Here is a 57,162-nt window from a genome sequence, read left to right on the forward strand (position 1 = left end):
GCGTCGCCCACGCGCGACGCTGTCCCTTCTTTTACGACCGCGCCTGTCGCGCGGTCCGTCCCACGCCCCCCGCTTCGTACAGCGCACGCCGCCACGCCGGCGTGTGCGTTTTCCCGCTTTCATTCGTCGTCGTCCGCCGCGCAGGCACGCCACCGCGCCATCCACGCATCCGGCCCCACCTCCGGCCGCATCCCATTCATTTTTCAAATGACGCCCAGCCGAATATTTAATTTCCCATCACCGAATCGGCCACCCATACTCGCGAACAAATCCGAGACATAACGTCCACGGCGGCCGGGCCGGCGCAGCGTCCATACGCTGCCGGTTTCGCGCCCCGCACATGGAAGGAGACAACGGCGTGCAACTGGAAGCCACCCACCGCCCGGGCATCGTGCTCGGCGCGGACGACGCATCGCATCGAACCGATACGGCCGCGCGCGACCCCGCGCTGAGCCCGCGGCTGCACAACCCCGATCTCGCGCCGACCAAAGCCGACGGCCGGACCTGGGGCCGCTACAGCATCTTTGCGCTGTGGACCAACGACGTGCACAACATCGCGAACTACTCGTTCGCGATCGGGCTGTTCGCACTCGGCCTGTCGGGCTGGCAAATGCTCGCGTCGCTCGCGATCGGCGCGGTACTCGTGTACTGCTTCATGAACCTCACCGGCTACATGGGCCAGAAGACCGGCGTGCCGTTCCCGGTGATCAGCCGGATGAGCTTCGGCATCTACGGCGCGCTGCTGCCCGCGATGATCCGCGCGGTGATCGCGATCGCATGGTTCGGCATCCAGACCTATCTCGCCTCCGTCGTGCTGCGCGTGCTGCTCACCGCCATCTGGCCGGGCCTCGCCGCCTTCGACCAGAACGCGATCTTCGGGCTGTCCACGCTCGGCTGGATCACGTTCGTCGCAATCTGGCTCGTGCAGATCGGCATCCTCACGTACGGCATGGAAATGGTCCGCAAGTACGAGGGGCTGGCCGGCCCGGTGATCCTCGTCACGACGCTGTCGCTCGCCGCCTGGATGTTCAGCCGCACCGGCGGCCATCTCGCGATGTCGATCGGCAAGCCGCTGACCAGCCTGAAGATGTGGACCGAGATCTTCGCGGGCGGCTCGCTGTGGCTCGCGATCTACGGCACGCTGGTGCTCAACTTCTGCGATTTCGCGCGCTCGTCGCCGAGCGCGAAGACGGTGCGCGTCGGCAATTTCTGGGGCCTGCCGGTGAACATCATCGTGTTCGCGACGATCAGCTTCGTGCTCGCGGGTGCGCAGTTCAAGCTGAACGGCCAGATCATCCACAGCCCGACGGAAATCATCGCGACGGTGCCGAACAAGCTGTTCCTCGTGCTCGGCTGCCTCGCGTTCCTGATCGTGACGGTCGCCGTGAACATCATGGCGAACTTCGTCGCGCCGGCCTTCGTGCTGACGAGCCTCGCGCCGCACCGGCTGTCGTTCCGCCGCGCGGGCCTGATCAGCGCGACGGTTGCGGTGCTGATCATGCCGTGGAACCTGTACAACAGCCCGATCGTGATCGTCTACTTCCTGTCCGGCCTCGGCGCGCTGCTCGGCCCGCTGTACGGGATCATCACGGTCGACTACTGGCTCGTGCGCAAGCAGCGCGTGAACGTGCCCGATCTCTATACCGAAGCGCCCACCGGCGCCTATTTCTACACACGCGGCGTGAACCGCAAGGCGCTCGCGGCCCTCGTGCCGTCCGCGCTGATCTCGATCACGCTCGCCGTCGTGCCGGCCTTCAGCGCGATGACGCCGTTCTCGTGGCTGCTCGGCGCGGCCATCGCGGGCAGCGTGTACTGGCTGCTGGCCGATCGCAAACGGCAATACGACGAGCGCTCGGGCGAACCCATCGCGGTCGCCTGCGCCCAACACTGAACACACGCATACGGAGTCACCGATGAGGATCCTGGTAGTCAACGTCAACACCACCGAGTCGATCACCGACGCGATCGCCGCGCAGGCGCAGGCGGCCGCGTCGCCGGGCACGGAGATCGTCGGGCTGACGCCGCGCTTCGGCGCGGAGTCGGTCGAAGGCAACTTCGAAAGCTACCTCGCGGCGATCGCCGTGATGGATCGCGTGTTGAGCTACGACGAGCCGTACGACGCGGTGATCCAGGCCGGCTACGGCGAACACGGCCGCGAAGGCCTGCAGGAACTGCTGACGGTGCCCGTCGTCGACATCACCGAAGCGGCCGCGAGCATCGCGATGCTGCTCGGCCATCGCTACTCCGTCGTCACGACGCTCGACCGCACGGTGCCGCTGATCGAGGATCGCCTGAAGCTCGCCGGGCTCGACGCGCGCTGCGCGTCGGTGCGCGCGAGCGGCCTCGCGGTGCTCGAACTCGAAGAGAACCCGGCCCGCGCGATCGAGTCGATCGTCGGCCAGGCGCAGCGCGCGGTGAAGGACGATCACGCGGAAGTGATCTGCCTCGGCTGCGGCGGGATGGCCGGCCTCGACCGGCAGATCGAGGAATGCACGGGCGTGCCGGTCGTCGACGGCGTGTCGGCCGCGGTCGCGCTCGCCGAGTCGCTGGTGCGCCTGAAGCTGAAGACGTCGAAGGTCCGCACCTACGCGCCGCCGCGCCCGAAGCGGATCGTCGGCTGGCCGGGCGTCTTCGCAAAATGACGGGCCGCCGGCCGGCTGTCGCGTCGCGCGCGGGCACTGCGTCGCCGGGAGGCGTATCGGCATGCGGGACCCGCTAGACCCGAACGCGCTGCCCCGCGACACGTCCGACACCGCGGGCGTGCTCGACGTGCTGGATGCGCGGCTGATGCGCATCCTGCTCGTGCTGCTGACCGAGCGCACCGTGTCGCGTGCGGCCGTGCGCCTGAACATGTCGCAGCCGGCGACCAGTGCCGCGCTCAAGCGCCTGCGCACGCTGCTCGGCGATCCGCTGCTCGTGCGCAGCCGCTACGGGATGGTGCCGACCGAGTTCGGCTCGCGGCTGATCGAACCGTTGCGCAATGCGCTGCGCGTGATCGACTTCATCCGTATCCAGCAGCCGAGGTTCGACGCGCGCACATCGGTGCGCACCTACCGGATCGGCTGCCCCGACTACCTGAACGTGCTGTTCGTGCCGAAGCTCGTCGCGCTGTTCCGCGATCGCGCACCGAACGCGCAGCTCGTGTTCCATCCGCTCGGCGACGGCTTCGACGACGAGCGCGCGCTTGCCGACGGCGAGCTCGACGTCGTGATCGACAATCGCCCGGCGCGTTCGTCGCGATTCCGGCAGGACGACCTGTTCGACGATCGCGTCGTATGCCTGATGCGCGCGACGCACCCGCTCGCGCGACGCGGCACGATGACGGCCGGCGATTTCGCGGATGCACCGCAGCTGTGCCCGACGCCGTCGTGGCTCGAAGCGTCCGGCGCGATCGACCGGCAGCTCGAACGCGTGGGCCTGCTGCGGCGGATCGTCGTCACGCTGCCGCACTTCGAACTCGCCGCGCATGCACTCGTGCGCTCCGACCTGATCCTGACCACCACGTACCGGCTCGCGCGGCATTACGCAAAGCTGCTGCCGCTCGCCGCGGTCGCGCTGCCGGTCGAGCCGCCGGACATCGTGTACCGGATGACGTGGAACGAATCGGGATCGTGCACCGAGGGCGTGCGCTGGCTGCGCGGGCTGATCGCGGAAGCGACGCGCGGCTGGCTCGACGCCGAGGCCGCGCTGCCGGCGGTTGCAGCGGTTGCGGCGGTTGTAGCCGCAACCGTACCGGCGACGCCCGCGCCCGACCCGCTGCGCGTGCCGCGGGCACGCAAGGCAACGCGCTGCCGTGCGTCGCGCCGGCCGCTCGTCGCCCGCGTCGCGCGTCATCTGCGCCACACGACGAAATCGCACTAAGCCGCGAGCGAAACACACCGGGATAAGCGTCACGCGTCGCGCATCGGTTGCGTAAGCAACTTGTATGCAACGACGGCCGCGACGAGCGCCAGCACGCCGCTTACCGTCAGCGCGTCGGCGAACCCACTCGCGAACGCAACGGGCGCCGCCTTCGCGAGCACGCCGGCCGCCGACGGCGGCACGCGGCCGAGCGCTTGCGCGAGATCGCCGGCCAGCAGGCTCGACATGAACGGCGCATCGGCGAACGCGCGCAGCCCGGGCGCGGCGGACAGCAGCCGATCGAGTTGCGCGTGCGTGCTCGCCGCCAGCACCGCGCCGAGCACGCCGACGGCCGTCACGATCGCCGAGAAACGCGTCGTCGTGCTGATGCCCGACGCCATGCCCGTGCGGTTCGGCGGCACGCACGCCATGATCGCCTTCTGCGTGTCGCCGTTCATGATGCCGGCGCCGCAGCCCGTCACGAACATGCCGAGCGCGACGAGCCGGTAGTCGCTGCTGGCCGTCAGCGCCGCGGTCGCGAGGTTGCCCGCGCCGATCAGCGCAAGCCCGCCCGCCAGCACGCCGCCGGACGACACGCGCGCGGCGAGCGCCGCGCCGAGCGACGGCCCGGCGACCATCGCGAACGCGAACGGCAGCATGCCGAGCCCCGCGTCGATCGCCGACATCCCGAACGCGTTCTGCAGGTACAGCGGCAGGAACGTCATCATCACCTGCGCGCACGCCGCATAACCGAACATCGCGAGCACCGCGCCGACGAAGCGGGGCTGGCGAAACAGCGCGAGATCGATCATCGGCCGCGACTGCCAGCGTTCCGCGCCGATGAACGCGGCAAACAGCGCGACGGCGAGCACGAGCCGGCCGAGCGTCGAGGCCGACAGCCAGCCGTGCGACGGTGCGCCGATCAGCGCCGCGATCGCGCACGACAGCGCCGCGCCGAACAGCAGGCTGCCGGCCGCGTCCACGCGTTTCGCGTGCGGATCGCGCGATTCGTCGATCGCGACGCGCGCGCCAACCGCCAGCAGCGCGCAGACGGGCAGGTTCAGCAGGAACACCCAGCGCCACCCGATCCATTGCGTGATCGCGCCGCCGACCAGCGGCGCGATGGCCGTCGCGATCCCCATGCACATGCCCCAGATCGCCCACGCGCGCGCCCGTTCGCGCCCTTCCGGAAACCGGTTCGCGATCACCGCGAGCGCGGCCGTCAGCAACAGCGCGGCGCCGCCGCCCTTCACTGCACGCGCGGCGATCAGCCACCCGGCCGACGGCGCGACGCCGCAGCCGAGCGACGCGACGAAAAACAGCGCGAGCCCCGCGCCGAGCATCCGCTTGCGGCCAAAGCGGTCGGCGAGCCCGCCGGCCGGCAGCAGGCACGCGGCGAATGCGGTCATGTACGCGCTCACGACCCATTCGATCTCGGCGAAGCTCGCGTGAAAACTGCGCGCGATGCTCGGCAACGACACGGCGACGACGTTCGTGTCGAGCACGATCAGCGAACAGGTCGCGGACGCGACGGCAAGCGTCGCGGCAGCCGGCAGGCGGGTGCCCGCGCGCGGGGCGGCGGCCGCGCCTGCGCGCGACGCCGGGGAGGACTGGGACATCGGCAACTCCGGAACAGGATCAACGACCCGTATGCTAGGCTTGCCCGGTATTGCCTGTCATTGACACTTCCACGCTGTTTTATTGACGAAAATTGCAATCATGGATCGGCTCGAATTCCGTCACGTGCGCGCGTTCCTGAGCGTCGCGCAGCACCTGCATTTCGCCCGCGCGGCCGAGGCGCTCGACATGGCGCCGCCCGCGCTCACGCGGCAGATCCAGGAAGCCGAACGCGTGCTCGGCGTGCGGCTGTTTCACCGGTCGCGCCGCGCGGTCACGCTGAGCGCGGCCGGCGAGGCCTATCTCGCCGAGGCCAGCGCCGCGTTCGAGCACCTGCAGCGCGGCCGCGAACTCGCCGCGCTGGCGGAACGCGGCGAACTCGGCCGGATCGAGATCGGCTACGTATCGTCCGCCGTCTATTCGGGCACGCTGCAGCGCACGGTCGGCGCGTTTCGCGCCGCACACCCGCGCATCGAGCTGAACCTGCGCGAAGTGCCGATGGACGACGTCGCGAACCAGCTCGACGCGGGCCGGCTCGACCTCGCGTACGTACGCCCGCCGCTGCCGCTGCCCGGCGGCTTGCGGATCGTCACGCTGCAGCGCGACGTGTTCGTCGCGGCCGTGCCGGCCGAATCGCGCTACGCGGCGATGGCGGCCGTACGCGCGGCCGACCTCGCCGACGCGCGCTTCGCGGTGCCCGAACAGGAGCGCGGCACGCTCGAGGTCGCGCGCCGCGGCCGCTTCGCGCCGGTGATCGCCGCGCGGCCGGGCGGTCTGCTCGCGGTGCTCGCGTGCGTGTCCGTGAACGGCTGGGTCGCCGTGATTCCCGATGCGCTCGCCGGTTGCGTGTCGCTGCCGGGCGTCGTGTACCGGCCGATCGCCGGCAAGCCGATCACGTCCGAACTCGCACTCGCGCACCGGCGATTCGAAAAGGCGCCCGCGGTGCGGGCGTTCCTGCGCACGGTTCCTGCCGCTGCATGACGTACTCGCGCGTCGATACCGGCCGTCCCGGCCGTCGTCGCGCGAATATGCATTTCACGATTCGATGTTTGTCGGCCGGAAACCGATTCCGTAACCTGCCCGGCAGCCGCGCCGCACGCGCGCGGATCACCGAGGACACGCCGCCGATGAACCCCTCCTCCGCCATAGCGCGCCGCCGCGTGCTGCAGCGTCTTGCCGCCCTCGCCGCCGCGCCGCTCGCGGGCGGCATCGCCGTGCCTGCCCGCGCGGCCGGCGCCGACCTGTCGGGCGTCACGCTCGTGCTCGGCGACCAGGCCGGCGGCCTGCGTGCGCTGGCCGAAGCCGCGCGCGTGCTCGACGGCACGCCCTACCGGTTCCGCTGGGCCAATTTCCAGGGCGCTGCACCGCTGTTCGAGGCCCAGCGCGCGGGCGCGATCGATCTCGCGCCGGCCGGCGACCTGCCCGTGCTGACGGCCGCACTCGGCGATCCGTCGTTGCGGATCGTCGCGACGCGCGTCGGCTCGCCGGCGTCGCTCGGCATCGTCGTGCAGCCCGATTCGCCGGTCCGCGCGGTCGCCGACCTGAAGGGGCAAACCGTCGTCGTGTCGTCCGCGCGCGGCAGCATCTCGCAATACCAGTTGTACGGCGCGCTGCGCGAACACGGCCTCGCACCGCGCGACGTCGACGTGCGCTTCGTGCTGCCCGTCGATGCGTTCGCCGCGTTCGAGGCGAAACGGATCGGCATCTGGGCAACGTTCGACCCGTACTACGGGCATGCGGTACGACGCGGCGCGCGCATCGTCCGCGACGGCAGCGGCATCAATTCGGGGCTCGCGTTCCTCACGTCGCCGGTCGACACGCTCGACGATCGCGCGAAGCGCGCCGCGCTCGCGGACGTGCTCGCACGGCTCGCCCGCGCGGGCCAGTGGGCGCTCGCGCACCCGGTCGATTACGCGAGCGTCTATGCGTCGCTCACACGCCTGCCGCCCGACGCGGCCACCGACATCGCGCACCGGGCCGCGCTCGCTCAGCGCGGCCTCAGCGGCGCCGACATCGACGTGCTGCAGCGCGTCGCCGACCGCGCGGCGGCGGACGCGATCCTGCCGCGGCGCGTCGACGTCGCGTCGATCGCGATCCGGAATGTGTCTGCGTGACGATGCCGCGAGCGGCGGCGTTCAGCGCGGCCGCGCCATATCGAGGTCCGGCACGTCGTCGCCGAACGTCGACGCGACGAGCGTGCGCATCGCGGCGACCAGCAGCGTTGGCCCCGACTGGTTGAACGTGCAGCGCTCGCCCGCGGCCGGCACGGCCCGGTGCAGTACGGCCCGCCACGCGCCACGCCCGCCGTCGCGCTCGAGTGCCGAGAACGGCAGCCGCTCGACGATCGGGCCGCCGTCCGCCCACGACGACGACGGCGCGAACGGCACCGGCGCCCCACCCGGTGCGCGAATCGACGTACACCCGGACGCGTCGGCGCGCGGGGCGTCATGGCCTTCCGCGATCGCGACCCAATAATCCAGCGGTGCGCCCGTCAGATCCTGAACTTGCATGGCCGTCTCCGTCACCGTCGTTGCAGACGCCATGCTAACCGCTGCACACGCGTGAACGGCGAGTCGCGGATCGCGCCGACCGCGCCCGCCAGCGGCCGGCCGCATCGCTGAAACCCCTCCCCCGAGCAAACCCGCGCCCCCTGTCACCATCGCGTCATTCGTGCGTACAATCATCCGAAGCTTGCCGCCCGGCCCGCAGCAAGCCAACCAGGCCATCACAAACACAAGACTTGCGCCGAACCGGACCCGTTTCCGCACATTCGGCGACAACAGGACCAGACAATGCGGCGCAGACCGGATCTCACGGGGGGACGTATGTCCACGCACACCCGAAAGCCGTTGGTATCGCTCGTCGTGCCGTTTCACGACGAAGCGGAAGCGATCGATGCATTCTTCGCGACCACCGTTCCGATACTGGAATCGATCGGCACCGCGCGCTTCGAAATCGTTTGCGTGAACGACGGCAGCCGCGACGACACGCTGGACAAGCTGATCGACATCGCGGCCGGCGACTCGCGCGTGCGCATCGTCGATCTCACGCGCCGCTTCGGCAAGGAAGCCGCGCTCACTGCCGGCATCGATGAAGCCGCCGGCGCGGCCGTGATCCTGATCGACGCCGATCTCCAGGACCCACCCGCGCTGATCCCCGCGATGGTCGAACGCTGGCACGCCGGTGCCGAGGTCGTCGCCGCGAAACGCACCGACCGCATGTGCGATCCGCTGATGCAGCGCGTGGCCGCCGCGCTCTACTACCGCGTGCACAACCGGCTCTCCGAAGTCGAAATGCCGGAGAACGTCGGCGATTTCCGCCTGATGGACCGCCAGGTCGTCGACGCGCTGTGCGCGCTGCCCGAGCGGCGTCGCTTCATGAAAGGCCTGTTCGCGTGGGTCGGCTACCGCACCGAGATCATCGAATACACGCGCGCGCCGCGCAGCGGCGGGCGCTCCAAATTCTCCGGATGGCGGCGCTGGAACTTCGCGCTCGAAGGCATCACGAGCTTCAGCACGGTACCGCTGCGCGTATGGACCTACATCGGCCTCGCATTCGCCGCGCTCTCGCTCGTCTACGGCGCGTATATCGTCATGCGCACGCTGCTGTTCGGCAATCCCGTGCACGGCTATGCGTCGCTGATTTCCGTGATGCTGTTTGTCGGCGGCATCCAGTTGATCGGTATCGGCGTGATCGGCGAATACCTCGGCCGCATCTATCACGAATCGAAGCAGCGACCGGTCTATCTGGTGCGCCGCCGCTACCGCGTCGACGCCCATGCGGTCCAGCAGCCCGCGCGGCACGCCGCGCAGCCGGACCGTTCGAAGCTGCTGCAGTTTCCGGTCCGGCGCGTCGCCGCGGCCCGACGCCGGCAGGCCGCCGCCGTGGGCGTGCCGGTATCGCGCAACCTGTCGGTCAAGTAACGTCGCATGGATATTTCCAGCTCATCGATACGGACCGGCGAACGCGCCGTTCGCGTCTGGCTCACGCCCGGCCGCATCGCGCTTTACAGCGCGGTCATGCTGACAATCGGCGTGCTGTTCGTGTCGCTGCTGGTCTGGAACGGCGTCCTCTCGACCGACCCGGGCACGTTCCGCCCCGGCTCGGGATACATGGTGTTCTGGTCCGCGTCGCATCTGATGCTGCACGGCTCGTCGTGGCAGGCCTACGACGTCCCGACGTTCTCGCGGGTGCTCGCCGGCCTGTTCCCGACGACCGGTCGTTATGCGTTCCTGCCGTGGCTGTACCCGCCTTCGTATCTGCTGGTGGTGGCGCCGTTCGCGCTGCTGCCCTATGCGATCAGCTATCCGCTGTTCATCGCGATCGGCATCGTGCTGCTCGGCGTGGCGGCCTGGCGTGTGTCGGGGCTCGCCGCGACGCCCGGCGCGAAACGTGTCGGCTGGCTCGCGCTGCTTGCATGCCCGGGCGTATTCGTCACCGCGACGTACGGACAGAACGCGATGCTGACCGCGGCATGCGCGGCGCTCGCCGTGTATTTCGTCGACCGGCGGCCGATGCTGGCCGGTTTCCTGATCGGCCTGCTGTCGGTCAAGCCGCAACTGGCATTGTTGTTCCCGTTCGTGCTGATTGCCGCACGCGCATGGCGCGCGTTCGCGTGGGCCGCGGCATTCGCCGTCGCATTCACCGCGCTGGGAGTCGCGACGGGCGGCATCGAATCGGTCCGCCTCTTTCTGCAAAACGCCGGCGCGCTGCGTTCGCTGATCATCGAGCATGGCGTGCCGTTCTGGTTTGCGTCGCCGACACCGTTCGCGGCGTTCCGCCTCGCCGGCCTGTCGCCGGCACTCGCGTACGCCGGGCAAGCCGGCATCGCCGCGATCGCGATCGCGGCCGCGTGCTTCGTCTGGCACCGCAACCGGGACGCGCGGCTGCGCGGCGCGGTACTGGTCATCGCGACGCTCGCCGCGAATCCCTATGTCTGGCACTACGAACTGTCGTGGCTGTGCATCCCGATCGCATGCATGATCGCGATCGGCTCGCAGAACGGCTGGCTGCGCGGCGAGCAAAGCGTCGTCGCCGCGATGTGGGCGCTGCCGCTGTACGAGTTCCTGAATCCGTGGATGAAGCTGCCGCAGATCGGGCCCGTTGTCACGTCGGTCGCCCTGCTCATGCTGCTGCGGCGTGCACAGGTCGCAGGCCGCGGCGCGCGCACCGATAGCGTTCGCACGCGCTGAGCGGATTGCCACGTGCGGCCGGCGCGGCCGCCCTGCTTGATTCGGGCGGATAGCCGACCATCGGAATCCGGCCACGGCATCGCATGAGGCCACTCCCGCGATCTCCCATGCGCCGATAAGCACAATCCCGATACTTTCTTGCCTTGCAGCGCGCCCGCCGTCGACGAAGCCTGCCCCGACGGTGAAACAGCCCCCCGCACACCCCGCGCATCGGTATTACGAATCGTCCATTTCTGCATACAATATTCGTAACGCCTGTCGTCCGGCTGCGGTGGACGACACCCGGATCCATACGGTGCAGCGCAGGCCGGATTTCTCGGGGGACGCATGCCCACGCACGCCAGAAAACCGCTGGTCTCGCTCGTCGTGCCGTTTCACGACGAAGACGAAACGATCGACGCGTTCTTTGCCGAAACACTGCCCGTCCTCGAATCGGTCGACGCGGTCCGCTTCGAAATCGTCTGCATCAACGACGGCAGCCGCGATCGCACGCTCGACCGGCTGCTCGCCGTCATGGCCGGCGACCCTCGCGTGCGCGTCGTCGATCTCACGCGGCGCTTCGGCAAGGAAGCCGCGCTCACCGCCGGCATCGATGAAGCCGCCGGCGCCGCCGTGATCCTGATCGACGCCGACCTGCAGGACCCGCCCGCACTGATCCCCGCGATGGTCGAACGCTGGCACGCCGGTGCCGAGGTCGTCGCCGCCAAGCGCACCGACCGCATGTGCGATCCGCTGATGCAGCGCGTGGCCGCCGCGCTCTATTACCGCGTGCACAACCGGCTCTCCGAAGTCGAGATGCCGGAGAACGTCGGCGATTTCCGGCTGATGGACCGCCAGGTCGTCGACGCGCTGTGCGCACTGCCCGAGCGGCATCGTTTCATGAAAGGCCTGTTCGCGTGGGTCGGCTACCGCACCGAGATCATCGAATACACGCGCACACCGCGCAGCGGCGGCCGCTCCAAGTTCTCCGGGTGGCGGCGCTGGAACTTCGCGCTCGAAGGCATCACGAGCTTCAGCACCGTGCCGCTGCGCGTGTGGACCTACATCGGCCTCGCATTCGCCGCGCTCTCGCTCGTCTACGGCGCGTACATCGTCATGCGCACGCTGCTGCTCGGCAACCCCGTGCATGGCTATGCGTCGCTGATTTCCGTGATGCTGTTCGTCGGCGGCATCCAGTTGATCGGCATCGGCGTGATCGGCGAATACCTCGGCCGCATCTATCACGAATCGAAGCAGCGACCGGTCTATCTGGTGCGCCGCCGTTACCACGCCGAGCGGGACGCCGCCGCGCATCCGGCGTCGAAGCTGCTGCAGTTTCCGCTCAAGCGCGTGCACGCGGCCCGCCGCCGGCCGGTAGCACCCGTGGCCGCCGGCCACGCCGCCAAGCGCACGTTCGTCAAGTAACCGGCACGCGACGCATGGACATTCCCCGACAATCGATGCACTCGGCGGAACACCCCGTCCGCACGTGGCTGACGCCCCGACGCGTCGTCACGTACAGCGCGTTCGTGCTCGTCTTCTACGCGCTGTTCCTGGCGATCTGGGCGTACGTGATCCGCTACGCGCCGGACACCGCCACCAAGCGCCCGGGTGCGGACTACGCGGTGTTCTGGTCGGCGTCGTACCTGATGCTGCACGGCGCGCCATGGCAGGCGTACGATCTCCCGACCTTCTCGCGGCTGTCGGCCGCGTTGTTCCCGTATTTCCGCGGCGAGGGTTTCGTCGCCTGGCTGTACCCGCCCACCTACCTGCTGCTCGTGACGCCGCTCGAACTCCTACCTTTTGCGATCGGCTATCCGCTGTTCGTCGCGTTCGGCATCGTCGTGTTCGGGTGCGCCGCGTGGCGCGTCTCGGGCCTCGGCGCGACGCCCGGCGTGCTGCGCGTCGGCGCGTTCGCGCTGGTCGCCGCGCCGTGCGTGTTCGTCACCGCGATGCTCGGGCAGAACGCGTTCCTGACCGCTGCGTGCGCGGCGCTGGCCGTCTACTGGGCCGACCGGCGGCCGATGTGGGCAGGCCTCTGCATCGGCCTGCTGTCGGTCAAGCCGCAGATGGCGCTGCTGTTCCCGTTCGTGCTGATCGCCGCGCGCGCGTGGCGCACGATCGCGTGGGCCGCGCTCGCCACCGCCGCGTTCGGCGCGTTGAGCGTGCTGGTGTGCGGCGTCGAGTCGTTGCGCCTGTTCGCCGCCAGCACGGGGCTCGCGCGATCGCTGATTCTCGAGCATCGCGTGATGTTCTGGTTCGCGTCGCCGACACCGTTCGCGGCATTCCGCCTCGCGGGCCTGCCGCTCGGCGCAGCGTATGCCGCACACGCCTGTGTCGCCGCGATCGCGATCGCGGCCGCGTGCTTCGTGTGGGCGCGCTCGCGCGACACCCGCGTGCGCGTGGCGGTGCTGGCGGTCGCGACGCTCATCGCGAATCCGTACGTGTGGCACTACGAACTCGCGTGGCTCGGTCTCGCGATCGCCTGCATGCTGGCGATCGGCTGGCGCGACGGCTGGCTGCGCGGCGAGCAGACCATGATCGCGCTGATGTGGGCGCTGCCGCTCGTCGAATACCTGAACGCGTGGCTGCTGCTGCCGCAAATCGGCCCCGCCGTGACGCTCGGCGCCCTCCTCGTGCTGCTGCGCCGCGCGCGGTCCGGTGCTCACAACGCGAGGCGCGGCGGCACGTACACGCCGTAGTACGGCCCGACGCCGGTCGCGACGCCGGTCAGCTTCACGCCGCCGACGAAGTGGCCCTGGATGTACTTGTACGAGCCGCCGAGCGATACGTCGATGTGGAACGCCGCGAACGCGACGATCGGCACGGTGGTGCTGCTCGACGTCTGCGTGACGACCGGCAGCACCACCGTCGCGCCGACCGGCACCGACGTGTAGAGCGTCGCCTTCACGCCGGTCGCGAGGTTGATGCTGTCGCCAATGCTCAGCGTGGTCGGGTTGCCGGTCACCATCAGCCCGCCCATCGTCGTCGTGTCGGTCGCCGTCGACTGGAACGACGTCCACTGCCCGCCCATGCACAGCAAACCGTAGGTCTGTCCGTTCGTGATCGAGAACTCGTACGGCAAGCCCGTCAGCGGATTGATCAGCGGCTGGTTGGTCGCCGCGTTCCAGTACTGGTTGTAGATGCACTGGTCGATCGCGATCGGAAACAGCCCGCCGGCCGCCACCCCGCCCGGCGCGGCCAGCACCGCCACCGCGGTCGCGCTGCCGGACGCGCCGGGAATCCCCAGCAGCCCGCCGAGCAGCAGTGGAATCGAGCCGCCGTTCACGCCCGGCGCGCGCGACACGGTGACCTGCACCGCCGGCACGTCGTACACGCCGGGTGTAATGGTCGTCGCCTGCATGCCCGCGGGGCTGCGCGTCATGTTCCAGTACCCGGTGGCCACCGTGCCGGACGACAGCGCGGCACCGGCCGCCGAATTCCGCGCGATCACGCCGTCCGCCGCCGACGCGGCCTGCGACCAGTTCACCGCGCCGCCGCTCGACGACATCATCGCGTCGGCCCCCGCGAGCGCGGCCGCGTCGGCGGCGTTCTGCAACTGGTTGCGCACGGTGGCCACCCACGCGATGTCGATCGCCAGCGCGCCGAACGACAGCAACGGAATCAGGAACAACAGGAAGAACAGCGCGACCGAACCGCGCTGCCGCGCCAGCGCGACGTGCTGCGGGCCGCGTGCGTCATTCATAGAGCATCACCGACGTGGCCGAGACCGTCACCGGGCCGGTCAGTGCGCTGAACGCGGAACCGAGCACCATCCCCGAATACGTGTAGGTCACCGTCACCGTCAGCGCGGTGCCCGACGTCGTCCCGTTCGCCTGCGTCACGGTCACGGCCGGCGTCGTCGCGGTGCCGCCGGTGATCAGGCTGTTCTGCATGTAGGTCTGTGCGACGCTGGCGACCTGCGTCGTGGTCAGCATCGGCACGCGCAGCACGACGCCGGCGCGCGCGGCCTCGCGGCTCGCGTTCGTGATGACGGCCTTGTCGCACAGGATCAGGCTCGTATCGATGATGCCGATCAGCACCATCAGCAGGAACGGCAGCATCAGCACGAACTCGAGGGACACGACGCCGCGCGCGCGGCGGGCGCCCGTCGCCCCGCGTGTCATTTTGCGGCCCCCGCTCCCGGCGGCGCGACGTCCGGTTCCAGCGCCGCGCCCGACAGCGGCGGCGCGCCGCCTGCCGCCCCGCGCGACGCGAGCCGCGCGCGCACTGCCTGGTAGAAGCGCAGGTTGTCGGCCACCGCCGACGCGGGCAGGTCCGCGGACAGCAGCTTCTTCGCCGAATCGGTATTGCCGAGCACGCCATACGCGAACGCGAGGTTCTGGCGCGCCTGCCACGGCGCATCGGGCAACCCCGCGACGTCGAGCAGCACGTTTACGCCCTCGCGCGGCCGGTTGCCCAGCACGAGCGACAGCCCGAGGTCGATGCGCAGCCCCTGCGCGTCCGGGTGCGCGCGCAGCGCGTCGCGATACACGGCCTGCGCATCCGCATGGCGCCCCTGCAGGTCGAGCACGGTGCCGAGCCCTTGCGCCGCGAGCGGATGGTTCGGCTGCGCGGTCAGCAGGTCGCGATAGCGCTGCGCGGCCTCGTCGAGCCGGCGCTGCCGCAACGCGATACGCGCGAGCCCGAGCTGTGGGCCGAGCTCCGCGGGCGACTGCCGCTGTGCATCCTCATAAAGGATCCGCGCGCGCTCCAGGTTGCCGGTGCGATAGTTGACGTCACCGAGCCCCAGTTGCGCCGCGAGCGAATCGGGATGCTTGGCGAGCACCTTCTCGTACAGCGTCGATGCGAGATCGACGTTGCCGCCGGCGAGCGCGCTGTCCGCGATGCGCAGTTCGGCCTGCGGGTCGTCGCTCTTGTGCGACAGTACCGGCCGGGTCTGGACGCCCGGTGCACAGCCGCCGGCCAGCACCGGCAGCACGGCCGCGAGCGCGAGCGCGCGTATGACGGATCGTGTCACTTGAATACCTCGAGCAGGCGGATCGCCGCAGGGCCCGCCGCGATCAGGCAGACCGTCGGCAGGATGAACAACATCATCGGCAGCGTGATCTTCGGCGCGAGCTTCGCGGCCTTTTCCTCGAGCGCGACGATCTGCTCGGTGCGCTCGGTGCGCGACAGCGTTCGCAGCGCCCGCGTGATCGGCGTGCCGAACCGTTGCGACTGCGTGAGCGTCGTCGCGAGCGAGCGCGCCGACGCGAAATCGACGCGCGTCGCGAAATGCGTGAGCGTCGCGGATACGTCGCCGCTGAGCGTGAGTTCGTCCGCGCACACCGTCAGCTCGTCGGCGAGCGGCGGGCAAATGCGCGCCAGTTCGTGCGCGACGCGCCGGACGCCCGACGCGAGACTGTTGCCGGCCATCGTGCAGATCACGAGCAGGTCGAGCGCGTCCGGAAAGCACGCGGCGATGATCCGCCGCCGCCGCCGGATCATCGCGCCGAGCACGTACTCGGGCACGATCACGCCGATCACGAACGCGGCGACCATCGCCAGCGCGCGGATCACGAAGTATTCGCCGAAGCGCGGGATGAACGGGCTGAACACGATCGCGACGCCCGCGAACAGCACGCCGCAGCTCAGCTTGATCCCGATCATCGACGACACCGCGCGGCGCTCGCGAAAACCCGCGCGCGCCAATTGCAGGCCGAGCTTCACGCGCTGCATCGGGTCGAGCACCGGCAGCCGCTCGCCGAGCTGCGCGAGCCGGCGCGTCAGGCCCTGGCGGACTTCGCCCGGCTGCAGCAGCCCCGCCGACGGCGACGGCGCACGCTGTCCGGCCGCCTGCTGCACGCGCGCGGCGATGCGCCGGCGCGTGCCGCCGCCTGGCCTGGCGAGCGCCACGCCAACACAGGCGAGCAACAGCAGCAGTTCGAGGCCACGGGCGGCCAGCGTCGATATCGTCATCGTGCGGTATCCAGTCGCGAGATCTTGCGGATCGTCAGCAGCCCCACCGTCAGCAGCCCGGCGGCGATCGTCAGCATCGTGTTGCCGGCGTGCGTCGTGAACAGCAGCATCACGTACGCGCGATTCACGAGGAACAGCGCGCCGATCATCACGAACGGCACCGCCGAAATGATCTTCGTCGTGATCCGCCCTTCGGCGGTCAGCGCGCGGGTCTTGAGGCGGATGTCGCGACGCGTGCGGATGATGCTCGACAGTTCGTCGAGTGTCTCGCCGAGGCTGCCGCCGGTTTCGCGCTGCAGCAGCAGGTAGACGGCGAAGAACGAGAAGTCCGCGATCATCAGCCGGTCCGCTGCCTGCGTGAGCACATCCTTGAGATCCGCGCCCACCTGCAGGCTGTCGCCCATCGTGCGGAACGTCGAACGCACCGGCTCGGCCGCGCTGTCGCCGACCGTGCTGATCGCCAGCGTGACCGGAATGCCCGCGCGCACGGCCCGCACGATCAGGTCGATCGCGTCCGGGAATGCCTCGAGAAAGCGGCCCCGGAAACGCTCGACCAGTGCGCGGTAGCTGGCGCGCATCGCGACCAGCGGCAGCCCGATGGTGATCAGCGGGCGCAGCACGCCCGGCGGCCCGATCAGCTTCACCGCGACGATCGCCGCGATCGCACCGGCCACCGTGCTGGCGACGACGATCCGCATGCCGCCTTCGCCGCCCACCGCCCGCACGCGTGTCACGTAGTGCTGCAGCCACGTGCGCACGCGGTTTTGCCGGCGTTCGAGGTTGAACAGCGCGACGCCGGACCCGTCGGCTGCGCCCGCATCGCGGCCCGCGAGCAACGGCGACAGGTGCCGCATCCGCTCGCGAATGCGCCGTGCGGGCGTGTGGCGCGCGCGCTCCAGCAGCGACGACAGCGCGAGCCCGATCCCGAGGATCACGACGAACGCGCACGCCGCGAACAGGTCGGCGGCCCTCATGGCCGGAATACCTCGGCGAGCGCATCCTCCTGGCCGTAGTACGCGGCGCGCGCCGCGAACGCCGGCCGCAGCGACGACGCGTCGAACACGCCCTTGACCGAGTCCCGTGTCGTGTCGCCTTCCTGGCGGAACGCGAACAGGTCCTGCGTGATGACCACCTCGCCCTCCATCCCGACGATCTCGGTGATCCGCGTGACGCGCCGCACGCCGTCGCGCATCCGCTCGATCTGCACGAACAGGTGCACGGCGCTCGCGATCTGGCGCCGGATCGACAGCAGCTGCAGGTTCGCGTTCGCCATCATCACCATGCTCTCGAGCCGGCTGATCGCGTCGCGCGGCGAGTTCGCATGGATCGTCGTCATCGAGCCGTCGTGGCCGGTGTTCATCGCCTGCAGCACGTCGAACGCCTCCGGGCCGCGAATCTCGCCGAGGATGATGCGGTCGGGCCGCATCCGCAGCGCGTTGCGCACGAGGTCGCGCTGCGAGATGCCGCCGAGCCCCTCGGTATTCTCCGGCCGTGTCTCGAGGCTGACGACGTGCGGTTGCTGCAGCTGCAGCTCGGCCGCGTCCTCGATCGTCACGACCCGTTCGTGCTGCTCGATGTGCTGCGACAGCGCGTTGAGCAGCGTCGTCTTGCCCGAGCCGGTGCCGCCCGAGATCACGATGTTCAGCCGGCACGAACACGCCACCTTCAGCAGCTGCAGCATCGGATGCGAGATGTTGCCCTGATGCGCCATCCGCGCGAGCGTGATGTCGCGCTTCGCGAACTTGCGGATCGAGATCGACGGGCCGCGCATCGCGATCGGCGGCAGCACGACGTTCACGCGGCTGCCGTCGGCGAGCCGCGCGTCGACCATCGGGCTGCTCTCGTCGACGCGCCGGCCCACCGCCGCCGCGATCCGCTGCGCGACGCTCGTCACGTGCGCGTCGTCGCGAAACTTCAGCGACGTGAGCTCGAGCCGGCCCGCGCGCTCGACGTAGACCTGGTCGGGCCCGTTGACGAGGATGTCGGTGACCGTTTCGTCGGCGAGCAGCGGCTCGATCGGCCCGACGCCGAACATGTCGTTCAGGATCGCATCGACGATCAGCACCTGCTCGCCGGCCGTGATCTTCAGGCGCTCGCGCTCGACCGTGTGCGCCGCCACCTGCTCGATGCCCGCGCGCACCTCGTCGCGCGTCTTCATCAGCGCCGCCGACATGTTCATCGACGCGAACACCGCGGTGCGGATCGCATCGAACTTGCCGGAGCGGATCAGCGCCTCGTGGGTGTCGGCGGCCGCGGGCGCACGAGCCGGCGGCGGCGCGGGCGCGACCGGCGGCACCGTCGGCGCCGGCGCGCTCGGTGCCGCGGGCACCGCGGCCGGCGCGGGGTCCGGCGGCGGCCGGTTGCGGTTGCCGAACGTCACGATCCTTTCCTCCACTTGACGAAGCGCGCGTACCACGGCTCGGCGATGGCCATCGGTTCGCCGGTGATGCCGTTCGCGAGCTGCAGGATCCCGTCCACGAAGCCGTGGGCCTTCGCGCCTTCGATCGGCTCGCCGAGGTTCTCGGCGACCGCGAGCGTCTGCGGCTCGTGCGGCAGCTCGCGCAGCGTCGCGCCGCCGAACGCCTCCGCGAAATCGGCCGGCTCGACCCGGCCGGCGACCGGCGCGAGCGGATTGTTCAGCACCATCGACAGCTGCCGCTCGCCCGGCAGCTCCTGCACGAAGCGCGCGAGCCGCGCGGATTCGTACGCGGCGTGCACCGAGCGGTCGGCGACGACGTACGCGAGATCGGACGCCTCGAGCGCATCCTCGAGCAGCTTGCCGGCGCCGCTGCCGACATCGAACAGCACGTAGTGGAAGCGGTCCTTCAGCATGTCGACCAGGCGCGCGATCGCCCCGTCGCTCAGCGGCACGTCGGCGCCGTACGAGAGCTCGGCCGACAGCACGTGCAGACGGTCGCCCTTCGTGACGAACATGCGGTCGAACAGCGCGTCGTCGGGGCGCTGCTCCATGTTCAGCAACTCGACCAGCCCGTTGTTGCTCGAAAGGCCAAGCATCGAGTTCGCGCCGCCGCCATGCAGGTTCAGGTCGATATACGCGACGCGGCGGCGCTTCTCGCCCGTCAGGCAGCGCGCGAGACTCACCGCGATGGTCGTCGTGCCGACGCCGCCGCGCGCGCCGACGAAACTGACGATCTTGCCGGTGCGCCCCTGCACGACCGATTCCGTCGCCGTCAGCGCGCGCCGCATCAGCTCGACGGTCAGCGGCTTGACGATGTAGTCCTGCACGCCGATGCCGAGCAGGTTGCGAAACAGCCCGACGTCGTTCTGCGTGCCGATCGCGACGACCCGCACCGACGGATCGCACACGTCGGCGAGCCGCATCAGGTCCGATACCGGCAGCACCGAATCCGACACGTCGATGACCAGCTGGCGCGGCGAGCGCTCCTGCTGCTGCAGCAACCGGATCGCGTCGTCGCAGGTGCCCGTCTGCAGGTGCGCACGCGTGATCGACAGATCCTGCGCGACGCGCCGGATCACGTCCTCGCTGCCGGGATCGGACACGACCGCGACGAGGTCCGTCGCGCCGGCAGACACGGCGCGCTTGGCATTCTGGCGTTCGAGGACGTTCATGGGCGGCATCGCGATGGCAGCGGAAATCGGTTCAATGGCCGGGCGAGCCGGTCGTCGTCAGCGTCTTGCCGGGGGTCGGCTGCTTCACGCGATCCTCGACGTAGCGACGCACCGCGCCGGCCGCGACTTCCGCGCCGGCGCCGCCGTACGGCACGGGCGCGACGAGATCCTGCGGCCGCGCGAGCATGGTCGCGAGGTTCGTGTAGGTCGCGCAGCCGAACGGCACGCCCGGCCGCCCGAAGCCCGCATCGACGAGATGCGACGGCTGCATCAGCTTCGCGCAGTCGGGCGGCACCGCCTGCACGCCGTCGAAGCCGATCGACCGTGCGTCGGGCAGGCTCAGCGGCGGCGGCGCCGACATGCAGCCCGCCAGCGTCAGCGGCAGCAGTGTCAGGACAGCGGTTCGAACTCGCATGGGCGCCTCCGATTCAGTACACGAAGCCCGCGGCGCCGACGAGGCGCGGCGTGTCGCCCGACAGCAGGTCGAGCCCCAGCTCGTGCTGCACCGCGAACTCCAGGTCGCTGCTCGGCCGCGCGACGGTGTCGATCGCCTGCTCGAGCTGGCCGGGCCCGGCCGGCTGCACGATGTACGGCGTCACGATCACGACCACCTCGGTCTTGCTGTCCTGGAAGTTCTTCGACGAAAACAGCCGGCCGATGATCGGCAGCCGGCCGAGCCCCGGGATCTGCGACACGGTGTCGGCCGTCTGGCTCTGCAGCAGCCCGCCGATCGCGAAGCTCTGCCCGCTCGACAGCTCGACCGTCGTCTCGACGCGCCGCACGGTCAGCCCCGGGATCTTGACGCCGCCGGTCGTCACGCTGTTGTTCGGGTCGACCTCGCTCACCTCCGGCCGCACCTTCAGGCTGATCCGGTTGTCGGCGAGCACGGTCGGCGTGAAGTCGAGCGACACGCCGAACGGCTTGAACTCGACCGTGATCGCGCCGGACGACGTACCCGCCTGCGCGACCGGGATCGGAATCTCGCCGCCCGCGAGGAAGCTCGCGGTCTCGCCGGACATCGCGGTGAGGTTCGGTTCGGCGAGCATCGTGATCAGGCCCTCCTGGTCGAGCGCATCGAGCACGACGTCGATCGACCAGCGCCCCGCGCGGAACCCGCCGAGCACCGAAAACGCGCCTGTCGGCGACAGGTTGAACAGGCCGCTCGTCGGATCGAACAGCGTGCGCCCGTTGAACAGCCCGCCGACAAAATTGCCGGCGCCGCCGAGCGCGCTCCAGTTGATGCCGAGCTGCTGCGTGATGTTGCGGCTCACCTCGGTCACCCGCACGCGCAGGTTCACCTGGATCGGGCGCGACAGCGTGAGCCGGTTCACGATGCTTTCCTTGTCGTGCAGGTACGGCGCGAGCGACTGCATCACGGCGTCCGCGTCGGCCGCGCTCGGCACCTTGCCCGACACCATCAGCGAGCCCGGCGCGCCCGACACCGACAGCTTCAGCTGCGGAAAGCGGCCGTCGAGCACCGCCTGAAGCGACGCCGTGTCGACCTGCACGATCACCGTCCTGCGCAGGATCGGCCGATGGTTCGCGCCGAGCGCGATCAGCGTGGTCGTGCCGGCCTTCTTGCCGAACACGAACACGGTGCGCGGCGACGGCACCTGGATGTCGGCAATCGCCGGATCGGCGACGAACATCGCGATCGCCGGCTCGGGCAGCGACAGCATCTCGCCCTTGCCGGTCGCGATCGACAGCACCGCGCCCGCGTCCGGCGCGCGTGCGCCTTGCGCGAACGCAATGCCGGGCGCCGCGACGCCGGCCAGGCACCAGAGAGCGAACCACCAAATCATGCGCACCATGCGTGTTCCCGTCATCCCGTCACATGCCGGCCGGCGGCCGGCCGTCCCGATCAGTCGACCCGTCATTGCGGCGCCGCCACCCGCGGCAGTTGCGCCGTCGCATCCGCCGCGACGTTGCCGCCGCCCGGCGGCGCCGGCATGCCGGACGGCAACGGCGGCAGGCCCGGCGTGCCGGTGCCGCCGCCGCGCGATCCGTCATCGATCGACGAACCGCGATAGATCACGACCGTGTTGTCCTGCCCTGCCGAGCGCGCGCCGCCTGCCTCCGGCCGGGCGGACGGCACGCGCGCAGCCTCGCGGGCCGCGCGCGACACGTCGCCCGCCCAGACCGGCTGCGTGTCCGGCTCCGGCTCGTCGCCCCCCGCCGGTTGCCGCCGGTCGCTGGTCGCGAAGCTGCGCAGCGCGAGCGACAGCGAGCCGAGGCGCGTCGCGACCAGCACGACCTGCGCGGTGCGCGGCGCGACCTCGAGCGTGACCGTGCGCGCGCGCGCCGTCGCGTCCGGCGCGCTCGCGGGGGCCTTCGCCCGCTGGAAATCCGAGCCGACCGCGAGCACGCGCGCGCGCCGCACGACCGTCTCCGCTTCGAAGGTGCCGGGCGACGTCGCCGAGCCGCCAATCTGCTGCGTGAGCACCACGTCGACGAAGTCGCCCGGCTGGATCAACCCCGCGTTACCCGACACGTCGTCGACCGGCACCGAGATCGCACGCATGCCGGGCTGCAGCGCGGCCGCGAGAAAATCCGGCGCACCGGCCGGAATCACGTTGTCCGTGCGGATCGCCGTGCCGGCACCGACGCGATTGCGCAGCAGCGCACCCTTCAGGTCGGCGCCCGGCTGCGACTCGACGAACGCACCCGGCGGCACCTGCGCGCGCGGCATGCGCTTCCAGCCGAGATCGTTGTCGCGCAGCAGCAGCCCTTCCGGCAGATCGGCGGCCGCGACGCGCACGCGCGCCTGATCCGCGTCGCCGGGCGCCGACGTCGTCGACGCGGCGACGTACAGTTCGCGCAGGATGAACGCGCCGATGCCCGCAGCGACGATCAGCACGGCCATTCTCAGAGGTTTGGGCATGGCGGCGTGCGTCCCCGGCTAGGTAAGCGAAACCGCGTACGGAGACGGCACCCAGACGGCGAGCGCACCGCCGAACGCGAGCGCGACGCCGTACGGCACGCCGCGCACGGCGAGCGCGCGGGCGGGCGCCGCGCGACGCTGCCACGCGACGGCCGCGAGCGCGGCGAGGCCGCACAGGGCACCCGCCGCGCCGACGATCGTCAATACCGCGAGCGCCAGCGTCGGGCCGGCCCACAGGAACACCGCCGCCGCGAGCTTGACGTCGCCGCCGCCGATCCAGCCCGCGTGATGCAAGCCGCCGAACATCAGCAGCATCGCCGCGGCGGTCGCCACGTGGCCGGCCAGCGGCGCGAGGCTTTCGTGCGCGAGCGCCGCCGCGACGAAATACAGCATCGCGAACGCCAGCACCGCGCGATTGGACAGGCGCCGGTCGCGCAGGTCCTGCGCCGCAAGCGACGCCAGCACGACCGTGGCCACCGACTGCACGAGAATGAGCATGGGAGAGCCGTCCGTCGGCGCACCCCCGGCTGGATACGTTCTACCGCTGCGGATCCGTGTGTTCGTCGGCGGCGCGCGGGTTCAGGGGATCAGATCAGGCTCGTCACCTTCGAGATCAGCGCCGTGAACACGCTCGGCAAGCCACCGGAAGTGCTGCTGAGGATCACGCCGACCGCCGCCAGCGCGACCACGACGATGCCGGCCAGCACCGCATATTCGAGCGAGCTGACGCCACGTTCATCACGCAGCAGGGACTTGACGTATTGCAGCATGGCAACCTCCGTGTGACGGGGTCGATGATCGACCGTTGAACGCAAAGACGCTGCATGGGTGCGCCGGCTGCACAGGGCGCTCGCCCAGTTGCGACTCTTACGAACGGCCCTGGCATCGGGCCGTTCGCACCCTCGAAGTCCACTCGATCACTACGACGTGCGGCATGCAACGACGGCATCGATCGTTTCATTCGCACGCTTGTTATGCGCGGTGCCGGCACGATGCCGACCGCGCTGATTCGTCTAGGGTATAGACAATTTTTCGGACGATTTCAAATAATTTGGCGTCGGATTGAATTTATGGATAGCACCCTGAAACAATGAAATTCATACCGGTCATCTATCGAAATTCTTTCTCGTGACATGCCGCGTGGTTCAGATGCCGAGACAAACGTTTCGACTATTGCGATGCGTCATGTAGCGCCTGGCTTACAACCCATTTTCATTCTGTTTTCCGGTATGCCGGATCGGGCCGTTAGCGCCGTTTCATGCGGCAGACCCGACGAAAATGACGAGTCCGGATCGCTTTTTTTAACCGCCTGACACCCATTTCACGGCCCGGATTCGCCGGTCGATCGGCATGCGAATCCGCGATTTCGCCATTTCATGAATTCCTGGATCGACGCTTTCATAATTATCGAATGACATCAACAAATACAATCGGAATCCTTAACGATTACCCCTTACACGCGAATCCGCTTGCCGTCCTCATAAAACAGCCCCCCCGGCCCGGCAACCCGCCGGACGGCGATAAGCATAGTTCAAATCGTTGCTTGTCCCGCGCCGGCAGCGTCCACCAGAATGGCTCGACGCCTCCCGGCCCGACTTCATTCTCTCGCGACCCGCCGCACCATGACCGAACGATTCCCGTCTCCCCTACGCCTGCTGCGACCGCTGCTGGCGGCCATGCTGATGACGCTGGCGGCCACCGCCGCGCACGCCGACAAGCCCGCCACCATCCGCATCGGCGTCGCCCAGCAAGGCGCCGGCGATCCGCCGACCTTCGGCGGATCGAGCGCCGCCACCGTGCAGTTGCAGCAGCGGGTCGAGAAGGAGTTCGCGGCCGACGGCATCACCGTGCAGTGGCTGTTCTTCAAGGGCGCGGGGCCGGCCGTCAACGAGGCGATCGCCAACAAGGCGCTCGACTTCGCGTATCAGGGCGACCTGCCGGCCGTGCTCGCGCGCTCGAACGGGATCAAGACGCACCTGCTGCTCGCCGCGAGCCTGCGCTCGGGCGTCAAGATCGCGGTGCCGCCCGATTCAGCGATCCGCTCGATCAAGGACCTGAAAGACCGCCGCGTATCGATCTTCCGCGGCACGAACCTGCAGCTCGTCGCCGACAACGCGCTCGCGACGAACGGCCTCGGCGAACGCGACCTGCGCGTGATCAACCTCGACTCCGCGAGCTCGCTCGCCGCGCTCGCATCGAAAGGCATCGACGCATCGGTCGGCGACTACCAGCTGTACAAGCTGCGCGACGCGGGGCTCGCGAAGATCATCTACGAATCGCAGAACGACGGCCCGCAGTACACGCGCCAGACTCACCTGCTCGTGCTCGACGACTTCGAGCGCGCGCATCCGGACGTCGTGCAGCGCGTCGTCAACGCGTTCGTGAAGGGCGCGCAATGGTCGTCCGACGAAGCGAACCGCGATGCGCTGTTCAAGCTGTGGGCGAAGAGCGGCGTGCCGTATTCGTCGTGGCAGGCCGACTATGCGAACCAGCGCCTGAAGGATCGCCTGTCGCCGCTGATCGATCCGTTCCTCGTCGCGCGCTACAAGGCCGTCGCGCAGGATGCGCTGAAGCTGAAGCTGATCCGGCAACCGGTCGACGTCGACGGCTGGTTCGAGCCGAAGTATCTCGACAACGCGCTGCGCACGCTGAAGCTCGAAACCTACTGGCAACGTTACGACGCGGCCGGCAAGCCCCTTTCCTGACCTGGAGCGGCCCCGATGAGCGACACCGCGATCCCGATTCCGTCGTCCGAGCTGAATGCGCTCGCCGCGCAGCCGCGCCGCGCGGCGGGGCTGAAGCGGCTGTCGTGGCGGCTCGCGCCGTGGGTGCTGCCCGCGCTGTTGTTCGCGCTGTGGACCATCGGCAGCGCGCGCGGCTGGATCGCGCCGCAGATCCTGCCGCCGCCCGAGCGCGTGTATGAAGCGCTCGCCGACCTCGCCACGAGCGGCGATCTCGCGCGCCACACGCTGATCAGCCTGCAGCGCGTGCTGGTCGGGTTCGCGGCCGGCACGCTGCTCGGTTTCGCGACCGGCGTCGCGCTCGGCCTGTCGCGCACGCTGGAGGCCTACGTGCTGCCGAGCTTCAACGCGCTCGTGCAGATTCCGGTGCTCGGCTGGTTGCCGTTCCTGCTGCTGCTCGTCGGTGTCGGCGAACCGCTCAAGTACTTGCTGATCGCGCATGCGGCACTCGTCCCCGTCACGCTGAGCACGTTGCAAGGGTTTCGCCAGACACCGCCCGCGCTCGACGAAGTCGCGCGCGTGTTCGGCTACACGCGCCGGCAACGCATCGTCCACGTCGTGCTGCCGGCCGCGATCCCGACGCTCGCGACCGGCGTGCGGCTCGCGTTCACGAAGTCGTGGCTCGCGCTCGTCGTCGTCGAACTCGTCGCGTCGTCCGAAGGGCTCGGTTACCTGATCGTGTACGGGCGGCAACTGTTCCAGCTCGATCTCGTGATGGCGGCGGTGATCGTGGTCGGTGCGGTCGGCCTGCTGATCAACCGATTGTTCGATGCGCTCGAAGCGCGCCTGCGCCGCGGTGTGCCGTCCGCGTTCCGCGGCTGAACCGGCCTGCCGGCCCAACCGAAGGAGACCCACCCGTGCCGCAATCCGCCACGCCGACGCTCACGCCGGACGATGCGCCACCGGCCGCCGTATCTGCCCGCCGTCTGCACGCGCCCGACTGGCGCGGCTTCGTGCTGCCGCTCGCCGCATTCGCGCTGTGGTGGGCGATCGCTTCCGCGCATCTCGTGAAAAGCGGGCTGCTCGTCGGCCCGGCCGACGTGCTGCGCACCGCGTGGGTGCAGGCCGCGAGCGGCGCGCTCGGCCGCGCGCTGTCCGCGTCGCTCGCGCGCGAAGCCTGCGGTTTCGCAATCGGGGCGACGGGCGGACTGCTGCTCGGCGCGGCGCTCGGGCTGTCGCGCGTCGCCGCGCGGATGGTCGGCCCGAGCTTCGACACGTTCAAGCAGATCTCGCTGTTCGCGTGGATTCCGCTGATTTCCGTGTGGTTCGGCCTCGGCGACGTCGCCAAGGTCGTGTTCCTGTCGCTCGCCGCGCTGCTGCCCGTCGCCGCGCACACCTGCGACGGCATTCACGCGGTGCCGCGCGCGTATGTCGACGTCGCCCGCGCGCTGCGCTACTCGCGGCTGCAGCTCATCCGCTACGTGATCCTGCCGGCCGCGCTGCCGTCGATCTTCACCGGGCTGTATCTCGGCCTGATCTATTCGTGGCTCGCGACGCTCGGCGCCGAATACCTGCTGGTCGCCGGCAGCGGGATCGGCAACACGCTGATCGACGGCAGCGAGCAGTTCCGGATGGATCTCGTGCTGTTCGGGATCATCGTCGTCGGCGTGACCGGCTGGGCACTGAACGCGATCGCGCGTGCGATCGAGCGCAAGGTGCTGGCCCGGCGCGGCGACCTGTCGCGGTGATCGCCCTTTCCTTCCCTGCCGCAACCTTCTTCGCCCCGCCATGACGACCCTCGCCTCCGATTCGATCGACATCCTCCACGTGAGCAAGCGCTACGCACAACGCGGCGCGTCGCTCGCCGTGCTCGACGACGTGTCGCTGCACGTGCGTGCCGGCGAATTCGTCACGATCGTCGGCGCGAGCGGCTGCGGCAAGTCGACGCTGCTGCGGCTGATCGCCGGGCTCGATGCCGACTACGCGGGCGAGATCCGCGCCGGCGACGAACGCGTGCGCGACACGTCGCTGCAACGCGGGATCGTGTTCCAGGATCACCGGCTGTTCCCCTGGCTGACCGTCGAACAGAACATCGGCGCCGCGCTGCGCAACGCGCCGCTCGACGCGGCCGCGAAGCGACGCGCGGTCGCGGATCACATCGCGCTCGTCGGGCTGAACGGCTTCGAGCACGCGTATCCGAACCAGTTGTCGGGCGGGATGGCGCAGCGCGTCGCGATCGCGCGCGGCCTCGTGAACCGCCCGCGCGTGCTGCTGCTCGACGAGCCGTTCGGCGCGCTCGACGCGCAAACCCGCGCGCGGATGCAGAACGAACTGCTGCGCATCTGGGAACAGGAGCGCATCACGATGATGCTCGTCACGCACGATGTCGACGAAGCCGTTTATCTCGGTGACCGTGTCGTGACGATGGCGCCGCGCCCGGGCCGCATCGAGCGCATCGTCGACATCGCACTGCCGCGGCCGCGCCGGCGCGATTCGCCGGAATTCGCGCGGCTGCGCGACACGGTGCTCGCCGATTTCGACGAACGCGACCCACCGGGCAACGATGGCGCGGGCGGCAAACGCATCGGTACGACGCCACGTCACCGGATCGGCGAATGGCGGCTCGCGTGGTAAGTGCGTGACGCGGCGGATTGCTCAGCAAAACGACACATATCGATCATCGAAACTTGCACGCTAAGGTTGTGACGATTCATCGGTTCCGGTTCCGCGCGGTCCCTGCTTGAATGGAGATTCGATCGACCCGACTCCAGGAGACTCCCGATGTCCGAAGTCCAGCACGCCGCTCACCCGTCTTCCCATGCTGCGCACGCCGCGCCGCGCACGGCCGCCGCCCCGCTCCAGTTGCGTCAGGTCGCCGGCCGGATCGGCGCGGAGATCGCCGGCGTCCGGCTGTCGGCCACGCTCGACGACGCGACGTTCGACGCGGTCCAGGCCGCGCTGCTGCGCCACAAGGTGCTGTTCTTCCGCGGCCAGCACCATCTCGACGACGCCGCGCAGGAAGCGTTCGCGCGCCGCTTCGGCGATATCGTCGCGCACCCGACCGTGCCGCCCGTCGACGGTAGCGCGCACCTGCTCGAACTCGATTCCACGCACGGCGCGCGCGCCAATTCGTGGCACACCGACGTGACCTTCGTCGATGCATACCCGAAGATCTCGATCCTGCGCGCGGTCGTGATTCCGCCGTTCGGCGGCGATACCGTGTGGGCCAACACGGCCGCCGCGTACACGCATCTCCCCGACCCGTTGCGCGCACTGGCCGACACGCTGTGGGCGCTGCACACGAACGCGTACGACTACGCGTCGACGCACGTGCATGCCGACGATGCGCAACTGAAGCGCTACCGCGAGGTGTTCACGTCGACCGTCTACGAAACCGAGCACCCGGTCGTGCGCGTGCATCCGGAAACCGGCGAACGCACGCTCGTGCTCGGGCACTTCGTGCAGCGGCTCAAGGGGCTGTCGGCGCAGGATTCCGCGCACCTGCTGCAGGTATTCCACGAGCACGTGACGCGTCTCGAGAACACCGTGCGCTGGAACTGGCAGGAAGGCGACGTCGCGATCTGGGACAACCGCGCGACGCAACACTACGCGATCAACGACTACGGCGATGCGCGCCGCGTCGTGCGCCGCGCGACCGTTCACGGCGACGTGCCGGTCGGCATCGACGGCCGCCAGAGCGTCGTGCTGAAGGGGCCGGGCGCGACACTGCAATAACGCCCGAGCACCGCGGCGGCGCGACTCCCTGCGTGCCGCCGCGCGTTCCGCGCGATTCGCCACTCCGGACACCCGATCATGAACCTCTCGCCACCGGGCCGATGCGTGCACCCGCAACGATGTCGGCCATCCGCCCCGTTCACTTCCGCCAGGAGCGTCGCATGAGCGCCCTACTCGAACCCGCCGCCCAGCCGGTCGACGTGATCCCGCTATCCGCCCACATCGGCGCGGAAATACGCGGCGTCGACCTCACGCAACCGTTGACCACGCCGCAGATCGCGGCAATCCGCGCCGCGCTGCTGAAATGGCGCGTCATCTTCTTCCGCGAGCAATTCCTCACGCACGAGCAGCACGTCGCGTTCTCCGCGCAGTTCGGCGAGCCGACGGTCGGCCACCCGGTGTTCGGGCACGTCGACGGTCATCCGGCCGTCTATTCGATCGCGAAGCATCGCAAGGCGACGCGCTTCGAAGGCGAACCGGTGCGCCGGCCGTGGACGGGCTGGCACACCGACGTGACGGCCGCCGTGAATCCGCCGTGGGCGTCGATCCTGCGCGGCGTGACGATCCCGCCGTACGGCGGCGACACGCACTGGACCAACCTCGTGCGCGCGTATGAAACGCTGTCCGCGCCGCTGCGCGGTTTCGTCGACGGCTTGCGCGGCCTGCACCGCTTCACGCCGCCGGCCGGTGCGCGCGCAACCGGTGCATTCGACGAAGCGGTCGAGCGCCGCCCGCTCGTGACCGAGCATCCGCTCGTACGCGTGCATCCGGAGACCGGCGAGCGCGCGCTGTACGTGAGCCCGAGCTTCCTGAAATCGATCGTCGGGCTCACGCCGCGCGAAAGCCAGGCGCTGCTCGAACTGCTGTGGGAACACGTGACGCGGCCGGAATTCACGATCCGCTTCAAGTGGGAACCGCGCAGCATCGCGTTCTGGGACAACCGCGCGACCGCGCATCTCGCGCCGGTCGACATCTTCGATCTCGACTTCGACCGCCAGCTCTATCGCACAACCCTCACCGGCGATGTGCCGGTCGGCCCCGACGGCCAGCCATCGGTCGCACTCGAAGGCTCGCCGGTCGAAACGGCCGCGGCCGTCGCGCTCAACTGAGCGCAACCGGCACCGGCGCGCGCGAGCGCGCCGGCCCTTCCGTCAATCGAGCCACACGCCGTCGAACCGGTGCCCGCCGAGCGGCGAGAACGTCAGCCCGTGCACGCGCCTGGACACCGGCAACGACACGATCGACGTCGCGATCGGCGTGAACGGCACCTGATCCTTGAACACGACCTGCGCCTGTTCGTACAGCGCCGTGCGCTTCGCGACATCGCCGTTCGCGCGCGCCGCGCTCACCAGCTTTTCGAAATCCTGGTTGCACCACTTCGCGAGGTTGCTGCCGTGCACCGCGTCGCAGCCGAGCAGCGTGCCGAGCCAGTTGTCGGGGTCGCCGTTGTCGCCCGACCAGCCGTACAGGATCGCGTCGTGTTGCCCGTCGTGCTTCGCGCGGCGGTTGTATTCGCCCCATTCATAGCTGACGATCTTCGCGCGCACGCCGATCTTCGCCCAGTCCTGCTGGATCAGTTGCGCCATCAGCTGCGCATTCGGGTTGTACGGCCGCTGCACCGGCATCGCCCACAGCGTCAGGTCGAAGCCGTTCGGAAAACCGGCCTGCGCGAGCAGCGCCTTCGCGGCGGCCGGATCGCGCGGCGCATCCTTCAGGCGCGGGTTGTACGACCATTGCGTGGGCGGCATCGGGTTCGTCGCGATCTTCGCGTCGCCGTTGAAGACGGTCTTCACGATCGCCGTCTTGTCGATCGCGATGTCGAGCGCGCGCCGCACGTCGACGCGATCGAGCGGCGCATGCTGCGTGTTGTACGCGACGAAACCGACGTTGAAGCCCATCCCCGAAAACAGCGTCAGCTTCGGGTCGCGCCGCACCGTGTCGAGATCGGCCGGCCGCGGAAACACCGACACCTGGCACTCGCCCGCCACCAGCTTCTGCAGGCGCGCGGCCGGATCGGGCGTGATCGCGAACACGAGGCGCGCGAGCTTCACGTCGTCCGGTTTCCAGTAGTCGGGATTCGCGTCGTAGCGGATCAGCGCATCCTTCTGGTACGTGCGCAGCAGGAACGGCCCCGTGCCGACCGGGAACTGGTTGATGTCGGCCTCGCGATGGCGCGCCGCGAGCTGCGCCGCATATTCGGCCGACAGGACCGACGCGAACGCCATCGCGAGATTGCGCACGAACACGACGTCGGGCGACTTCAGCACGAAGCGCACCGTGTAGTCGTCGATCTTCTCGATACGCTCGACGTTGCGGTCGAAACCGAGATCGCTGAAGTACGGGAAGCTGACCGGGTAGGCCTTGCGGAACGGATCATCGGGATCGAGCATCCGGCGGAACGTGAACACGACGTCGTCGGCCTGGAACGGCCGCGTCGGCTTGAACCACGCGGTCGTCTGAAACTTCACGCCGCGCCGCAAATGAAACGTGATCGTACGCTGGTCGGGCGATACGTCCCAGCTCGTCGCGAGCGACGGTTCGAGATCGAGCGTGCCTCGCTTGAACTGCACGAGCCCGTTGTAGATCGTGTACGTGCTCGCGTCGAAATCGGTGCTCGTCGTGTGCTGGCCCGGATCGAAGCCGGCCGGGCTGCCTTCGGTGCAGTACACGAGCGTCTTACCGGTCGGCGCGGCGAGCGCCTGCGTGGCCGCGCCGGCGAGCAACAGCGCCGCGGCGATGCAGCGCAGTGCCGCAACGGCATGAGGTGCGCCGCGCGCACGACGCGCGGCTGACGAAACGAAAGCGTTCTTCATGGTGGCGGAGAGAAAGGACGATGGCTGTCATGCGAATGACGACGGCCGATCTTCGCGCGCCGCCCGCCGATCGCTTACCAATAAATTCGGCGTTGCTTATCGCCGGGGATGCATCCCGCTGCCCGTGCATGAAAATGTCCACGCGAGCGCCGGGGGATTGCCCGGCAGCCCTGTCGCGCCACTCTGTCGCGTGCTGTCGATCGCCGTCAATCCGGCCCCCTGCAGACTCTCCGGAATTGGCGCATCGTATCGGCTGGCAAACGCCGGCACGGGCGCGCCGGGATCCGCCCGGCGCCATCGCGCCGCCGATTCCTGGAGGACACACGATGTCGATCAGTCCCGATACGCCCGCTCGTCCCGTCAAATCGCCGGGCCCCGATCATCCGATCACGATCGAACCGCATCCGTCGCGCGTGGTGGTCACGGTGGCCGGCAAGGTCGTCGTCGATACGCGCCGCGCGCTGGCGTTGCGCGAAGCCAGCTACCCGGTCGTGCTCTACGTCCCGCGTGAAGACGCCGACATGTCGCTGCTGCAGCGCACGGACCATTCGACCTACTGCCCGTACAAGGGCGACTGCGCGTATTACTCGATCCCGGCCGGCGGCGAACGCGCGACCAACGCCGTGTGGACGTACGAGCATCCGTATCCGGCCGTCGAAGCGATTCGCGGGCACCTCGCGTTCTATCCGGACCGCGTCGACTCGATCGAGGAAAGCGCCACCGGCACCGATTGAGCGCCGCTGATTTGCATATGCGCATTCATTGGTTGGCCGCCGGCACGCGCGGCCGTATCGTCCTGAATCCGGCGCGGGCCGGCCCGTTGCGTGCGTCGCCCGCATCCGGCCAAGTCCTGCGCCGGCCGCGCCTTCGCGCGCGGCCCGTGAACCCGCACGCAGGACGCTCCGATGAACGACACACCGCACGCAGACGTTGAAACGACACCGGCAAACCCGCGCCGCCGCCAGTGGCTGCAGGGCGCGGCCGCCGGGCTGGCCGGGCTCGCGCTCGGGCCGCTCGCGGCCCGGCCCGCGCTGGCCGACGGCAATAGCACGCGGCTGCGCGTCGGCTTTCAGAAATACGGCAACTTCGTCGTGCTCAAGGCGCGTGGCACGCTCGAGAAGCGTCTCGCGAGCCAGGGCGTCGCGGTGCAATGGCTCGAATTCCCGGCCGGCCCGCAACTGCTCGAAGGGCTGAACGCCGGCGCGATCGACGTCGGCACGGTCGGCGAAACGCCGCCGATCTTCGCGCAAGCCGGCGGCGTCGATTTCGTCTATATCGGCAACGAGCCGCCCGCGCCGCAGGGCGAGGCGATCGTCGTGCTGCCCGATTCGCCGATCCGCAACGTCGCGCAACTGCGCGGCAAGAAGGTCGCGTTCAACAAGGGTTCGAACGTTCACTACCTGCTCGTGAAGGCGCTCGAACATGCGGGCCTCACGTATGCCGACATCCAGCCGATCTACCTGACACCCGCCGACGCGCGCGCCGCGTTCGTGCAGCGCAACGTCGATGCGTGGGTGATCTGGGATCCGTATCTGGCGGCCGCCGAGCGGCAACTCGGCGCGCGTGTGATCGCGAACGGCGACGGGCTCGTGCGCAACACGCAGTACTACCTCGCCGCGCGCAAGTACGCAGCCGCTCAGCCGCAGGTGCTGCGCGCGCTGCTCGACGAAGTCGACGCGACCGATCGCTGGGCGCGCGATCACATTCCCGAGGTTGCCACGCAACTGTCACCGCTCGTCGGCCTCGACGCGCCGACGCTCGAAATCGCACTCAAGCGCGCCGGCTACGGCGTGCAGCCCATTACCGATACGACGGTCGCGTATCAGCAGAACATCGCCGACGCGTTCAGCGCGCTGAAGCTGATTCCGGGCAAGCTGACGGTTGCCGGCGCGCGCTGATACGCCGCCGAATTTCGATGTGACGCGTTACGCCGCGGGCGCCGCGCCGACGCGCCGCCATTCGTCGTAGTCGGTGACGAGGCCCGCTTCGTCGATCGCGATATCGGCCGCATACGTGCCGCTTTCGTAGCGATACACGTGGGGCGCCGTGCGCGTATAACGCTGCTCGCCGCGCACGAGGTCAAAATCCGGAAAACGCAGCCACGCGGTGCGGATCGCCGCCGAATCGCCGACGGCCAGCGCGAGCCGCCGGATCGGCAGCGTATTGGTCGACGGACTGAAACCGAGATCGATATCGGTCGCGCCCGCGAGCGCCGGCGTGTCGACACCGTCGATCGTCCAGCGCCCTCCTTCGCATGCGATGTCCAGTTGCTGCGGCGGCAGCGTGCCGACCCACCGGATTACGCGCGCCGAGCGCGTGAGCCAGTCAGTGCCGCATGCGATTGCGTAGTCGATGCGAAACGGCGTGCCGTCGATCGCACCCGACACCGAACCCGACAGGTCGATTCCCGTACGCGACTCCACGAGCCGGCACCATTCGGCCGACTGCCACGTTTTCACGACCTGCCATGCGACGCATCGCGTGCGCCCGGCTTCGTCCTGTTGCGTCATGTCGCTGTCTCCTGTCGGTCGCGCGGAAGCCGATTTTCGCGCACGACGCCGCTGAACGCACGCGGATTCGGCACACTGCATGCCCGCCGGCACCGGCCGGCTTCGAACCGATAGTCAGTATCGGCCCAACCCGCACCGTCAGGCCGACGATGCTTTGGTACCATCGGTCGAGCGGAACACGCTCCGGCACGCGTCGTCGTTCGTCGACGACCGTCGTTATCGGCCGGGAACCGGACCAGCAGACACAAGCAGACAACAGGCGCGACTACATGGATTTGTTGGCGACGATGCGCATCTACGTCAGGGTCGTGGAGCGCGGCACGATGTCCGGCGCGGCGCGGGATCTCGACATGGGCCAGCCGGCCGTCAGCGAGCGCATCGAACGACTCGAAAAACATCTCGGCACGCGTCTGCTGCTGCGCAGTGCGCGCACGCTGACCTGCACGGAAGAAGGCCGCATCTTCTACGAGCGCAGCAAGGCGCTGCTCGACGCGGCCGAGGTGGCGGTCGCGTCGGTATCGAAGACGGAACGCGCGCTCGACGGCACGATCCGGCTCGCGGCACCGCAATGTTTCGGCGAGGTCGTGCTGCCGCGCGTGCTGATGCAGGTCCGTACCGCGTATCCGGAATTGCACATCGACCTCGTACTGAACGACGACATCGTCGATCCGGTCACCGAAGGTGTCGACATTTCGATCCGGGTCGGCCAACTCAACGACGGCGGGTTCGTCGCGCATGCGCTCGGCGAGGTCGCCCGCGTACTCGTCGCCGCGCCGTCGTATCTCGACCGGCACGGCCCGCTCGACACGCAGGCCGATCTCGCCGCCCATCCGTTCATTCGCGTGAAGGGTGTCTTCGCCAACGAGCAGTTGCCGCTGCAACGAGACGGCGGCGCGGTCCAGCACGCGCGGATTCGCACGGTCATGACCACGAGCCACTGGCGCCCGATGTTCGACACGATCGTGGCCGGCGGCGGCATCGGCGTGGTGCAGCACCCGGCCTGCGCCGACGCGCTCGCGCGCGGCGAACTCGTCCGGCTCCTGCCGCAGTATGCGATCCCCGATTTCGCGCTCAATGCGCTCGTGCATGCGCAGCGGCCGCTGCCGCCGCGCGTGCGGGCCGTCGTCGATCTGCTGAAGCAGGCAATCCCGCCGCTGCTGACGCAGCGCCACCGCTAACGACGACAGCCACCGGCAGTCACGCTTGCAGCGACTTCCCCGGCTCCTTCACGTGCGCGTCGACTTCCATCTGGTAGAAGCGCGCGCTGACGAAACCGAACAGCGTCCAGCCCAGGAACACGCACAGGCCGCCGAGCATCAGCGCCTGCTCGCCCGAACTGAACAGCGCATAGAAGCTGTACGCGGTGGCCACCATCGCGATCGCGTTCGTCAGCAGCGCCTTGGCCGGCGGCACCTTCGCGACCTTCTGGATCGTGATCAGCGCGGCCATCGACATCACGTAGGGCACGAGGTTCGTCACGACCGCGAGATCGACGATCTTCTGGAACTGGCTGCTCAATTCCGGGCTGATCGTCATCAGCGCCAGCGCGACCTGTGCGACGAGCAGGATCACCATGCCGACGATCGGCGTGCCCGTGCGCGTCGCACGGGCGAACACCGGCAGGAAGTAACCGACGTCCGCCGAGCTCTTGAACACCTGCGCGACCGTGAACTGCCAGCCGAGCAGCGAGCCGATGCACGCGATCACCATCAGCGCGGTGACGATCGTGCCGACCGTCGGCGTGAACATCGTCGCGAACGCGATGCCGAACGGCGCGTTCGATGCCGCGAGAATCGCATTGGGCACGATCCCCGCGATCACGTTGGTCGACACGATGTAGAAGATCGCCGACGCGACCGTGCCGCCGAGCACGGCGATCGGCACGTTGCGCTCCGGATTCTCCACCGCGTCCGAGTTCGCGCACGCCGATTCGAGCCCGAGGAACGCCCACAGCGTCACCGCGATCGAGCCGCCGACGGCCGGCCCGAACGGCAGGTTGTGCGGATTCCACGCGGCGCCCCAGGTCGCGCCGCTGAACCAGAACCAGCCGATCAGCGACACGATGACGACCGGAATGATCACGCCCCACACCGTCACCGCGCCGATCCGGCCGGTGATGCGCGAGCCGCCGAAGTTCGCGACCGTCGTGAGCACGAGCAGGAAGATGGTCCAGAGGCCCGTCTGCAGCGGCGTCAGCGTCGCGTCGAACAGCACGGTGCCGTAGCCGACCGCCGTGACGCCGATCGCGACGTTGGCGATCACGAGCGACAGCCCGTACGTGTAGTTCGCCATGTAGTTGCCGGCCTTGCCGAACGCGTATTCCGCGTAGCCGCCCATCCCGCCCGGCTTGCGGCTGAGCATCCCGCAACGCGCGAACGCGTAGGCCAGCGCGAGCGAACCGCCGGCCGTGACGATCCACGACAGCAGCGAGATCGTGCCGACCTGTGCGAGTTTCGACGGCAGCAGGATGATGCCGGAGCCCATCATGTTGACTGCCGTCAGGATGGTCAGCTGCCAGACATTCATCCGGTTCTTCGGCGCGGCCGCCGGGGCCGCGTCGGTCATGCGCGCTGCGTTTTCCATGATGTCGATCCTTCGATGTGAGGCCGCCGCGCGGCCGGTCGCTCGTTCGCCCGGTCAGGCACTCAGGCAGTACACGCGGTACGTGCCGTCCTCGACTTCCACGCCGTGCGTGTCGTGCGCGAAGCCCGGGAAGCGCCGGTCGTACGCTTCGAGCGCCTTCAGGTAACCGAGCACCGGGCCGCCGGCCGGCCCCGCGTTCTCGCCCGGCATCAGCAGCGGAATGCCCGGCGGATACGGCACGACGCCGGTGGCGACCGTGCGCCCGGCCAGTTCGTCGAGCGTGACCTGCTCGACGCGGCCCTGCACGAGATGCTCGTACGCGCGCACCGGGCTCATCTCCGGCGTCGGCAGGATCGAGAACGCCTCCGACATCAGCCGCGTCGTGCCGAGCTGCTCCATCGCCGCGAACATCGTGTCGGCCAGGTCCTTCAGCCCCATGCCCGCATAACGCGAACCATGCTCTTTCGCGAGCGACGGAATCGCCAGGTCGAGCGGCAGGTTCGCGTCGTAGTCGCGCTTGAAGTCGCACAGCGCGCTGACGAGCGAGCCCCACTTGCCCTTCGTGATGCCGATCGAGAACAGGAACAGGATCGTGAAATCGGTCGTCTTCTCGACGACGATCCCGCGCGCATCGAGATACGCGGTCACGACGCTCGCCGGGATGCCGACCGGCATCAGGCCGCCGGCCGGCGCGACGCCCGGCGTGACGATCGACACCTTGATCGGATCGAGCATGCAGTAGCCGTCCTCGATATTGCCGAAGCCGTGCCATTGCGCGCCCGGGCGCAGCACCCAGCACGACGGGTCGCTCGCGAGCAGCTCGGGCGGTGCATCATGGAACGGCAGCGTGCGGCCCGTGCGCGCCTCGAGCACGGTGTCGGGCTGCCAGCATTCGAAGAACCAGTCGCCCTTCGCCGCGTACTCGGCACTCATCCGCGCGATCATCTGCCGGAACGCAACGGCCTCCTCGATCGACTCGTGCGTCAGCGTTTCGCCGCCGGGGCCGTCCATCATCGCGGCCGCGACGTCATTCGACGCGATGATCGCGTAGTTCGGCGACGTCGACGCGTGCATCATGAACGTTTCGTTGAACTGGCCATGCGGAATCGGGTTGCGGCCGTCGCGCACGTGGATGTACGACGCCTGCGACAGCGCGGTCAGCAGCTTGTGCGTCGACTGCGTCGCGAACACCGTCGGCCGGTCCGCATGATGGTCGCGCGGGTCGCCGTGCATCGCATGGCGGTCGCGGTAGATCGGATTGAAACGCGCGTAGCCGTACCACGCTTCGTCGAAGTGCAGGCGGTCGACGCTCGCGCCGAGCAGCTCCTCGACGCGCGCGACGTTGTAGCACAGGCCGTCGTAAGTCGAGTTCGTGACGATCGCGTGCTTCGGCTGGCGATCGGCGAGCCCGGCCGTGAGCGGGTTNGTAGCACAGGCCGTCGTAAGTCGAGTTCGTGACGATCGCGTGCTTCGGCTGGCGATCGGCGAGCCCGGCCGTGAGCGGGTTCGATGCGATCGCCTCGCGAATCGCCGCCTGCGTGAGGCGCTCGGACGCGATCGGCCCGATGATCCCGTAGCGGTTGCGGGTCGGCACGAGGTAGGTCGGGATCGCGCCCGACATCGTCATCGCATGCTCGGCCGACTTGTGGCAGTTGCGATCGCACAGCGCGATCTGGTCGCGGCTCACGCTCGCCATCAGGATGATGCGGTTCGACGTCGACGAGCCGTTCGTCACGTGATACGTGCGGTGCGCGCCGAACACGCGCGCCGCGTAGCGCTCGCTTTCGCCGATCGGGCCCGAGTGGTCGAGCAGCGAGCCGAGCTCGCCGACCGAGATCGACAGGTCGGAGCGGAACAGCGCTTCGCCGAAGTATTCGAAAAACGCGCGGCCGACCGGCGACTTCAGGAAGCCCGTGCCGCCCGTGTGGCCGGGCGTATGCCACGAGTATTCGTAGACGCGCGAGAACTTCGCGAGCGCGCCGAACATCGGCGGCAGCACGGTCGCGCGATAGCGTTCGATCGCCGCATGGATGCGCCCGCCGATGAAGTCGGCCGTATCCTCGAGCAGCCAAACGAAATCGTCGACCTTGCCCATCACCGTGGCCGGCACCGTCGACGCGACGCTGCGGTCGGCCAGCAGGAAGATCGGCACGTTGGCATTGCGTTGCCGGATCGCGTCGACCACGGACTCGGACGGCCCGGGGCCGGCCACGCCGAGATCCCAGTCGAGCAGCACGCACTGGATCGACGGATCGGAGCGGATCGATACGATCGCATCGTCGGCGGAGGTCGCCGTGAGCACGTCGATGTCGCGTTGCACGAGCTCCGCGCTCAGCGTGCGGACCGCGCGCCCCGTTGCCGTTTCCTGCGTGATCTCGTCGTCGACCAGCAGCGCACGCATGCCAAGACGACGGATGCCACCGACGGACGTATTCATGATGTTGCCCTCGTTGTTCCGTTGCTTCATTGGGGTTGTTCGTCTCGCGAGCACCCGGACGCAGGCCACGGGCGGCGACATGAGACGCTCGCAATTCCGGTTTGATTCGCCATCCAATTCGCTGCCGACTATGCCATAGACGACTTTCAATGAAAAGCCGACGATTCGGCGAAAACGTCGGTCGCTTTCAAATCGGATTTCATGATTTGATCATTTTCATGTGCACCGCAGCATTTAAATTTGAGATAACTTGATCATTCTCACCCTGCAATGACATTGTCATTTCCGCTCGATTGAACTCGCCGGGTTTTGTTGCTAGGATCGGCTGCGCCGTGCGCTGACCGGTGGCGGCCGCACCCCGCCGCGCAAGGCCAGCTGGCACAGAGCGCATTCGGCATTCAGCATTCGCGGGAGCATTTGAATCGGCTGCGGCGCATGCCGGATTACGCATGGATTGCGTACCGGCACGAATGCCGCGCCCGCTTCCGCACATTTTCGGGAGAATTCGCGTGAGCCTGTTGAAAATCGCAGTCGAGCCGGCGCTGATTGGCGCCTTCCTCACCACGCACGAACAGGTCGACGTATTTCAGACCGATTTCACGAATATCGCGGCAATCGTCGTCGGAATCGATGCGGCGCAGAAAGTTCAGAAAACCGTTGAAAGAACCGGCTTCGCGATTCCGTTCTTCGTCGCGGTCGAGCCCGACCAGGAAGTGCCGCCGTCGATCCTGCCGGGCGCGAGCGGCGTGATCCAGCTCGGGCACGGCGGCCGTCACTACTACGGCCGGCAGATCTCCGCCGCCGCCGATATTTACAGCGAGAACTTGCTGCCGCCGTTCTTCAAGGTCATGCGCGACTACGTGCAGCGCGGCTACGTCGAGTTCGACTGCCCCGGCCACCAGGGCGGCCAGTTTTTCTCGAATCATCCGCTCGGCCGGATGTTCTTCGACTTCTTCGGCGAGACGATCTTTCGCGCCGACCTCTGCAACGCGGACGTCCGGCTCGGCGACCTGCTGATCCACGAAGGCCCCGCGCTGGAAGCGCAGCGTAACGCCGCGCGGATCTACAACGCGGACAAGACCTACTTCGTGCTGAACGGCACGTCGACGTCGAACAAGGTCGTCACGAGCGCATTGCTCGCGCCCGGCGATCTCGTGCTGTTCGACCGCAACAACCACAAGTCGGTACACCTCGGCGCGCTCGTGCTGTCCGGCGCGCGGCCGGTCTACCTCGAGACCGCGCGCAACGCGTGGGGCCTCATCGGCGGCGTCGACAACGCGGCGCTCGACGAAGCGCGCATCCGCGACGCGATCCGCGACGTCGCGCCCGAGCGCGCCGACCTGCCGCGTCCGTTCCGACTCGCGGTGATCCAGCTCGGCACCTACGACGGCACGATCTACAACGCGCGCGAGATCGTCGACCGGATCGGGCATCTGTGCGACTACATCCTGTTCGATTCGGCGTGGGTCGGCTACGAGCAGTTCATCCCGATGATGCAGGACTGCTCGCCGCTGATGCTGACGCTCGGCCCCGACGATCCCGGCATCCTCGTCACGCAGTCGGTGCACAAGCAGCAGGCCGGTTTCTCGCAGACGTCGCAGATCCACAAGAAGGACAGCCACATCGAAGGCCAGAAGCGTTACTGCGATCACCGGCGCTTCAACAACGCGTACATGATCCATGCGTCGACGAGCCCGTTCTACCCGATGTTCGCGGCGCTCGACGTCAACGCGCAGATGCACGCGGGCCCGGCCGGCAAGCGCCTGTGGCGCGACTGCGTCGCGCACGGCGTCGATGCGCGCAAGCTGCTGCTGAAGACCTGCCGGCAGATCCGCCCGTTCGTTCCGCAGCATGTCGACGGCCGCCCGTGGGCCGACTACCCGACCGAGCAGATCGTCGACGACCTGCGCTTCTTCCGCTTCCATCCGGCCGACAGCTGGCACGGTTTCGAAGGTTATGCGGACAACCAGTATTTCGTCGATCCGTGCAAGCTGCTGCTGACGACACCGGGCATCGATCGCGACACGCACGAGTACGCGCCGTTCGGCGCGCCGGCGCCAATCCTCGCCCGCTACCTGCGCGAGCACGGCGTCGTGCCCGAGAAGGCCGACCTGTACACGATCCTGTTCCTGCTCACGCCGTCGGAGAGCTTCGGCAAGCTGCAGCATCTGGTCGCGCACCTCGCGCAGTTCGAACGCCACCTCGACCAGGACACGCCGCTGCGCGAAGCGATTCCGTCGCTATGCGAAGCGTATCCGGAGCTGTACGGCACCATGCGCCTGCGGCAGCTGTGCCAACGGATGCACGATTTCTACCGCAGCCACGACATGAAGCACCTGCAGAAGCAGATGTTCCGGCGTGCGCAGTTCCCGAAGCAGGCAATGCTGCCGCAAGCCGCGAATACCGAGCTGATCCGCAACAACGTCGAGCTCGTCACGCTCGATCGCATCGAAGGCCGGATCGCGACCGAAGGTGCGCTGCCCTATCCGCCCGGCATCTTCTGCGTGGTGCCCGGCGAAGCCTGGGGCGGCCCGGCGCTCGACTACTTCCGCGCGCTCGAAGCCGGGATCAACGCGCTGCCGGGCTTCGAACCGGAGATCCAGGGCGTCTACCTGCAGACGAAGCCGGACGGTACGAAGCAGGCATCGGCGTACGTGGTGGCCACCGGCGCCGACGCATCGCGCGCCTGATCGCGCACGACGTGTATCATCGCCGCCATCATGCCCATCCGCCCCCTTCGTCCGCTCCTGATCGCCGCGGCACTCTCCGTCTCCGTCGCCGCGCATGCGCAACAGGTCGGCGTGATTGCCGACGGTGTCTACTACACGCCGAACACGCACCTCGCGGCGGGCACGTCGCTGCAAATACTGCCGGACGACGACAAGGGCATCCCGCGCTGCTGCGCGACGATCACCGGGCCTGCCGGCAAGCCCGGCAACCAGATTCTCGACGCGCTGCACGACGACCGCACGATCGCCGCGTATGCACTGTCGCTGCCGAAGTCGGTGGCGGCGGACACGCGCGGCTTCGGCGTGGTCGGCACCGCGCGCTTCGTGCGCCAGGGCGCCCGCCCGGAAGCCGTGCTCGACGGCGGGCTGCAGCTCGCGTTCTCGACCTGCACGTCGGTGGAAGGCACGCATTACCTCGGGCGCAAGGTCGGCGCCAACAAGTTGCTCGTGCACCTGTATCAGTACTTCGACGGCGAGCTCGAGCCGACCTGCAAGGATCGCGACCTGAAATAACGGCACCCGGCCGGCGGCATCGCGCCGCGGCCCGTCGACCGTTCATGCCGCCCGCATCACCACGCGTGCCGATAGATCGCCAGTGCGCCGGCTTCCGTCACCTCGCGCGGATTGTTCACGAGCAGGCGCGTCTGCAGCATCGCGTCCGACGCCATCCTCGGCAGGTCGCTCTCCCCGATCCCGACCTCGCGCAGCGTGCGCGGGATGCCCGTCGCGACTATCAGCCGGTCGATCTCGTCGATCAGCGCATGCGTCCTCGCTTCGTCGCTGCCCGTCGCCTGCGGCGCAACGATTGCCGCGAGTTCCGCATACAGCGGCGCGGCGGCCGGCGCGTTGAAGCGCAGCACGTGCGGCAGCACGAGCGCATTCGACAGCCCATGCGGCACGTGAAAGATCCCGCCGACCGGATAGGCCAGCGCATGCACGGCCGCGACCGGCGCGTTCGCGAACGCCTGCCCCGCGAACATCGCGCCGACCAGCATCGCCTCGCGCGCGGGCCGGTTGCTGCCGTCGTCGCACGCCGCGAGCAGGTTGCGCGACAGCAGCGTCAGCGCATGCACGGCCAGCATGTCGGACACCGGGTTCTTCAGCCGCGCGGACGTATAGGCCTCGATCGCATGCACCATCGCGTCGATGCCCGTCGCGGCCGTCGCCGCGCGCGGCAGGCCGAGCGTCAGCTCGGCATCGAGGATCGCGACATCCGCGAACAGATGCGGCGACACGACGCCCATCTTGCGCGCCTCGCCGACCGTGACGATCGACACGGCCGTGACCTCCGAACCCGTGCCGGCCGTCGTCGGCATCTGCACGAGCGGCAGCCGCGCGCTCGCGACCTTGTCGACGCCGTACATGTCGGCCAGCGTCTGCTGCCCCGGCGCGAGCACCGCGATCAGCTTCGCGACGTCCATCGACGAACCGCCGCCCAGGCCGAGCACGAGTTCGGCATCGGCCGCGACGGCCCGCTCGGTCGCTTCGAGCACCACGTGCTCGGGCGGATCGGCGATCACGTCGTCGATCACGGTCACCTGCCAGCCGTGCGCGACGAGGCTCTCCAGCGCCGGCGCGAGCACGCCGCTGCGATGCAGGAACGCATCGGTGACGACGCACAGCCGCACGAGCGCCGGAAAGCGTTCGCGCAACAACGCGCCGAGCCGGCGCGCGGCGCCGAATTCGACGATCTGCGTCGGAACGGTACGGAATTGAAACGGATTCATCGGGTGCCTCCCGGTGGCGTCGCCGTGCCGGTGTCCGGCTGCACCATGTAGCGCGACACGTCGCGGCGATCGAGCAACGGCATGATCGCCCCGATTCCGATCCGCTGGAAATGCGGCGTTTCCCGATGCACATCGAGGCCGTCCGCGTCACTGTAACGCTCGAGGATCACGATGTGGTCGGAGTCCGCCGGCGACCGGAAATACGCGTAGTCGAGATTCTTCGGCTCGGCGCGCGTCGCCGGCGCGAGCTCGGCGAGCAGTTCGACCACGCGATCGCCGTTGCCGGGCTTCGCGAAGTAATGCGCGATGACCTGCAGGTAAGGTTCGTTCATGCTGCGCTCCTGGTTCGACCGGGGCCCGTCACGACGACGGGTCGAAATTCCACCATGCGCTGTCGCTCGTCGACACCGCGATCGCGCCGTGCCGCCTCGCGCTGCGCACGTCGTCCGCATTGCCGACGAAGCCCGACGCGACGATCGGCGGCAGCGCCTGCCGGTCGGCTTCGCTCAGGTACGCGAGCATCGGCGCCGGCATCAGCTGCACGAGGTTCGGATCGCTCTGTTCGATCGCCTTGACACTGCGCGGCCACGTCGAACGGTCGGTCACGAACACCTTCTGCATCGTGATCAGCCCCGCGCGATTCGCGCGCTGGATCGTCGCGACACGCGTCGACACGAGGCTTGCGACGCCGATATCGGCCAGATATTCGACGCCGCCCTTGTCCTGCGACAGCCCATCGCAACTGTCGATGTTGACGATCACGAACTTGCCGGCCCGGGCGAGCGCCGCGACCACCGCCTGCAGCCGGCGCAGGTCGACGTTCGCGACGATGCCGACCTCGGCCGCGCTGTCGATGAAGCTGTCAGCCTGCTCGGCGCCGTACAGCGTGGCGATGACGGGATGACGGGCGAGACGCGCGCCCAGCGACTTGTCCATGACGTTTACCGGTCGACGTGCGGGCCGGTCTCGTCGCCGAGGCCAAGCTTGCCGGGGTTGAGGATGTGTTTCGGATCGAGCGCGCGCTTCACCGTCTGCAGCACCGGGAACGCCGTGCCAAGCGAATCGCGCAGGTACGGCGAACGCAGCAGCCCGACGCCGTGGTGATGACTCAACGCCGCATTGTATTGGATCAGCACCGCATTCGCCGCGTCCCACGCCGCGCGATACCACGCGGCCCGTTCGGCCACCGCGACGTCGCCGCGCAGCGAGAAATACAGGCACGCGCCGTCGGCATACGCATGCGACTGGTGCGCCGATCCGGCCAGCGTGCCCGGCACGGCCTGCAGCGCGGCCACCACGTCGCGATAGATCGCCGCGAGGTCGCGCCAGCGTCCGCACATCTCCAGCGTATCGGCGACGAAACCGGGGCTGCGCTTGAAGCCTTCCGCGCTCTTGCCGGTCAGGTAGCGCGTGTCGAGCCACTTCTCGAAGATCGCGTCGCCGTCCAGCCTGCGCCCGCTTTCCTCGCCTACGTGCGCGCTGATCGCCGTCACCGCGTCGACGATCTCGCACGCGCCTTCGTCGGCGATCAACAGCACGTTCGTGTCGGGCAGCCCGAACTGCACGCCGCTTTCGAGCGCATCGTAGAGCCGCAGCGCGGCCGGGTTCGCGCCGCGCTGCAGGATCTCGCGACATGCGTCGAGGCCGGCCGCGAACGTGTCGAAGCCGTACGCGATCGCGCGGCCGTAGTCGGGCAGCCGATGCAGCTTCAGGCGCGCCCGCACGATGATGCCGAGCGTCCCTTCGCTGCCGATGAACAATTGCTGCAGATCGGGACCGACCGCCGCGCGCGACGCACCGCCGAGCGTCACCAGGCTACCGTCCGCGAGGACCACGTCCATCCCGAACACCATGTCCTCGATCTTGCCGTAGCGGGTCGACAACTGCCCCGCGCCGCGGCACGCGATCCAGCCGCCCACCGTGCTGATCCCGAACGACGACGGCCAGTGCCCCATCGTCAACCCGTGCTCGCGCTGCAGCGTTTCCTCGAACACGTCGCCGAACATGCCGGCTTCGACGTCGACGATCTGGCTTTCGGTGTCGACGCCGATCAGCCGGTTCAGCCCGCACACGTCGAGCACGATGCCGCCGCGCACGGGCAGCGCCGCGCCCGTCACGTTGCTGCGGCCAGCCGACGCCGTCACCGGGATCGTCGCCGCGTGCGCGATGCGCATCACGGCCTGCACCTGCCCGACCGTCGACACACGCACCACGACCGCGTGCGGCGTCGCGGGCCGGCCGCCCGTTTCCGCGACCATCGATGCGGCCCACCAGTCGCGCGTCCACGCGACGACGTCGGCCGGCTGCGCGAGCACCTCGTCGGCCACCGCGCGCAGCGCGTCGACCTGCTGCTGCGACACCGTGACCGGCGCGCGCTGCATGCCGGCCTCGGCCGGTGCGCCGCCTGACGCGGGCAGGTTCAGCGAATATGGCGGCGGCGTATGCGCGCCGACGACGTAGTTGCCGCGGTTGTAGCCGCGCTTGATGGCTTCCTTGCTGATCATCCGTGTTCTCCCATGAGGATGGCTTTTTCGAGTACGACGGCGGCGACGTAGTCGCGCACCTGGCTGGCGACGGTCGCATCGGACAGGCCGAGCTCCGCCTTGAGGATGGCGCCGACGCGCGGCGCCGCGCGCGCCGAGGCGTCGCGCGCCATCAGTCGTGCGCGGGTGCGACGCGACAGCACGTCGTCGACGCTGCGCGCGAATTCGTGACGCACGGCATAGAGCACTTCCGCTTCGCTGTACGGCAGCCCTTCGACGATCGGCGCGAGCAGCGACGGCGTCGCGTCGGCGAGGTCGCCGACGAAGCGCGCCTCGGTGCCGTAGCGTTCGCCGAGATGCGCGGCGAGCCCGCCCGATGCGGCGATCGCCTGTGGGTCGTAGCCTGCCGCGCCGAGCAGGTACGCCGATTTCGTGCGGCAGCGCGTGCGGCGCCCGAGCAGCTTGCCGACCGTATCGATCGTCTGCTCCGCCATGTGCCGCGACGTCGTCAGCTTGCCGCCGACGATCGTCACGAGCCCGTCGGGCGCGACATGAATCTCGTGATTGCGCTTCATCTCGATCGTCTTGCCGCCGGGCGGCCCGACCAGCGGCCGGCATCCGGCGATGCTGCCGACCACGTCGTCCGCGCTCAGGTCGACCTTCAGCGCGGAACGCGCGCCGTCGAGCAGGAAGTCGAGTTCCTGCCGCGTGCAGTGCACGTCGTCGAGATCGCCGTCGTAGTCCTCGTCGGTCGTGCCGAGATACGACACGTTGCCCCAGCGCGTGATCGTCGCGCGGCGGTTGCGACCCGGCACCGGGATCGTCACCGTGCAGTCGTTGCGGATCTTCAGCCACGGGATCGCGACGTGCACGCCCTTCGCGGGCCGCACCTGCAACGCGGCCGTATCGCCCTTGCGCGCACCGGTCCAGTCGCGCAGCCATACGCCCGTCGCCATCACGACCACGCGCGCCCGCACGCGCCGCTCGCGCCCGTCGGCATGCACGATCGCGCCGTCGACCTTGCCGTGGCCGTCGCGCGTCAGCTCGACCACGCGCGCGTGGTTCGCCACCGCCGCGCCGTGAAACGCGGCCGTGCGCACGAGGTTCAGCGTCAGGCGCGCATCGTCGACGCGCGCGTCGAAGTACAGGAAGCCGCCCGTCAGGTAGGTTTCGTTGAAGGTCGGGCAATGCGACAGCACCTCGGCCTTCGTCAGCTTCTGGTGCAGGATCCCCTCGCGCCAGCCGCCGGCGATGTCGTAGGTCCACAGCAGGCTCTCGAAGGCTTTCGCGAGACGCGGGTCGAACACGCCTTCGCGCTCCATCACCGGAAACAGGAACGGCAGCCGCTGCACGAGATGGCGCGCGTTGCGCCGCAGCCGCTGCCGCTCGAGCAGCGAGTGGCGCACGAGCCCGAGATTGCCCTGCTCGATGTAGCGCAGCCCGCCGTGCACCATCTTCGACGATTTCGACGACGTGCCCGACGCGAAGTCGCTCTTCTCGACGAGCGCGACGCGCAACCCGCGCAGGCTCGCATCGAACGCCGCATACGCGCCCGTCACGCCGCCGCCGACGATCAGCACGTCGAACGTGTCCGTCTCGAGTCGCGCCAGGTGCTCGTCGCGGTTGACGCGCAGCGGCTCGGTGCCCGTCATGCTGGCCCGGTCCGTCTGCGGTTTTCTGGATGGCAAAAACATCATGCTGGTCGTTCTCCGTGCTTATGCGTAAGCGAAATCGGCCGCGTGCGCGAGCTCGGACGCGATCCGCGCATGCCAGGCCGCGCGCCGGCGCTGCCGGCTGTCCACATCGATCGAGGGTTCGAACACGGCGTCGGTGACGAGCGTCGCGCGGGCCGCGTCGAGCGAATCCCACAGCAGCCCCGACGCGCCCGCGAGAAACGCCGCGCCGCGCAGGCTCGCGCGGTCGCCTTCGCGGATCCGGCGCACGGGCACGCCGCTCACGTCGGCCTGGATCTGCAGCAGCGTGTCGCTGCCCGCGAGGCCGCCGCCGACGATCAGCTCGGACACGTCGGCTCCAGCCACCGCCTGGTTGGCTTCCATGCACGATGCGACCGAATGCGCGATGCCTTCGAGCACCGCATACGCGACTTCGGCCTGCGTCGTCGCGATCGAGATGCCCGACAGCAACGCGCGTGCGTTCGGTTCCATCCGCGGCACGCGCAGGCCGGTGAGCGCCGGCACGAACGTCACGCCGCGCGCCGACTGCACACTGCCCGCCAGCGCGCTGATCTGAGCGGGATCGTCGAACCAGCGCAATTTTTCGCAGACCCAGCGCAGCGCCGAGCCCGTCGTCGCGACGAAGGTCTCGAGCGAGTAATGCGACACGCCGCCGTGCCGCCGCGCGGTCATCGCCAGCGTGCCGTCGTGCGCGTGCCCGGGTTGGGCGTGCGATCCGGCGTCGGGACGCGCCGTACCGGTCAGCAGGTCGACAAAGCTGCCGGTGCCGTGCACGCACATCGCCTGGCCGCGTTCGACGCAACCGAGACCGACCGCACCCGCGAACTGGTCGCCCGCACACGAAAGGATCGGTATGTCGATACCGAGCACGTCCTCGCGCGTGCGGCCGAACGCATCGGCGTCCTCACGCAGCGCGGGCAGCAATTCGCGTGGAAAGCCGAGCGCGTCGAGCCACGGGTCGAAATAGCGATGTTCGCCGAGCAGGTATGCGCTCGCGGATGTCGCGTTGGTCGGCGTCGTCACGCACTCGCGCGCATCGGACAGATGCCACAGCAGCCACGTATCGATCGTGCCGAACGCGAGACACCCGGCGCGATGCGCGTCGGCAACCGCCTGCGACGTGCGCATCTGGTGCACGGCCCACAGATACGGCGAACGCACGCCCGCCGGACGGCCAACCTGCGGCACGAGCACGCGGTCCCAGTCGGTCGCGAGACGGTCGAGTTCGGCTGCATGGCGCGTGTCTTGCCAGACCATCGCGGGTACGAGCGCGCGCCCGCTCCGCGTATCCCACAGCACGGCGGTCGCGCGCTGGGTCGCCAGCGCCAGTGCGGCGATGCGCACCCCCTGTCGATGCGCGTGCGCGAGCGTTGCGCGGCAGACCGCGAGCGTCTTGTCGAGAATCGCGTTCGCGTCCTGTTCGACGACACCCGGCCGCGGGCTCTCGACCGACAGCGGCAGATATTCAAGGCACGACACGTGTCCGCTCGCGTCGACGAGTGCGGCACGCGTGCCGGACGTACCTTCGTCGATCGCGAGAATGGCGTTTCGGGAATCGGTCATCGCTGCGTTTTCTCGATGGCGGGTTTCAGGAAGGCCGACGTGGTGCGCGCATCGTCGCCGAAGTGCGGCGCGTCGGGTTCGTTGTCGGGATTGATCGTCGTGCGCGTCGGATCCCAGCGGATCGCAAAGCAGATTGCGCTCGCGATGCACGGCACGATCGCGAGAATCAGGAACGTGTGTTCGAGGCCGTAGCGCGCGCGAAACAGCGGAAAGGCCAGCAGGCCGAGCGCCGCGCCGATCGAGCCGAGCGCGCCGACGATGCCGTTCGCGCCCGCGCGCAGCTCGCCGCGAAACGACAGCGACGACAGGCTCTTGCCGTTCGCGCCGGGGCCGGCCGAGTGGAACAGGATGAACAGCGACGGCACGACCACCGACAGCCACAGCGGCATGTGCGCATGAAACAACCCGAGCGCGACCAGCATCGCGCAGACCGCCGCGAACCCGATCGCCGACGCGCGGCGCAGGCCGACGCGGCGGCCGACCGTCGACGACGAGAAACCGCCAACGATCCCGAACAGGTTGAACACGAGCGCGCCGAGCGTCGCATAGACGAAGTCCTTGCCGAACAGCGCGGCGCTGATCAGCGGCAGATACCAGCCGATCGCGAAGTATTCGATCGACTGGCCGATCTGCACGGTCGCGGCCAGAATCGTGCGTGGCAGGTAGACGCCCCGGAAGATCAGCAGCACGTTCGCGAGGCCGCGGGTGGCCGGATTGACGATGGGTGTGCGTTCATGCGCGGGCGCGGCGACGAAGGCCTGCCCGTAGATGCGCGTCATCGCGCGTGCCGCTGCGTCGAGACGCTCCTTGCGTGCGAGCCAGATCGGACTTTCGACGAGGAACACGCATTGCAGCGCGAGAATCGCGACACCGAACACCGCGGTGGCCGCGACCGAGTATCGCCAGATCGAATCGCCGACCTGCCACGCATGAAACAGCAGCGCGAGCAGCAGGTTCAGGCAGACGGCCGTGTACCACATGCCCTGCCAGGTATTGAGCCGGCTCTTCAGGCGGCCCGGCGTGAACTCCGCGAGCATCGCCATCGCAATCGCGAAGTCGATCCCGTACGCCATGCCGACGAAGAAACGGCCGGCGAGAATCGTATTGAAATCCGGTGCGAACACCACCAGCAACGCGCCGATCACCGACAGCAGCTTCGCCGCGATCAGCGGCCGCACGCGCCCCCACCGGTCGGCCATCCAGCCGCCGATCGGGTTGAACGCGATCGCGACCCACGACGCGAACGATGTCATCCACGCGACCTGCGCGGCCGACAGATGCAATTCGTGCGTCATCGGCCCGAGGCCGGCGCTCAATGCCGAGTTGGAGAATGCGTCGAGAAACAGCCCGCCGAGCGACAGCCACCAGACGAGCCCCGCCCTGCCCGCGATACCGGGGCGTGAGTCGAGAAAGGAGATGACGTCTTCAATGCCATGAAGCTTGACCGCGATCGTTTGCACAATCGGCCTCCGTATATTTGTTCTGTAAGAGGCTCGACATTGCAGATGCGATCGACGCATGGAGAGACCATCTTACAGATAGTCTCTTATCTAGATCTGCCCGCGCAATTTACGGCGGGCATCGCGCCTGTGTCAAGCGCAGTCGGTTGTGCGATGCAGCGAGCGGCATGTCGTCGCGCCGCGTCATCGTTGTGTACACAACGTCATACACACGCGGCCGGGTACGGCAGGCCGCGGCGGCATCCGCTCACCACGGCACCGTCCGCCCCAGATAGTCGAGATACTCGAGCCCGGGGCGCTCCCGCTTCGCGATCAGCACGTCGACGAGGCTCGGCACGCTCTCGTCGATGGTCAGCCGCGCATCGGACCCGCCCAGCTCCGTGCGGACCCAGCCGGGCGCCATCAGCGCCAGCGCGCGCGGCGTGCCGGCCTGGCGCGCCGCGAAGCTACGCATGAACTGGTTCAGCGCGGCCTTGCTGCCGCGATAGACCTCGCGCATCCCGCTGACGTTGTTCGCGACGCTGCCCTGCCCCGACGACATCGCGCCGATCAGGCCGTCCGCGGTCACGAGATCCTGCAGCGCCTCGATCACGCGCATCGGCGCAAGCGCATTCGTGATCATCACGCGCACGAATTCGTCGGTCGTCACTTCGCCGATCGTTTCGTTGGGATCGTTGGTCGTCCCCGCGTTCACGAACAGCAGGTCGAAGCGCCGGCCCGACAGGCGCTCGCGCAGCGCGGCCAGTTGCACCGGCTCGCAGATGTCGAGCGTCTCGATCTCGAGCCGGCCGTCGAACCGGTCCGCGAGATCGTGCAGCTTCGTGCGGCCCGATCCTTCGCGCACGGTCCCCGTGACGTTCCAGCCCTTGTCGAGAAATGCCTCCGCCATCGCGAGCCCGAGGCCGCGCGACGCCGCAACGAGCAGGATCGCGGGTGCGTTCCGGTTTGATTCAGTCGATTGCATGGTTTCCGCCTTTGCCGGGTTGCATGATGCGCCCACTATAGGCGCGCACCGAACCATGCGCCAGACGCACCGGATGCAATCGATAGTTGCATCAGACGCCATGCCAGATCGAGCAATGGCGTATCCTGTCCGCATGGAAGACATCGACCTGAACCTCGTCACCGCGCTCGACGTGCTGCTGTCCGAAGGCAGCGTGACCGGCGCCGCGCGCCGGCTTGGCCTGAGCACGTCCGCGATGAGCCGCACGCTCACGCGGCTGCGGCTTTCCACCGGCGATCAACTGCTCGTGCGCGCCGGGCGCAAGCTCGTGCCGACGCCGCACGCAGCGGCATTGCGCGACCGCGTACACGCGATCGCGAGCGACGCGCGCGCCGTGCTGCGGCCGGCGACGGCCGACGTGGACCTGGCGACGCTCGCCGCCACGTTCACCATTCGCGCGGCGGCGTCGTTCATGGAAATGCTGTCCGGCCCGGTGGTCGCCGCGATCGGCGAAGTCGCACCGCACGTGCGCATCCGCTTCGTGCCCAAGCCCGACCGCGATCCGCAAGCGCTGCGCGACGGCACCGTCGATCTGGAAATCGGCAAGCGCGGCGACGACGCGCCCGAGCTGCACACGCGCATGCTCGGTCACGACTGGCACGTCGCGGTGGCGCGTGCCGGACATCCGCTGTTCGCGTCGGCCAGGATCACGCCCGCGCGCTTTGCGGCCTGCCGTCAAGTGATCGCATCGCAGCTCGGCGATTTCAGCGGACCGGCCGACGAGTCGGCGAACCGGTCCGGCTCGGACCAGACCGTGCGTGTGGTCGTCCCCAGCTACCCCGATGCGATGCGCGTCGCGGCCAGCACCGACCTGATCGCGCTCGTGCCGCGCTCGTGCCTCGGCAACGCGTTCTCGCCGGGGCTCGTCGAAACCCTCGGGCTGCGCAGCTTCGAGATCCCGGTCCGCCTGCCCGCGATCCTCGTCTCCGCGCTGTGGCACCCGCGCATGCACGGCGACCCCGTGCATCGCCGCCTGCGCGACACGGTCATTGCCGTGTGCCAGCGCATGTATCCCGATGCCCGCGGACCGCGTACACCGGCGCGCGGCACGAAAACAAGCGCGACCGGCTGACGCCACGCGACGCGCCCGGTTCAGACCAGCCGGCCGCCACCGTCGATGTGCAGGATTTCGGCGTTCATGAAGCCGTTGCCGAGCAGGAACGCAATCGCCTCCCCGACTTCGTCGGCGCGCCCGACGCGGCCGCCCGGCAGCGCCGCGGCCGCTCCCGCCAGGATCGCATCGCGCGCTTCCGGGCCGAACGCGTCGTACAGCGGCGTCTCGACGAAGCCGGGCGCAACGACATTGACGCGAATCGGCTTCAGTTCCAGCGCGAGCGACTGCGCCAGCGCTTCGACACCGCGCACGGCCGCGGCGATGACGGACGTGCCTTGCGCGGCCGGGCGATCCGCCAGCTGCCCGCCAGTCAGCACGATCGAGCCGGTCGCAGGCATCAGCGGCAACGCGGCCCGGATCGCGTAGACCGGCCCGGCGATACGCTCCTGTATCGCACCGAGCAGATGATCGGGATCGGTCTCACTGAGCTTGCCGGCGATGAAGCGGCCGGCCGTGACGACCAGGTGATCGACGCGCGTCATCGTGTCGAATACGGCCTGCACCGCGTGCCTGTCCGCGATATCGCCCACCGCGATGCGCGCGCCGCCGATCGCTTGCGCGGCGGCCTCGAGCTTCGCGCGGGTCCGGCCGACCAGCGTGACGGTGGCACCCCTCGCCTTCGCGGCGACCGCGGCGGCAAGACCGATTCCGGAACTCCCACCGAATATCACGACGTGCGCGCCGTCCAGTGTCGAAGATTGCGTTGCCTCGTTCATGTCGACTCCTCATCAAGGGTTGAAGGTTCACGAACGTTAAGTCATGCCCAATTGCGCCGGAACGTGGGAAACTTGCATAGGGTTCATGCCACAAGGGAATAAGATGGATTCGCTGCGATCCATGCGCGTGTTCGTCCGCGCGATCGAGCTGGGCAATTTTTCGGCGGTCGCTCGCGAGGAAGGCACCGGCCAGCCGACGATCAGCAAGATCGTCGCCGCGTTCGAAAAGGAACTGGGCGTCCGCCTGCTCGAACGCTCGACCACCAGCCTCGCGCCGACCGACGAAGGCCGCCGTTTCTACGACCGCTGCAAGCGCGTGCTCGACGAATACGCCAGCGCCGTGGCCGAGGTGCGCGGGCAAACGCTGCGGCCGGTCGGCAAGCTGGTCGTCAACGCGCCGCTGGGGCTGGGCGAGCTGAGGCTGAACGCGCTCGTGCTCGAATTCCTCGCCGTGTGGCCGGAGATCGACGTCGAACTGCACCTGACCGATCGCGTGATCGATCTGGTCGAGGAAGGCGTCGATGTCGCCATTCGCCTCGGTCACGTGCTGCCGCCGGATGTCGTCGCGCGACACATCGCGTCGTCGCCGCGCCTGCTGGTGGCCGCGCCGGCGTATGTATCGCAGGCGCCCAGGATCCGCCGGCCGGAAGACCTGGTGGCGCACGAGTACGTCGGCTACGCGCGCGCGGACATCATCGGAAGCGAACTCGAATTTGCCCGGGGCGACGACAAGGTCGCCGTTCCGGTACGCGGCCGGTATCGCGTGAACAGCTCGATTGCGCTGCGGGAGTGCTTTCTGGCCGGGAACGCGGTAGGCAGCGCGCCGGCGTGGCTCGTCCAGGATCTGATCGACACCGGACAGCTCGTCCGGCTACTGCCGAAGTGGGACATGGTTCCGCCGCATGCGCTGCACCTCGTGTATGCGTCGCGCCGATATCTGCCGCTCCGGACCCGCACGTTCCTGCAGTTCATGGCGCAGCGGATTCCCGATTTGCCCGGCTTCAGCGCGACCGCGACGACGGCCACGGTCGCCTCCCGGCAAACCCGCTGATCGACGGGCGCCGCGCTTCGCGGCCGAGCGGGCGCCGATCCGTCGCCGTTTTCGCCGTCGGCCGATCCCCGGCTATCGCAGCGCGCCCCGACGGCGGCGGCGGGCCCTTCGGCTAAAATGCCGCACTTTCCACCTTGTCCGGCCCGCTCGCCATGCAACCCGCCTCCTCCGCCCAACCTGCCGCCCACGGCGCCGACGCCGCAGCATCGGCCCGCGACCTCGTCTACGGCCCGAACGACCGGCCGGCGCCGATGGTCGCTTTCGTCGCCGCGCTACAGCACCTGCTGGCGATCATCGTGCCGATCGTCACGCCCGGCCTGCTGATCTGCCAGGCGCTCGGCGTGTCCAGCCGCGATACGACCCTGATCGTGTCGATGTCGCTGGTGATTTCCGGCATCGCCACCTTCGTCCAGTGCAAGCGCTTCGGCCCGCTGGGCGCCGGCCTGCTGATCGTTCAGGGCACCAGCTTCAACTTCGTCGGCCCGCTGATCGCCGGCGGCAGCCTGATGGTCAAGCAGGGCACGCCGGTCGAGACCGTGATGGCCGCGATCTTCGGCGTCGTGATTGCCGGGTCGTTCGTCGAGATGAGCGTGTCGCGCATCCTGCCGTTCGTGAAGCGCCTGATCACGCCGCTCGTCACCGGCATCGTCGTGCTGCTGATCGGCCTCACGCTGATCAAGGTCGGCCTCATCAGCATGGGCGGTGGTTATGGCGCGATGGCCAAGGGCACGTTCGCGAGCGCAGAGAACCTGACGCTGTCGGGCCTCGTGCTCGGCACGATCATCCTGCTGAACCGCGTGCCGATCGTCTGGGTGCGCAGCACCGCGCTCGTCATCGCACTCGTGATCGGCTACCTCGCGGCCGCGTTCCTCGGCCGACTCGACTTCACCGGCATGCACCAGGCCGCGTTGTTCCAGGTGCCGACGCCGCTTCATTTCGGCATCGGTTTCTCGTGGTCGCTGTTCGTGCCGATGCTGATCATCTACCTCGTCACGTCGCTCGAGGCGATCGGCGACGTGACGGCCACCAGCAAGATCTCGAACGAACCGGTCGAAGGCCCGGTGTGGATGCAACGAATCAAGGGCGGCGTGCTCGTCAACGGCGCGAACTCGCTGCTGGCCGGCGTGTTCAATACGTTCCCGAGCTCCGTGTTCGCGCAGAACAACGGCGTGATCCAGATCACCGGCGTCGCGAGCCGCCATGTCGGCATCTGGATCGCGGGGATGCTCGTGGTGCTCGGCCTGTTCCCGGTCGTCGCCGGCGTGCTGCAGGCCGTGCCGGAGCCGGTGCTCGGCGGTGCGGCGATGGTGATGTTCGGCGCGGTGGCCGCATCGGGCATCAACATTCTCGCGGGCGTCCAGCTCGACCGCCGCGCGCTGTTGATCATCGCGGTGTCGCTGGCGCTCGGCCTCGGCGTATCGCAGGTGCCGGACATTCTCAACAGCCTGCCGCACGCACTGAAGAACGTGCTGGAATCGGGCGTCGCGACGGGCGGCATCTGCGCGCTGGTGATGAACTGGTTCCTGCCGGAAAAGAAGTAAGGACCCGATACGTGGCAACCGCGCGGTGCTTCAGGCACCGCGCCGGTCGGCCCGAACGCCGACCGCCGGCGCACCCCGACCGCTCCCGGCACCGCGTACCAGCGGCAATCCGCGCCGCCCGAAATAAGCTGGGCACCCGAAGGACGACGCGCGTATGATGAACTCATCCGGGCAGTCGTGATCCGTTCGACTGCTCGCCCTCCCTCTTCCCTCTTGCTGCAGCGCGCCCACTGTCGCACGCAGCGCTAAGTCTTTCGTCCCCCCGTCGCGCCACACACGGCGATACAGGCCGGATGCGTT

The 57,162-nt window shown here is 68.8% G+C and carries 49 protein-coding genes and 1 pseudogene; 23 read left to right on the plus strand and 27 right to left on the minus strand.

Annotated elements, in window-relative coordinates:
• Positions 1-340 precede the first annotated feature (340 nt).
• The 3 genes from ACTRWB_RS11690 (at position 341) to ACTRWB_RS11700 (ending at position 3,861) form a co-directional block, all read left to right on the plus strand.
• Positions 341-1,891 (plus strand): NCS1 family nucleobase:cation symporter-1, encoded by a 1,551-nt coding sequence (locus tag ACTRWB_RS11690; RefSeq protein WP_446901985.1) that lies wholly within the window; start codon positions 341-343, stop codon positions 1,889-1,891.
• Positions 1,892-1,913: 22 nt separating this feature from the next.
• Positions 1,914-2,642 carry an aspartate/glutamate racemase family protein gene (locus tag ACTRWB_RS11695; RefSeq protein WP_446901986.1) on the plus strand — a complete coding sequence of 243 codons (729 nt, stop codon included), beginning with the start codon at positions 1,914-1,916 and terminating at the stop codon, positions 2,640-2,642.
• 61 nt (positions 2,643-2,703) lie between these two features.
• Positions 2,704-3,861: a LysR family transcriptional regulator gene (locus tag ACTRWB_RS11700; RefSeq protein WP_446901987.1), complete on the plus strand. Its 1,158-nt coding sequence runs from the start codon at positions 2,704-2,706 to the stop codon at positions 3,859-3,861.
• Positions 3,862-3,890: 29 nt separating this feature from the next.
• Here ACTRWB_RS11700 and ACTRWB_RS11705 read toward each other — a convergent pair whose 3' ends face one another.
• Positions 3,891-5,459 carry an MFS transporter gene (locus ACTRWB_RS11705; RefSeq protein ID WP_446901988.1) on the minus strand — a complete coding sequence of 523 codons (1,569 nt, stop codon included), beginning with the start codon at positions 5,457-5,459 and terminating at the stop codon, positions 3,891-3,893.
• A 100-nt stretch (positions 5,460-5,559) separates the two neighbouring features.
• Here ACTRWB_RS11705 and ACTRWB_RS11710 point away from each other — a divergent pair, with 100 nt between their 5' ends.
• Both ACTRWB_RS11710 and ACTRWB_RS11715 read left to right on the plus strand, forming a co-directional pair.
• Positions 5,560-6,438: a LysR family transcriptional regulator gene (locus ACTRWB_RS11710; RefSeq protein ID WP_446901989.1), complete on the plus strand. Its 879-nt coding sequence runs from the start codon at positions 5,560-5,562 to the stop codon at positions 6,436-6,438.
• 146 nt (positions 6,439-6,584) lie between these two features.
• The gene (locus ACTRWB_RS11715; protein WP_446901990.1) at positions 6,585-7,571 is read left to right on the plus strand and encodes an ABC transporter substrate-binding protein; all 987 of its coding nucleotides are present in this window, start codon (positions 6,585-6,587) and stop codon (positions 7,569-7,571) included.
• Between the two features lie 21 nt (positions 7,572-7,592).
• Here ACTRWB_RS11715 and ACTRWB_RS11720 read toward each other — a convergent pair whose 3' ends face one another.
• Complete coding sequence (locus tag ACTRWB_RS11720) at positions 7,593-7,967, minus strand: phage protein NinX family protein (protein WP_446901991.1); 375 nt, start codon at positions 7,965-7,967, stop codon at positions 7,593-7,595.
• A gap of 315 nt (positions 7,968-8,282) precedes the next feature.
• Between ACTRWB_RS11720 and ACTRWB_RS11725 the strand changes: the two genes are divergently transcribed.
• The 4 genes from ACTRWB_RS11725 (at position 8,283) to ACTRWB_RS11740 (ending at position 13,330) form a co-directional block, all read left to right on the plus strand.
• Positions 8,283-9,380 (plus strand): glycosyltransferase family 2 protein, encoded by a 1,098-nt coding sequence (locus tag ACTRWB_RS11725; protein WP_446901992.1) that lies wholly within the window; start codon positions 8,283-8,285, stop codon positions 9,378-9,380.
• A 6-nt stretch (positions 9,381-9,386) separates the two neighbouring features.
• Positions 9,387-10,649, plus strand: coding sequence for a glycosyltransferase family 87 protein (locus ACTRWB_RS11730; RefSeq protein ID WP_446901993.1), 1,263 nt, complete (start codon positions 9,387-9,389; stop codon positions 10,647-10,649).
• 327 nt (positions 10,650-10,976) lie between these two features.
• On the plus strand, positions 10,977-12,053 hold the full coding sequence (locus ACTRWB_RS11735; protein ID WP_446901994.1) for a glycosyltransferase family 2 protein: 1,077 nt from the start codon (positions 10,977-10,979) through the stop codon (positions 12,051-12,053).
• A 14-nt stretch (positions 12,054-12,067) separates the two neighbouring features.
• Positions 12,068-13,330: a glycosyltransferase family 87 protein gene (locus ACTRWB_RS11740; RefSeq protein WP_446901995.1), complete on the plus strand. Its 1,263-nt coding sequence runs from the start codon at positions 12,068-12,070 to the stop codon at positions 13,328-13,330.
• Here ACTRWB_RS11740 and ACTRWB_RS11745 read toward each other — a convergent pair.
• The 12 genes from ACTRWB_RS11745 to ACTRWB_RS11800 all read right to left on the minus strand — a co-directional run bounded on the left by ACTRWB_RS11745 (position 13,294) and on the right by ACTRWB_RS11800 (position 23,792).
• Positions 13,294-14,334, minus strand: a complete 1,041-nt coding sequence (locus ACTRWB_RS11745) for a TadG family pilus assembly protein (RefSeq protein WP_446901996.1) — start codon at positions 14,332-14,334, stop codon at positions 13,294-13,296. The two genes, ACTRWB_RS11740 and ACTRWB_RS11745, sit on opposite strands and share 37 nt — an antisense overlap.
• Positions 14,327-14,755 carry a TadE/TadG family type IV pilus assembly protein gene (locus ACTRWB_RS11750; RefSeq protein WP_129517003.1) on the minus strand — a complete coding sequence of 143 codons (429 nt, stop codon included), beginning with the start codon at positions 14,753-14,755 and terminating at the stop codon, positions 14,327-14,329. The genes ACTRWB_RS11745 and ACTRWB_RS11750 overlap by 8 nt, the downstream gene beginning before the upstream one ends.
• Positions 14,752-15,609 carry a tetratricopeptide repeat protein gene (locus ACTRWB_RS11755; RefSeq protein WP_446901997.1) on the minus strand — a complete coding sequence of 286 codons (858 nt, stop codon included), beginning with the start codon at positions 15,607-15,609 and terminating at the stop codon, positions 14,752-14,754. Before ACTRWB_RS11755 ends, ACTRWB_RS11750 begins: the two co-directional genes overlap by 4 nt.
• Positions 15,606-16,550: a type II secretion system F family protein gene (locus tag ACTRWB_RS11760; RefSeq protein ID WP_343490292.1), complete on the minus strand. Its 945-nt coding sequence runs from the start codon at positions 16,548-16,550 to the stop codon at positions 15,606-15,608. Before ACTRWB_RS11760 ends, ACTRWB_RS11755 begins: the two co-directional genes overlap by 4 nt.
• The gene (locus tag ACTRWB_RS11765; RefSeq protein ID WP_446901998.1) at positions 16,547-17,524 is read right to left on the minus strand and encodes a type II secretion system F family protein; all 978 of its coding nucleotides are present in this window, start codon (positions 17,522-17,524) and stop codon (positions 16,547-16,549) included. The genes ACTRWB_RS11760 and ACTRWB_RS11765 overlap by 4 nt, the downstream gene beginning before the upstream one ends.
• Positions 17,521-18,930: a CpaF family protein gene (locus tag ACTRWB_RS11770; protein WP_446901999.1), complete on the minus strand. Its 1,410-nt coding sequence runs from the start codon at positions 18,928-18,930 to the stop codon at positions 17,521-17,523. Before ACTRWB_RS11770 ends, ACTRWB_RS11765 begins: the two co-directional genes overlap by 4 nt.
• Positions 18,927-20,150, minus strand: coding sequence for an AAA family ATPase (locus ACTRWB_RS11775; protein WP_193100898.1), 1,224 nt, complete (start codon positions 20,148-20,150; stop codon positions 18,927-18,929). The genes ACTRWB_RS11770 and ACTRWB_RS11775 overlap by 4 nt, the downstream gene beginning before the upstream one ends.
• A gap of 22 nt (positions 20,151-20,172) precedes the next feature.
• Positions 20,173-20,556 (minus strand): CpaD family pilus assembly lipoprotein, encoded by a 384-nt coding sequence (locus ACTRWB_RS11780; RefSeq protein ID WP_446902000.1) that lies wholly within the window; start codon positions 20,554-20,556, stop codon positions 20,173-20,175.
• Positions 20,557-20,569: 13 nt separating this feature from the next.
• Positions 20,570-21,952 carry a type II and III secretion system protein family protein gene (locus tag ACTRWB_RS11785; protein ID WP_446902001.1) on the minus strand — a complete coding sequence of 461 codons (1,383 nt, stop codon included), beginning with the start codon at positions 21,950-21,952 and terminating at the stop codon, positions 20,570-20,572.
• A 62-nt stretch (positions 21,953-22,014) separates the two neighbouring features.
• Positions 22,015-23,022: a Flp pilus assembly protein CpaB gene (gene cpaB, locus ACTRWB_RS11790; RefSeq protein ID WP_446902002.1), complete on the minus strand. Its 1,008-nt coding sequence runs from the start codon at positions 23,020-23,022 to the stop codon at positions 22,015-22,017.
• An 18-nt stretch (positions 23,023-23,040) separates the two neighbouring features.
• Complete coding sequence (locus ACTRWB_RS11795; RefSeq protein ID WP_412024870.1) at positions 23,041-23,520, minus strand: prepilin peptidase; 480 nt, start codon at positions 23,518-23,520, stop codon at positions 23,041-23,043.
• Positions 23,521-23,609: 89 nt separating this feature from the next.
• Positions 23,610-23,792: a Flp family type IVb pilin gene (locus ACTRWB_RS11800; RefSeq protein WP_048250404.1), complete on the minus strand. Its 183-nt coding sequence runs from the start codon at positions 23,790-23,792 to the stop codon at positions 23,610-23,612.
• Positions 23,793-24,644: 852 nt separating this feature from the next.
• On the opposite strand from ACTRWB_RS11800, the gene ACTRWB_RS11805 reads away from it, so the two are divergent.
• The 6 genes from ACTRWB_RS11805 to ACTRWB_RS11830 all read left to right on the plus strand — a co-directional run bounded on the left by ACTRWB_RS11805 (position 24,645) and on the right by ACTRWB_RS11830 (position 30,547).
• Complete coding sequence (locus ACTRWB_RS11805) at positions 24,645-25,727, plus strand: ABC transporter substrate-binding protein (protein ID WP_446902003.1); 1,083 nt, start codon at positions 24,645-24,647, stop codon at positions 25,725-25,727.
• 15 nt (positions 25,728-25,742) lie between these two features.
• On the plus strand, positions 25,743-26,585 hold the full coding sequence (locus tag ACTRWB_RS11810) for an ABC transporter permease (RefSeq protein ID WP_446902004.1): 843 nt from the start codon (positions 25,743-25,745) through the stop codon (positions 26,583-26,585).
• Between the two features lie 35 nt (positions 26,586-26,620).
• On the plus strand, positions 26,621-27,451 hold the full coding sequence (locus ACTRWB_RS11815) for an ABC transporter permease (protein ID WP_446902005.1): 831 nt from the start codon (positions 26,621-26,623) through the stop codon (positions 27,449-27,451).
• Between the two features lie 40 nt (positions 27,452-27,491).
• Entirely contained in the window at positions 27,492-28,337 is an 846-nt protein-coding gene (locus tag ACTRWB_RS11820) for an ABC transporter ATP-binding protein (RefSeq protein WP_446902006.1), read from the plus strand.
• A 147-nt stretch (positions 28,338-28,484) separates the two neighbouring features.
• Entirely contained in the window at positions 28,485-29,438 is a 954-nt protein-coding gene (locus tag ACTRWB_RS11825) for a TauD/TfdA dioxygenase family protein (RefSeq protein ID WP_446902007.1), read from the plus strand.
• A gap of 161 nt (positions 29,439-29,599) precedes the next feature.
• Positions 29,600-30,547, plus strand: coding sequence for a TauD/TfdA dioxygenase family protein (locus ACTRWB_RS11830; protein ID WP_193100908.1), 948 nt, complete (start codon positions 29,600-29,602; stop codon positions 30,545-30,547).
• Positions 30,548-30,589: 42 nt separating this feature from the next.
• On the opposite strand, the gene ACTRWB_RS11835 is transcribed toward ACTRWB_RS11830, so the two are convergent.
• Complete coding sequence (locus ACTRWB_RS11835) at positions 30,590-32,251, minus strand: ABC transporter substrate-binding protein (RefSeq protein WP_446902008.1); 1,662 nt, start codon at positions 32,249-32,251, stop codon at positions 30,590-30,592.
• Positions 32,252-32,577: 326 nt separating this feature from the next.
• Between ACTRWB_RS11835 and ACTRWB_RS11840 the strand changes: the two genes are divergently transcribed.
• On the plus strand, positions 32,578-32,985 hold the full coding sequence (locus tag ACTRWB_RS11840) for a DUF427 domain-containing protein (protein ID WP_446902009.1): 408 nt from the start codon (positions 32,578-32,580) through the stop codon (positions 32,983-32,985).
• 171 nt (positions 32,986-33,156) lie between these two features.
• Positions 33,157-34,149 carry a sulfonate ABC transporter substrate-binding protein gene (locus ACTRWB_RS11845; RefSeq protein ID WP_446902010.1) on the plus strand — a complete coding sequence of 331 codons (993 nt, stop codon included), beginning with the start codon at positions 33,157-33,159 and terminating at the stop codon, positions 34,147-34,149.
• 27 nt (positions 34,150-34,176) lie between these two features.
• Here ACTRWB_RS11845 and ACTRWB_RS11850 read toward each other — a convergent pair whose 3' ends face one another.
• On the minus strand, positions 34,177-34,761 hold the full coding sequence (locus tag ACTRWB_RS11850; RefSeq protein WP_446902011.1) for a putative glycolipid-binding domain-containing protein: 585 nt from the start codon (positions 34,759-34,761) through the stop codon (positions 34,177-34,179).
• Positions 34,762-35,030: 269 nt separating this feature from the next.
• Here ACTRWB_RS11850 and ACTRWB_RS11855 point away from each other — a divergent pair, with 269 nt between their 5' ends.
• A complete protein-coding gene (locus tag ACTRWB_RS11855; protein WP_446902012.1) occupies positions 35,031-35,939 on the plus strand; it encodes a LysR family transcriptional regulator in 909 nt (302 codons plus the stop codon).
• A 19-nt stretch (positions 35,940-35,958) separates the two neighbouring features.
• On the opposite strand, the gene potE is transcribed toward ACTRWB_RS11855, so the two are convergent.
• Both potE and ACTRWB_RS11865 read right to left on the minus strand, forming a co-directional pair.
• Positions 35,959-37,344, minus strand: coding sequence for a putrescine-ornithine antiporter (potE, locus tag ACTRWB_RS11860; protein WP_129516982.1), 1,386 nt, complete (start codon positions 37,342-37,344; stop codon positions 35,959-35,961).
• A 54-nt stretch (positions 37,345-37,398) separates the two neighbouring features.
• A pseudogene (locus tag ACTRWB_RS11865) lies at positions 37,399-39,781 on the minus strand (Orn/Lys/Arg family decarboxylase).
• A gap of 509 nt (positions 39,782-40,290) precedes the next feature.
• On the opposite strand from ACTRWB_RS11865, the gene ACTRWB_RS11870 reads away from it, so the two are divergent.
• Positions 40,291-42,471 (plus strand): ornithine decarboxylase, encoded by a 2,181-nt coding sequence (locus tag ACTRWB_RS11870; RefSeq protein WP_446902013.1) that lies wholly within the window; start codon positions 40,291-40,293, stop codon positions 42,469-42,471.
• 30 nt (positions 42,472-42,501) lie between these two features.
• Positions 42,502-43,023, plus strand: a complete 522-nt coding sequence (locus tag ACTRWB_RS11875) for a hypothetical protein (RefSeq protein ID WP_446902014.1) — start codon at positions 42,502-42,504, stop codon at positions 43,021-43,023.
• A gap of 56 nt (positions 43,024-43,079) precedes the next feature.
• Here the strand turns inward: ACTRWB_RS11875 and ACTRWB_RS11880 are convergent, their stop codons facing one another.
• The 8 genes from ACTRWB_RS11880 to ACTRWB_RS11915 all read right to left on the minus strand — a co-directional run bounded on the left by ACTRWB_RS11880 (position 43,080) and on the right by ACTRWB_RS11915 (position 52,401).
• Positions 43,080-44,237: an iron-containing alcohol dehydrogenase gene (locus ACTRWB_RS11880; RefSeq protein WP_446902015.1), complete on the minus strand. Its 1,158-nt coding sequence runs from the start codon at positions 44,235-44,237 to the stop codon at positions 43,080-43,082.
• On the minus strand, positions 44,234-44,569 hold the full coding sequence (locus tag ACTRWB_RS11885; protein ID WP_446902016.1) for a putative quinol monooxygenase: 336 nt from the start codon (positions 44,567-44,569) through the stop codon (positions 44,234-44,236). The genes ACTRWB_RS11880 and ACTRWB_RS11885 overlap by 4 nt, the downstream gene beginning before the upstream one ends.
• A 28-nt stretch (positions 44,570-44,597) precedes the next feature.
• A complete protein-coding gene (locus ACTRWB_RS11890) occupies positions 44,598-45,173 on the minus strand; it encodes a glycerol-3-phosphate responsive antiterminator (RefSeq protein ID WP_446902017.1) in 576 nt (191 codons plus the stop codon).
• A 5-nt stretch (positions 45,174-45,178) separates the two neighbouring features.
• Positions 45,179-46,741, minus strand: a complete 1,563-nt coding sequence (locus ACTRWB_RS11895; protein ID WP_446902018.1) for an FAD-binding oxidoreductase — start codon at positions 46,739-46,741, stop codon at positions 45,179-45,181.
• On the minus strand, positions 46,738-48,417 hold the full coding sequence (locus tag ACTRWB_RS11900) for an FAD-dependent oxidoreductase (RefSeq protein ID WP_446902019.1): 1,680 nt from the start codon (positions 48,415-48,417) through the stop codon (positions 46,738-46,740). The genes ACTRWB_RS11895 and ACTRWB_RS11900 overlap by 4 nt, the downstream gene beginning before the upstream one ends.
• Positions 48,418-48,435: 18 nt before the next feature.
• A complete protein-coding gene (locus ACTRWB_RS11905) occupies positions 48,436-49,977 on the minus strand; it encodes an FGGY family carbohydrate kinase (protein WP_446902020.1) in 1,542 nt (513 codons plus the stop codon).
• Positions 49,974-51,437 (minus strand): MFS transporter, encoded by a 1,464-nt coding sequence (locus tag ACTRWB_RS11910; RefSeq protein ID WP_446902021.1) that lies wholly within the window; start codon positions 51,435-51,437, stop codon positions 49,974-49,976. The genes ACTRWB_RS11905 and ACTRWB_RS11910 overlap by 4 nt, the downstream gene beginning before the upstream one ends.
• Before the next feature lie 247 nt (positions 51,438-51,684).
• Positions 51,685-52,401 (minus strand): SDR family oxidoreductase, encoded by a 717-nt coding sequence (locus ACTRWB_RS11915; protein WP_446902022.1) that lies wholly within the window; start codon positions 52,399-52,401, stop codon positions 51,685-51,687.
• A gap of 133 nt (positions 52,402-52,534) precedes the next feature.
• Between ACTRWB_RS11915 and ACTRWB_RS11920 the strand changes: the two genes are divergently transcribed.
• Positions 52,535-53,512, plus strand: a complete 978-nt coding sequence (locus tag ACTRWB_RS11920) for a LysR family transcriptional regulator (RefSeq protein ID WP_446902049.1) — start codon at positions 52,535-52,537, stop codon at positions 53,510-53,512.
• 20 nt (positions 53,513-53,532) lie between these two features.
• Here the strand turns inward: ACTRWB_RS11920 and ACTRWB_RS11925 are convergent, their stop codons facing one another.
• Positions 53,533-54,270, minus strand: coding sequence for an SDR family oxidoreductase (locus ACTRWB_RS11925; protein ID WP_446902023.1), 738 nt, complete (start codon positions 54,268-54,270; stop codon positions 53,533-53,535).
• 103 nt (positions 54,271-54,373) lie between these two features.
• On the opposite strand from ACTRWB_RS11925, the gene ACTRWB_RS11930 reads away from it, so the two are divergent.
• Together ACTRWB_RS11930 and ACTRWB_RS11935 are read left to right on the plus strand one after the other, a co-directional pair.
• Positions 54,374-55,321 carry a LysR substrate-binding domain-containing protein gene (locus ACTRWB_RS11930; protein WP_446902050.1) on the plus strand — a complete coding sequence of 316 codons (948 nt, stop codon included), beginning with the start codon at positions 54,374-54,376 and terminating at the stop codon, positions 55,319-55,321.
• Positions 55,322-55,473: 152 nt separating this feature from the next.
• Positions 55,474-56,862, plus strand: coding sequence for a nucleobase:cation symporter-2 family protein (locus ACTRWB_RS11935; RefSeq protein ID WP_193100921.1), 1,389 nt, complete (start codon positions 55,474-55,476; stop codon positions 56,860-56,862).
• Positions 56,863-57,162 lie beyond the last annotated feature (300 nt).

It is taken from the genome of Burkholderia sp. YIM B11467 (assembly GCF_052952715.1).

Excerpts from the sequence above, each read along its gene's own strand:
- ACTRWB_RS11690 (WP_446901985.1), top strand. The coding sequence starts at position 341 with ATGGAAGGAGACAACGGCGTGCAACTGGAAGCCACCCACCGCCCGGGC.
- ACTRWB_RS11695 (WP_446901986.1), top strand. The coding sequence starts at position 1,914 with ATGAGGATCCTGGTAGTCAACGTCAACACCACCGAGTCGATCACCGAC.
- ACTRWB_RS11700 (WP_446901987.1), top strand. The coding sequence starts at position 2,704 with ATGCGGGACCCGCTAGACCCGAACGCGCTGCCCCGCGACACGTCCGAC.
- ACTRWB_RS11705 (WP_446901988.1), bottom strand. The coding sequence starts at position 5,459 with ATGTCCCAGTCCTCCCCGGCGTCGCGCGCAGGCGCGGCCGCCGCCCCG.
- ACTRWB_RS11710 (WP_446901989.1), top strand. The coding sequence starts at position 5,560 with ATGGATCGGCTCGAATTCCGTCACGTGCGCGCGTTCCTGAGCGTCGCG.
- ACTRWB_RS11715 (WP_446901990.1), top strand. The coding sequence starts at position 6,585 with ATGAACCCCTCCTCCGCCATAGCGCGCCGCCGCGTGCTGCAGCGTCTT.
- ACTRWB_RS11720 (WP_446901991.1), bottom strand. The coding sequence starts at position 7,967 with ATGCAAGTTCAGGATCTGACGGGCGCACCGCTGGATTATTGGGTCGCG.
- ACTRWB_RS11725 (WP_446901992.1), top strand. The coding sequence starts at position 8,283 with ATGTCCACGCACACCCGAAAGCCGTTGGTATCGCTCGTCGTGCCGTTT.
- ACTRWB_RS11730 (WP_446901993.1), top strand. The coding sequence starts at position 9,387 with ATGGATATTTCCAGCTCATCGATACGGACCGGCGAACGCGCCGTTCGC.
- ACTRWB_RS11735 (WP_446901994.1), top strand. The coding sequence starts at position 10,977 with ATGCCCACGCACGCCAGAAAACCGCTGGTCTCGCTCGTCGTGCCGTTT.
- ACTRWB_RS11740 (WP_446901995.1), top strand. The coding sequence starts at position 12,068 with ATGGACATTCCCCGACAATCGATGCACTCGGCGGAACACCCCGTCCGC.
- ACTRWB_RS11745 (WP_446901996.1), bottom strand. The coding sequence starts at position 14,334 with ATGAATGACGCACGCGGCCCGCAGCACGTCGCGCTGGCGCGGCAGCGC.
- ACTRWB_RS11750 (WP_129517003.1), bottom strand. The coding sequence starts at position 14,755 with ATGACACGCGGGGCGACGGGCGCCCGCCGCGCGCGCGGCGTCGTGTCC.
- ACTRWB_RS11760 (WP_343490292.1), bottom strand. The coding sequence starts at position 16,550 with ATGACGATATCGACGCTGGCCGCCCGTGGCCTCGAACTGCTGCTGTTG.
- ACTRWB_RS11765 (WP_446901998.1), bottom strand. The coding sequence starts at position 17,524 with ATGAGGGCCGCCGACCTGTTCGCGGCGTGCGCGTTCGTCGTGATCCTC.
- ACTRWB_RS11775 (WP_193100898.1), bottom strand. The coding sequence starts at position 20,150 with ATGCCGCCCATGAACGTCCTCGAACGCCAGAATGCCAAGCGCGCCGTG.
- ACTRWB_RS11780 (WP_446902000.1), bottom strand. The coding sequence starts at position 20,556 with ATGCGAGTTCGAACCGCTGTCCTGACACTGCTGCCGCTGACGCTGGCG.
- ACTRWB_RS11785 (WP_446902001.1), bottom strand. The coding sequence starts at position 21,952 with ATGGTGCGCATGATTTGGTGGTTCGCTCTCTGGTGCCTGGCCGGCGTC.
- cpaB (WP_446902002.1), bottom strand. The coding sequence starts at position 23,022 with ATGCCCAAACCTCTGAGAATGGCCGTGCTGATCGTCGCTGCGGGCATC.
- ACTRWB_RS11795 (WP_412024870.1), bottom strand. The coding sequence starts at position 23,520 with ATGCTCATTCTCGTGCAGTCGGTGGCCACGGTCGTGCTGGCGTCGCTT.
- ACTRWB_RS11800 (WP_048250404.1), bottom strand. The coding sequence starts at position 23,792 with ATGCTGCAATACGTCAAGTCCCTGCTGCGTGATGAACGTGGCGTCAGC.
- ACTRWB_RS11805 (WP_446902003.1), top strand. The coding sequence starts at position 24,645 with ATGACCGAACGATTCCCGTCTCCCCTACGCCTGCTGCGACCGCTGCTG.
- ACTRWB_RS11810 (WP_446902004.1), top strand. The coding sequence starts at position 25,743 with ATGAGCGACACCGCGATCCCGATTCCGTCGTCCGAGCTGAATGCGCTC.
- ACTRWB_RS11820 (WP_446902006.1), top strand. The coding sequence starts at position 27,492 with ATGACGACCCTCGCCTCCGATTCGATCGACATCCTCCACGTGAGCAAG.
- ACTRWB_RS11825 (WP_446902007.1), top strand. The coding sequence starts at position 28,485 with ATGTCCGAAGTCCAGCACGCCGCTCACCCGTCTTCCCATGCTGCGCAC.
- ACTRWB_RS11830 (WP_193100908.1), top strand. The coding sequence starts at position 29,600 with ATGAGCGCCCTACTCGAACCCGCCGCCCAGCCGGTCGACGTGATCCCG.
- ACTRWB_RS11835 (WP_446902008.1), bottom strand. The coding sequence starts at position 32,251 with ATGAAGAACGCTTTCGTTTCGTCAGCCGCGCGTCGTGCGCGCGGCGCA.
- ACTRWB_RS11840 (WP_446902009.1), top strand. The coding sequence starts at position 32,578 with ATGTCGATCAGTCCCGATACGCCCGCTCGTCCCGTCAAATCGCCGGGC.
- ACTRWB_RS11845 (WP_446902010.1), top strand. The coding sequence starts at position 33,157 with ATGAACGACACACCGCACGCAGACGTTGAAACGACACCGGCAAACCCG.
- ACTRWB_RS11850 (WP_446902011.1), bottom strand. The coding sequence starts at position 34,761 with ATGACGCAACAGGACGAAGCCGGGCGCACGCGATGCGTCGCATGGCAG.
- ACTRWB_RS11855 (WP_446902012.1), top strand. The coding sequence starts at position 35,031 with ATGGATTTGTTGGCGACGATGCGCATCTACGTCAGGGTCGTGGAGCGC.
- potE (WP_129516982.1), bottom strand. The coding sequence starts at position 37,344 with ATGGAAAACGCAGCGCGCATGACCGACGCGGCCCCGGCGGCCGCGCCG.
- ACTRWB_RS11875 (WP_446902014.1), top strand. The coding sequence starts at position 42,502 with ATGCCCATCCGCCCCCTTCGTCCGCTCCTGATCGCCGCGGCACTCTCC.
- ACTRWB_RS11880 (WP_446902015.1), bottom strand. The coding sequence starts at position 44,237 with ATGAATCCGTTTCAATTCCGTACCGTTCCGACGCAGATCGTCGAATTC.
- ACTRWB_RS11885 (WP_446902016.1), bottom strand. The coding sequence starts at position 44,569 with ATGAACGAACCTTACCTGCAGGTCATCGCGCATTACTTCGCGAAGCCC.
- ACTRWB_RS11890 (WP_446902017.1), bottom strand. The coding sequence starts at position 45,173 with ATGGACAAGTCGCTGGGCGCGCGTCTCGCCCGTCATCCCGTCATCGCC.
- ACTRWB_RS11895 (WP_446902018.1), bottom strand. The coding sequence starts at position 46,741 with ATGATCAGCAAGGAAGCCATCAAGCGCGGCTACAACCGCGGCAACTAC.
- ACTRWB_RS11900 (WP_446902019.1), bottom strand. The coding sequence starts at position 48,417 with ATGATGTTTTTGCCATCCAGAAAACCGCAGACGGACCGGGCCAGCATG.
- ACTRWB_RS11905 (WP_446902020.1), bottom strand. The coding sequence starts at position 49,977 with ATGACCGATTCCCGAAACGCCATTCTCGCGATCGACGAAGGTACGTCC.
- ACTRWB_RS11915 (WP_446902022.1), bottom strand. The coding sequence starts at position 52,401 with ATGCAATCGACTGAATCAAACCGGAACGCACCCGCGATCCTGCTCGTT.
- ACTRWB_RS11920 (WP_446902049.1), top strand. The coding sequence starts at position 52,535 with ATGGAAGACATCGACCTGAACCTCGTCACCGCGCTCGACGTGCTGCTG.
- ACTRWB_RS11925 (WP_446902023.1), bottom strand. The coding sequence starts at position 54,270 with ATGAACGAGGCAACGCAATCTTCGACACTGGACGGCGCGCACGTCGTG.
- ACTRWB_RS11930 (WP_446902050.1), top strand. The coding sequence starts at position 54,374 with ATGGATTCGCTGCGATCCATGCGCGTGTTCGTCCGCGCGATCGAGCTG.
- ACTRWB_RS11935 (WP_193100921.1), top strand. The coding sequence starts at position 55,474 with ATGCAACCCGCCTCCTCCGCCCAACCTGCCGCCCACGGCGCCGACGCC.